This is a genomic window from Metasolibacillus meyeri, from assembly GCF_003049505.1.
In the GTDB taxonomy this organism is placed as follows: Bacteria; Bacillota; Bacilli; order Bacillales_A; family Planococcaceae; genus Metasolibacillus; species Metasolibacillus meyeri.
In genome coordinates, this window is sequence record NZ_PYWN01000025.1 from 1 (window position 1) to 43,572 (window position 43,572).

Sequence of the window (43,572 nt, forward strand, 5' to 3'; positions counted from 1 at the left end):
CGTGGAATAAACTCCGAAAAACGTGGAATAAACTCCGAAAAACGTGGAATAAACCTCGGAATTCGGCGTTTTTTTATTGAATCACTTTCGTTTCATAAATCATCAATGTTTGTCCTTCCTGCAACGAGCTGGATTGCAGCTTATTCCATTGTTTCAATGATGTAACACTGACATTATAGCTTTCCGCAATGCTGTTTAAAGAATCTTCAGCTTGAACGGTGATGGTCGTTTCGTTTTGAATTGGGTGGTCATATTGAGTTAAATCATATTGCTCAATTAATCGATTCAGCTTATCTTTATATTTTGAATCGGTAGCATATGTGCCTGTTAAGAAGTTGGTAGCTTCTTGATAAGAGGCGGTATTGCTTTTAAATACCCCATGATAAATCGTTTTATTCCATGATACGCCGTTGCGTAATAGATTGATATAGTCTTGCAGGGAAGCTTCATAGGATGGGTATTTGCGGAACTCGGCAAGGATTGTTGATAAATTGCCTTTCCCATCGTCCTCTTGTGTTTCCAATGCAACAGATTGATTATTGTATGCCCCTTTAATCCCAAATAAATTATAATTAGGCTCAGAAGCAAGCCCACTTTGTCCTTTGTTACTTTCTAAAATTGCTTGTGCTAGCATTACAGATGCATATAAATCGTTTTCGTTAGCAAGCTTGCGTGCCGTTTCACCGATTGCGCCGATAAATTGCTCAGCGCTTAAATCTTCCTCAAGTGGCATAATAGCAGGCTCCACATATTCATCCAAAGAAAAAGTCTTTATTAGCATATATATTCCAAGCACAAATAGCATCATTAAAATGCCTAATGCAAATAATAATCTCTTTAATAGCTTCATACACAAGGGCGTCCTCTCTTTAAAAATTACTACTAAAAATTGTAGCATGATAAAGTTTATCACGCAAAAAAAGAGTTAGGTGATAAAATGGAGAAAAAGGAGGATTTTGTTATGTGGCAAAAGAGGATGGTTGATACGGCAAGGGGGACATTTGAATTGTTTGAAAAGGGCGAGGGGCAGCCATTAGCTATCACGCATTTATATAGTGAATATAATGAGCGCGGTAATGCCTTTGCTAACCCGTTCACAAATTATTATAAAGTGTATTTAATCAATGTTCGGGGTGTTGGTAATTCTGTTAAAGCAGAACAGCAAGATGATTTTTCAATGGATACAACGATACGAGATTTAGAGGCGATACGTCAAGCGCTGGGGATACAGCAATGGGCGGTAGCGGGGCATTCCACAGGTGGCATGTTAGCGCTTAAATATGCAGTATTGGCACAGGATTCCTTGACAAAAATTATTGCTACAGGGTCAGCTGCTAGTCAAGAATATGCAATGGATGTAAACAGCATTTATTGTCAGTTAAATCCGAATTTTAATCGCATTCGTGAAATTATGAATTTGTTTAATAATCCTGATTTGCCAATAGAGCAGAGACAGCAATTATCCCAGGAATGGACTTTGATGTCTTTTTATAATAAAGATAATTTAAAAAAATGTTATAAAAATCCCAATAGTGGAAAAACGGTTGGTGAGCGCTTAGACTATTTTCGCAAAGTTGAATATCAAATATTTGATGTGAGAGAACAGTTAAAATCTGTGCAAATTCCAGCGTTTATTTCAGCGGGCTTACATGATGCGCAATGCCCCTATCGTTTTTCGAAGGAAATGGTTGAGTTACTGCCATTTGCACAACTTATGACATTTGAATATAGCAATCATTTTCCCTTTTTTGAGGAGGAAGAAAAATTTGAGGAATTTGTTGCCTCTACTTGCTAAAAAATATGCCCGTCTCTACAGAGAGTGAGATGAATGTTGTACTGCCATTTAATTACATAAATATATGTTTGAGGAGATGACCTTTGTATAACAACGCCATGACATGTGCTCAACAACTGAATCATTTTCATCGCGTAGCTCTAAAGCTTCTGGCGGATGCCACAGATTTTGAAAAGAGGCCAAGTGAGTTAACCATTGGCATATGTCATGACGTTTTTAGGGTAAAGCAATTATATCCTGGCATAATTGATCAACATCCTACAAATACTATCATGAAAATATACTGTAGGGTGTGATGTGTTGAAAAAAGTATACGCATTCATAGCAATAGTGCTTTTATTTGCTGTGTTTAGTTTTTTTCAAACGAAGGATGAAGCAGTGGCAAATCGCAGTAGACAATACTATGAGCAGGCAGGGCAAGTTGTTTGGGATATTCATACAGATCAAAAAGTATTAGCACTCACCTTTGATGATGGTCCACATAAAGCCTATACGCCTGAAATTTTAGAATTGCTGGCATTATACGAAGCGAAAGCGACTTTTTTTATTATCGGTGAAAATGCGAAAAAAGATTCTGCACTTGTAAAGAGAATAAATGAAGAAGGACACGAAATTGCTAATCATACCTATACACATCCATTAAAGACAACCGTACCAAAGCTACTAAAGGAAATCGAAGAAACTTCAGAATTACTTGAGCAAATAACAGGAAGTAGACCGAAGTTATTTCGTCCTGTCGGTGGACAGTATACAGATGCCATGATTGATGCGATTACAGAGGCAGGCTATAAAGTTGTGATGTGGTCTTGGCATTTGGATACGGAAGATTGGAAAGAACCTGGTGTAGAAAAAATCATCGCTACGGTAAATAGTGCTAAAGAGGGAGATGTCATTCTTTTTCATGATGGTGGCGGTAATCGTCAACAAACTGTAGAGGCATTAAAGCAAGTTTTACCACAGTTAAAAGAACAGGGATATACATTTGTTACGATTTCAGAATTACTTGCAATACAACAGTCTACAATACAAAAATAGGTAAGATGCCCCCACTGGAAGTAAAATATTTTTAGGAGTGGGGGATTTTTTTGCTTTTCTCAGCAGCAAAATTGCGTAATAATAGAAAAGTAAAAATTAAACAAGGAGTTGGTTTATGGATGGAAGGTAGTACAAAAGGCGATTTTATTCGTCGTGTTATACTGATTATTATTGGGGCAGCGATTGCAGCTTATGCACTAGAAGCGGTCTTAATCCCAAATGCGGTAATTGATGGTGGCGTAACAGGTGTAAGTATTATGGGGAACTATCTTTTTAATATCCCATTAGGTGTTTTGCTGTTCGTCTTAAATTTACCTTTTATATATTTAGGCTATAAGCAAGTAGGGAAAACATTTGCGATATATAGCACGATTGGAATTGTCGCCCTATCCATTTCGACAATGTTAATGCATGGAATGGAGCCGATTTTAGGTGAAAAGGATTCTTTACTCGTTGTATTATCTGGCGGTGTTATGCTTGGTGTAGGGATTGGTATTGTATTGCGTAATGGCGGTGCGCTAGACGGCTCAGAAGTGCTTGCTGTTCTTTTATCGCGCAACATACCTTTTTCAGTAGGGGATGTTATTTTATTTATTAATGCCTTTATTTTCACAGGTGCAGGCTTTATTTATGGCTTAGAAAGTGCACTCTATTCCGCTGCTACATATTATATTGCCAAAGTTGTCATTGATGTGATTCAAGTAGGTTTAGAAAGTTCGAAATCGGTTCGTGTCATTAGTAAAAAATCGCGAGACATCGGGCAAGCAATACAAGACCGACTAGGGCGAGGTGTTACATATACACACGGAACAGGCGGATTTTCTAATGAACAAGTTGAAATAGTAAGCTGTATTATTACACGTATGGAAGAAAATAAGATTTTAACAATTATTAAGGAGCATGACCCAAGTGCCTTCATTGTGATTACAGAGGTAGCAGAGGTACGTGGCGGTAGCTTTAAAAAGAGAGATATTCACTAAAAACTGTCTGGAAAGTTGTGTATTGTCCTACTTTCCAAACAGTTTTTTATTATTTAATTTTTAATGTCAATGCTTGCTTAATATGTGCTAAATGGTGTGCGCCATGCCAAGCATATAAGCCGATGCATTGTTCAAGCGGCATCGTGCCCGTATCAGGATGGTGGAAGCTTCTTTTCAACTGCCTATTCGATAAGCTTTCAAGCAGCACTGTCCATCGTCTATGCAAAGCTTCTAAACAGGTTAACGAAATATCGATAGGCAATGCTGAATCAGGTAGCTCAGCCCATTTATCCTCTGCATAAGGTTTAATCGTTGGTTCGTTTTCTGTTAGGGCTAGCTTAAAGCGGATGTAACTATTCATATGACTGTCTGCAATATGGTGAATAAGCTGACGGACTGTCCAGCCATTTTCTCGGTAGCGATATGTTAGTTCAGCGTCTGTTAGCTGTGCTGTAAGTTTATTTAGTTGCTGCGGCAAAGCTTCAATTTGCTCAATCCAGTCGGTAATTTGTTGTGTTGAAATGGATTGGGGACATTGAAATTCCCCAATGGGATAGCGCTTATCTTGCATTTGTAACACCTCTTTTATTCTTAATCATAATTGAAGGCAAGCTGAAAATTCAATCATTATTGCTGCGTATATTTTTTAATAGCAGGAATAATTTCGTTCCCAATCAGTTCGATGTTTTTCATGACTTGGTTAAAAGGTACGCCACCGAAATCAATTTGAGCCATAAAGCGTTGTTGACCGAATAATTCATATTGGTATAGCATTTTTTCGATAATTTGCTGAGGGCTGCCGACCATTAACGCATCCTTTGTATCGCTGGCAAATTCGATTTGCTGTCTCGGGTAGCCGCTACCACGAATGGCTAAGAAACCACTATTTAAATGTGGATACATTTCGTCGATTGCTTGCTGTGTTGTTTCTGCAACATAAAATAAGCTTGTTGTGGCAATCGGAAGGGTAGCAGGGTTAAAACCGCTTTCTGTTGCTGCTTCACGATAAGCATCAACTGACACTTTGAAGTTTGCGGCTGGTCCACCTAATGTTGTCAGCATCATTGGAATGCCCATCTGCCCAGCTTTAATTGCGCTGGCTGGAGGGCCACCAACCGCACGCCAAATCGGTAAAGAGCCTTCCTTTGGTTGTGGATAAATCATGGCATTAATTAAAGGTGGTCTGAATTGTCCTTCCCACGTAATTTTTTCTTTTTCATTTAATTTCATTAACAGCTCTAACTTCTCTTCAAATAAATCTTCATAATAAGCTAAATCATAGCCAAATAACTCATAAGCACCAACGCGAGAACCACGTCCTGCGACAATTTCAGCACGACCATTGGAGATTAAGTCAATTGTTGCAAAGTCTTCATAGACGCGTACAGGATCAGCAACACTAAGCACTGTTGCGGAGCTTGCAATTTTAATACGCTCTGTTGCCTGTGCAATTGCACCTAAAATAACGGTATGTGCCTGTGATGTAAAATGTGTTTGGTGGCTTTCGCCGACGGCAAATACATCAATACTAGCCTGTTCCGCTAATTGGCTCGCTTCAATTAACTCTTGAATACGCTGCTGTGCTGAAATACGCTCCCCAGTTAATGGGTTGGCCATATGGTCACCTAATGAATAAAGCCCAAATTCCATCCCTTTTGCTTTGTCGATGCGATAGTTTTGCATAATGATTACTCCTCTTCGATAGGCTGTAGATGTGCTTCTATTTCAGCACGACGTTCTTCTAAAAATGGTGGTAAATCCAATTTCTCTCCTAATGTTGCGATATCTCCATCAATTGTGAAGCCTGGTCCATCCGTAGCAATTTCAAAAAGAATGCCATTGGATTCACGGAAATAAAGGCTTTTAAAGTAATAGCGGTCAACAATGCCAGATGTCTGAAAGCCACGCTCTTTCACACGAGCATCCCAATAGGTAAGCTCCTCATCATTACGCACACGGATAGCTAAATGATGGATGCTACCGCAGCCAGGTTTTTCGCTTGGCCCATCAAGCTCTTTAATCACAATCTCTCCAAACACTTGCCCTTCTATAGATTGGAAAATAGCTTCATTTTCTGTACGGTTAATTTCCTTGTAATTAAATAATTTTAATATATTAGCTAACTTATCAAGGCGCTTCACTGTCATTTCTACAGAGCCCATGCCTAATATTTGATGCTCTAGAGGGACAGGAGACTGTTCCCATCTTTGCCAATGCTCAAGGACTTCCCCATTTGCTGCAAGCAGTATCATGCGCAAGCCTTCTTCATCTTCAAAGTGTAGGGCAGGGCGGTTGGCATATGTTGTAATTTCCTCATGTTTGACATCGAAGCTTTTAAAGCGTTGTTGCCAATAAATTAAGCTTTCTTCTGATGGTACAAGTAAACCAATTTGTGTAATGGCATTTGTGCCGCGGTGTGTACGCCCGATGAATGGCATTTCAAAAAATGATAGCTCTGTGCCTGGGCTACCTGTTGTATCTCCATAAAATAAATGGTACATCGATGGATCATCTTGATTGACCGTTAGCTTTACACGGCGCAAACCTAAAATATGTCGATAAAAATGGTTATTTTGTTTCGCATTTTTGGATAACATTGAAATATGATGATGTCCTGTGATTGTATACATAGCAATCGCTCCTTGTATATTGTTGTTTCTCACTTTACTCCTCAAAAATATAATATGCAAGGAAAATATCTCGAATTCAAGATATTTTTTCGCTAGCTGTTGACACTATCAAATATCTATGGTAAATTTATCTCGAATTCAAGATAATTTCGAAAAGCCCATATTCAATGAAATATAATTTACAAAATCAAACGGAGGTATAACAAATGAACCATTTAAAAGGAATCCACCATGTAACGGCCATTACAAGTAGCGCAGAAAAAAATTATGCGTTTTTTACAAATGTACTGGGGATGCGCTTAGTGAAGAAAACAGTAAACCAAGATGATATTCAAACATATCACTTATTTTTTGCGGACGATAAAGGTTCAGCGGGTACAGACATGACATTTTTTGATTTCCCAGGCATCCAAAAAGGTATGCATGGTACAAATGAAATTTCAAAAACCTCGTTTCGTGTGCCAACAGATGGAGCATTAGATTATTGGGTGAAACGCTTCGACCGTTTACAAGTAGTGCATACGGGTGTACAAGAGCAGTTTGGTAAAAAAACATTGTCATTTGTTGACTTTGATGATCAACATTATCAGTTAATTTCCGATGAACATAATAAAGGCGTTGCTTCAGGAACACCTTGGGAGAAGGGGCCGATTCCATTAGAATACGCAATTACAGGACTTGGGCCGATATTTATTCGTATTAGCGATTTTCGCTTCTTTAAGCAAGTACTGGAAAAAGTGATGCTATTTACTGAAATAGCGCAAGAGGACTTATTTTACTTATTTGAAGTAGGTGAAGGTGGGAACGGTGCACAAATTATCGTTGAGCATAATACGGTACTACCGAATGCACGCCAAGGCTTCGGCACAGTGCATCATGCAGCATTCCGCGTGGAGGATCGCGCCATGTTAAATGAATGGCAGACACATTTCGAAAGCTTCGGTTTACGTACATCAGGCTATGTCAATCGTCATTTCTTTGAATCGCTTTATACACGTGTTGCACCACAAATTTTATTCGAGCTTGCAACAGATGGACCAGGCTTTATGGGCGATGAGCCATATGAAACATTAGGTGAAAAGCTATCTTTACCACCATTTTTAGAGCCGAAGCGTGAGCAAATTGAAAGCTTAGTAAGACCGATTGATACAGTACGTAGCACGATAACATTCGAAAAAGAATACGAATAAAAGGAGCTAGAATCATGGATTTTCAACAATTAATCGAGCAGCGCCGCTCAGCAAGTAATTTTATACAAGATGTTTCAATTACAGAAGCTGATTTAAAACCAATTTTCGATGATGTGAAATATGCACCATCAGCTTTCAATTTACAGCATACAAATTATATTGCGGTTCTTGATGAAACAAAAAAAGAGCAAGTGCGTGAAGCGGCATACGGTCAATATAAAGTGCATAGCGCCTCAGCTGTTATTATCGTTACAGGGAACCGCTATGCATACAAAACGACTGCTGCTTTAAATGAGGGTATGCGTGATTTAGGTGTTATCAATGATTGTGAGTTAGAAAATATCGTCAAAGAAAACGCAGAGTTTTATGAAAGTCGCGGCGAGCAGTTCATGAAGGAAGAAGCGATTCGCAACGCTTCCTTATCTGCGATGTTGTTCATGCTTGCAGCAAAAAATCGTGGCTGGGATACATGTCCAATGATCGGCTTTGATCAAGAAAAAGTGCGTGAACTACTGCAAATTCCTGCAAATGAAGAGATTGTGTTAATGATGACGATTGGAAAAGAGAAGGTAGAAAGCCGTGGATTGCGCGGCTACCGTAAGCCTGTGAATGAGTTTGTGGAGTTCATTTAGGTTCAGTAATGTTTTCTGTGTTGCGAAAGTGAAGTGACAAATATAGACGATGAGATGAAGCGAGTGTTTTCAAAAATTCTAGTTCGAAAGTAATGATTCGCTTGTAAGATAGCTGAATTCGCTCGCAAAACGCCCATTTTCGCCCGTTAAAAAATAAAATTCGCCCGCAAGGCAACCACATTCGCGCAATTAAGCTCAAAATAGGAGCTTGTCTAAAAAGGTGACACCTTTTCGGACAGGCCCTATGGATGCTAGACACTCACATAATTAAGAAAAAGCGATTTCGCCGTATTTTGCGAAATCGCTTTTTGTTATCCCATAATATTATAGCCTGAATCGATATAAATCGTTTCACCTGTAACACCGCGCGATAAGTGGCTAAGCATCACGATTGTCATATCAGCTACTTCTTCTTGGTTTGTGTTGCGCTTTAATGGCGCTTTTTCTTCGATTTGACGCAAAATTTGATTGAAGCTTGGCACGCCTTTTGCGGCAAGTGTACGGATAGCTCCAGCAGAAATGGCATTCACACGAATATTTTCAGCGCCTAAGTCAGCTGCTAAATAGCGCATTGCTGCTTCTAACGCTGCTTTTGCTACACCCATAACATTATAGCCATCTAGCACACGCTCTGCGCCTAAATAGCTCATTGTCACAATCGATGCACCATCTGCTAAATAAGGTTTTGCCGCTTTGCTGACAGCTACTAATGAATAAGCACTTGTATCTTGGGCAAAGGCATAGCCTTCACGTGATGTTTCATGGAAGCGGTTTTTTAAATCATCAGCATGTGCAAAGGCAACGGAATGCACGATACCATGAATTGCGCCGAATTGCGTACCGATTTGCTCGAAAGCTTGTGCAATGCTGTCATCGCTATTCACATCACATTCAACGACAGCCGATTTATAATCTGTATAATCAGCCAACATCTTTTCAATTTTTCCTTTTGAACGTTCTTTACGATATGTGAAAATAACATTTGCGCCTACTTCAAATAATTTCTTCGCAATACCCCATGCGATACTGCGTTCATTCGCTACACCCATTACCACTACATTTTTATCTTTTAATTGTAAAATATCCATCATTCGCACTCCTTTAGTACAATAATATCTGTTATTAGTACCAACTACTAAAAATAACTATAACATGATAGAAAAAAGCACGCAATAGATTTTTCTTAATGGAGAAAGCCTTCAACCATTTTAACCAGCAGGAAATCCTTCTTTTAGAAGGTATATAACATGCATGAATATTTTGTTTAGTGAGATTTTAAGCTGTATGAATGGTTGTTTAATAAAATGTGGTATTATTAGGTAATTATTAAAATTAAAATGATATATGCTTCAAGGACTATTGTAATAACCATTTCTGCGATGACAATATTATTTCTCCATTCTCAAAGAATACTAATAGAATTTGATGATGCGCTGTAAGGAGCATTGCTAGATTTGTTTTGAAGTATGAATGATTAAGTGAATAGAAGGGAGTTTGAAATGGAAATACTAGAAATAGCTAAATACACATTCATGGGGATATTTCTAATTTTTTTTGCTATGGATATTTTATCGAAAAAATCCTATAAAACTCATTTTTATGTGTCTTTAACATTAGCCATTATTTTTTTAGTTTTAGGGCAAGACTGGTCTACAGGAATAAAAATGGTTTGTATTGTTTTAGTTACTTTGTTAACAATAAAAACAATCGTTGATGAAAAGAAAAAGCAGGCGGAAAAAATAGCGACAAAGGGAAGAGTGAAACAACAGGTACACATAGTTTTTAGCAAATATTCAACATATAGACTAAGGCTGCACGAAAATCATAATTTTCGTGCAGCCTTTTTATCATTTGTCGAAGCTAGTTTTTCATCTCAGCCTCGAAGTTTTATTCGTATTTCAATGCGTCGCCATCGAATGATTCGTCAGCTACTTTAATTGAATCTGTTGGGCAGCCTTCAAATGCATCTTGCATATCCTCTAATAAATCTTCTGGAATTGCACATGTGCCCATGTTCTCATCTAAAATAACGAAGGCAATCCCTTCATCATCGTAATCATAAATATCTGGTGCAGCAGCGCCACAAGCGCCACAAGCGATACATGTATCTTTATCAACAATTGTATATTTTGGCATTGTATTCTCTCCTTTTTTCCATTCGCTTTCTCGTAAGCTTCTTTCTTATTCTATAGCGGTTCACTATACTTTTCAACAGTCAATGCTTGATTTCATACAAATGTCTAATCTGTAGCACGTTTTAGAAATTGCTATGTACATAACAATAATATAGAAAATAAAATAGTAAGCAATCAATTTTAGTATTGAGTTAAAGTTACTTTTGTCTAATAATTATATAAGGATAAAAGACTTATGAAATGAATAAAAGGGGAGCTTTTATGGAACATATGCACGGTTCGCACGATACTTTGTTAGTTATTTTCTCATATATTGTAGCTGTAGCCGCTTCGTACACTGTACTTGATTTAGTAGGTAGAATTAGTAATTTAAAGGGGAAATCAAGACTTCTCTGGTTATTATTTGGTGCAAGTGCAATGGGGATGGGTATTTGGTCGATGCATTTTGTGGCGATGCTCGCATTTTCATTGCCTGTACCAGTTCCGTACAATATTGTGATTGTCATTGTTTCAGTTATCGCCGCAGTAATAGGTTCGTTTTTTGCGCTACATTTAGTAGGGCGTAATGACCGTTTAACATTGCCACGTCTATTAAGCGCTGGCATTTTATTAGCAACAGGTATTGTAGCGATGCATTATATCGGTATGGAAGCGATGCAAATTGGGATTTCCTATAACTATGCATATGTACTGCTTTCAGTCATTATTGCCATTCTCGCTTCAATTGTTGCACTCTGGCTGGCATTTTTCTTTAAAAGTGGAGCAGGAGCTATGAAAATATATGCTAAGCTAGGCAGCGGCTTAGTAATGGGAGCAGCGATTGCAGGTATGCACTATGTGGGCATGTATGCGGCAGAGTTTTATGTAGATGAGAGCATGAAGTATAGTACAGGTGTCGTTTTTAATCAGCAGTTTTTAGGCTATTTTATTTCAGCAGGGACACTGTTTTCCTTAACTATTTCTTTGCTTGGTATTTATTTGGTAAATAAAATTTCATTTAAAGATTGGGAAATTGAAGAGAAAACGAAAGAAATATACAAGATGAATGAAGAGTTAAAGGAGCTGAACAGCAATTTAGAGTCGCTAGTGAAGGAACGCACAGCTCAGCTGGAGCAGGCACATGATGAAGCGATTAAAGCAAATATGGTGAAAAGCAAGTTTTTAGCTAATATGAGTCATGAATTGCGTACCCCTTTGAATGCGATTATTGGCTATAGTGAGATGCTGGCTGAGGAAGCAGAGGAGATAGGGGAGCCATTATTTGTTGACGATTTAAATAAAATACGCAATGCAGGAAGACATTTGCTAGCGTTAATCAATGATATACTAGATATATCTAAAATTGAGGCAGGAAAAATGGAAGTACATTTTGAAAAGGTGTCGATTCAGCAACTTATACAAGATGTAATTGCAACGATAAAGCCTCTCGTTGATCAAAATAATAATGCTCTAATCACATCGATTAGTGACGGAGAAATGACGACAGATGTAACGAAGTTAAGACAAATTTTAATTAATTTAATTAGCAATGGGAGCAAATTTACGAAAGACGGCACAGTTACGCTGACGGTTGCTGAAGAAGTGCGTGAAAGCCAAGCAGGCTTTAGCTTCCGTATTCAGGATACAGGCATTGGTATGACGCCTGAGCAAGTAGAAAAACTATTCCAGCCATTTACACAGGCAGATGCTTCAACAACGAGAAAATATGGCGGAACAGGGCTTGGCTTGGCAATTAGTCAAAGCTTTAGCGAAATGCTCGGTGGTGAAATTAGTGTCGAAAGTAAAATCGATGTTGGCAGTACGTTTACATGCTGGTTACCAATATCAAAAGAAGAACTTCCAGTAAGCAATAAGGAAGAAGTGCAAAAGTATGAACAAAAGAGCAAAGTGAATATTCTACATATTGATGATGACCCATTAAATCACAAGCTAATGAAGCATTATTTAGCAAACGAATATTGGACATTAGCCTATGCTTCCAGCGGTCAGGAAGGATTAGAAATGGCTAAACAGTTGCAGCCAGAAGTGATTTGCTTAGATATTTTAATGCCAAGCATGGATGGGTGGAGCGTCTTGAATGCTTTGAAAAATGATGAAGAGCTACAGCATATACCTGTTATTATTTGGTCTATGGTCAAGGACGAGCCTTTAGGTTATTCGCTAGGTGCCTCAGAATATTTAACAAAGCCAATTAATAAGGAGTCATTAGTGAGTACGTTTGAGCGCTATATGACAGATCAGCAGCAATTAAAAGTGCTTGTTGTAGAGGATGATGCAACGACAAGCGAATTAATGACTAAATTATTAAATAAAGAAGGCTATGCTGTAACGCAAGCTCACAATGGTCAACATGCCATTGACTGTGTGAAAAGCGAAAGACCCCAATTAATTTTACTTGATTTAATGATGCCTGAAATGGATGGTTTTCAATTTATTAATGAATTAAGAGCAACCGCAGAATGGTGTGATATTCCTGTTGTCGTTGTCACTGCTAAAACTTTAACAGGAGAAGAGCACTTGAAGTTGAGTAGCTATGTGGAGAGCATTGTGCAAAAAGGGATGTTCAAACATAAAACGCTATTAGAAAAAATTGGTCAAATATTAACAAAAGAATAGAAGAGGTTTTGAGAGAATGCAGACTATTTTGCTTGTAGAAGATAATGAAATGAATCGTGATATGCTTGCAAGAAGATTGACTCGCAAAGGCTTTTCAGTAGTGACAGCAGAAGATGGACAGCAAGGAATTGACTACGCAAATGAGCAGCAACCAGCCTTGATTTTAATGGATTTAAGTTTACCAGTAGTAGATGGCTGGGAAGCAACAAGGCAGTTGAAGGCGAATGAAAAGACGAAGCATATACCAATTATTGTGTTAACAGCCCATGCCATGAAGGATGATGAGGCAAAGGCTTTTCAAGCCGGCTGCGATGATTATGATACAAAACCTGTTATACTAGAGCGCTTGCTTGAAAAAATAGCCAAGGCATTAGCAAGTGAATGAATGGAGCGTAAAAAATGGAAGAAATAAAGCAAGCCAAAATTTTAATTGTTGATGATCAAGAATACAATGTTAGCTTGTTGGAACGCATTTTACGACGAGCAGGATTTGAGTATTTATATAGCACGATGGACCCTTTTCAAGCGCAGCCTCTTTTTGAGGAAATAAAGCCTGATATTGTGTTAACTGATTTACATATGCCTGGTATGGATGGCATGCAAATTTTGCAATATATTCGTAGTAAAGATGCGATTTTACCAGTCTTAATGTTAACAGCGGACTTAACGCCAGAGGCAAAAAAGCAAGCATTTCAAGAGGGCATTAGCGATTTTTTAACGAAGCCTATTGACCGTATTGAACTTGTTTTACGTATAACGAACTTGCTGCAAATACGTCTATTATACGGGCAGTTACGTGAACAAAATCAATTGCTAGAAGAAAAAGTCCAGCAAAGAACACAGGAGCTTCAGCAAGCGAAGCATGAAATTTTAAACTTATTAGCAAAAGCTTCAGAGTATCGTGATGATGAAACGGGTGAGCATACACAGCGAGTAGGGTATTTATCTGGTTTAATTGCAGAACGCTTAAATTTACCACCAGCCGAGGTAGAGCTCATTCGTTTAGCAGCCCCTTTGCATGATATTGGAAAAATAGGTATTCCAGATCATATATTATTAAAGCCAGGTCGCTTTGAAGCAGATGAGTTTGAGCGTATGAAGACACATACGACGATTGGTGCTGATATTTTAGCAGATAGCGTATTTTCAACGCTGAAAATGGCGCGTAAAATCGCGATAGCACACCATGAAAGATGGGATGGGACAGGCTATCCAGCTGGAATTTCAGGTGAGGACATCCCGATTGAGGCGCGCATTGTCGCATTGGCTGATTTTTATGATGCGTTGACACATGAGCGCCCTTACAAAAAAGCATGGACACCTGAAGAGACAATAGCAGAAATTAAAGCGCAAAGAGGAAAGCATTTTGATCCATCTGTTGTCGACGTGTTTATTGAGCTTTTTAATGAACAATTGACTGTCCAACAAGTATAGTAAAATTTACATTGACGTGCTTCTAAATGTTTGATAGGCTGTTGTATGTAAAACTTTCATATCAGAGGTTCATAGCTAATACCCTCTATAAAAAACTATGATAGGATGATGATTCATCTTACACGTGATATAGAAAATAGCTGAGCCTCTTTTAAAAGTTTTTGTCGTACATAACTTTAAAGGAGGCTTTTTTATGTCTAGTCGTACAGAAAAAGAAGGTTTAGAAGATTTAACATTGTTAGGGAATCAGCAGACGAAATATCCGATGCAATATGCACCTGAAGTGTTGGAGGCGGTAGATAGCTTACATACAGAGCGAGATTATTTTGTGAAATTTAATTGTCCAGAGTTTACAAGCTTATGTCCAATTACACAGCAGCCCGACTTTGCAACAATGTATATATCGTATATTCCAGATAAAAAATTGGTGGAAAGCAAGTCGCTAAAGCTTTATTTATTTAGCTTCCGCAATCATGGTGATTTTCATGAGGATTGCGTCAATATTATTATGAACGATTTAATCAAATTATTGGACCCTCGCTATATTGAGGTGTGGGGCAAATTTACACCGCGCGGGGGCATCTCAATTGACCCGTGGTGCAACTACGGTCGCTCTGGGACAAAGTATGAAAAAATCGCAGATTATCGCTTAATGAACCATGATTTATACCCAGAGAAAATTGATAATCGTTAAGACAAAGAGGTTTTTAGCAACCCTCTGAAAAAAACTAAGAAAAGAGGCTTATCAATGAAAAAGGAAAAAGCCATCGTCGTATTTAGCGGTGGACAGGATAGTACAACTTGTTTGTTTTGGGCATTGCAGCAATTTGCTGAAGTGGAGGCTGTGACATTTGATTATGGGCAAAAGCATCGTTTAGAAATTGAATGTGCAGAAAAAATTACACAACAATTAGGTGTGAAGCATCATATTTTAGATATGTCATTATTGAATCAGCTGGCAGCCAGTGCATTGACGCGTGATGATATTGAAATTGAGGAAGGGCAAGACGGAGGGCTACCATCGACTTTTGTACCGGGGCGCAATTTGCTGTTTTTATCATTCGCAGGTGTTTTGGCAAGTCAAATTGGGGCAAAGCATATTGTAACAGGTGTTTGTGAAACCGATTTTAGCGGTTATCCTGACTGCCGAGATATTTTTATTAAATCATTAAATGTAACGCTTAATTTAGCGATGGATGACACATTTGTTTTACATACGCCACTTATGTGGTTAGATAAAGCGCAGGCTTGGGCACTCGCAGATGAGCTGGATGCATTGGACTTTATCCGAGAACAAACGCTTACTTGCTATAATGGAATTATAGCGGATGGGTGTGGGGAGTGCCCTGCATGTAAACTACGTCAAAACGGGCTTCAAACGTACTTAGCGACGAAAGCGGGGCAAGAGGCATGAGAATTTTTTGTTATTTAGCTTCGATTGTTATTGCGAATGTCGTGACAGCGCGTTTTGCACCGTTTGAAATCGGGATGTTTATCGTGCCGATGGGAACGTTTTTTGTTGGGGCAACATTTATTTTCCGCGATCTCGTACAAAATAAATATGGGCGTAAAAAAACGTATTTATTTATTTTAACCGCTTTGCTTTTATCTGGGGCTGTATCGTTTTCACTAGGTGATACATTGATGATTGTGGCAGCATCTGCCTTGTCGTTTATTATTTCAGAAACAGCGGATACAGAAATTTATACGCGTTTGAAGCTGCCAATGGCTTGGCGCGTACTTTATAGTGGCATTGTAGGTGGACTGCTTGATTCAACCGTTTTCGTGATTATTGGACTAAGTCCGCTTGGTGCAGGTTTTATTCCATGGGCAGCAGTGCCAGCAGCGATTATAGGGCAAATTATTGTGAAAACAATGATGCAAATGATTGGGGTATTTGCCATTATTCAAGGGCAAACTTTACGCGAGAAACGCTTAGCCTAACGAAGCGAGTATTTTGAAATGAGTTAGTTCGAAAGTATTGATTCGCCCGCAAGATAGATGAATTCGCCCGTTGAACAACGAATTTCGCCCGCAAGAAGTGCGGATTCGCCCGTTAAACAACGAGATTCGCCCGCAAGATATGCAGATTCGTCCATATAAACTAACAAGGGCTTGCTTGAAAAGGTGTAGTATCTTTTCAGGCAGCCCTTTATTTTACGCTTGTGAATTGACTAGAATTTTAATATGGTTTTTCTCTTTCATCAATGCTTCAAAGCCTTCTGTTACAACATCATCTAATCCGATGCGTTTTGTAACAAGCTGCTCTGCTGAGAAATAACCTTGTGTCATTAATTCCATCACAGCAGGGAAAATATCGCGGTATGCGATAATACCTTTTACTGTACGCTCTGCTAGAACAAGGTTGTTTGGTTGAACAGAGGCTGGTGTTTCCCAAATTGAAACGATAATTGTCTCACCTTCAAATGTTGTTGAATCAATGGATTGCTGTAGTACGACAGGAACGCCTGTTACTTCAAAGGCAACATCCACACCACCGTTTGTTAACTCATGTAGGCGGCTGACAACATCTTCTTCAGCAGGGTTAATGACTGCTTTTGCCCCTAGCTCTAATGCTTTTGCTGCACGCTCAGGAGATAGTTCCACTGCGTAAATTTCCGATGCACCAGCTGCACGCAATGCTTCAATTACAAGTAATCCGATTGGACCTGTGCCAAATACTGCGGCTTTATCCCCAGCTTTTAGCTTGCTTAGACGAACTGCATGTAATGCTACAGCAGCAGGCTCTACCAGTGCACCTTGCTCATAGGATAAACCTTCTGGCATTTTGTGAACCATATGCTCATCCACCATTGTATATTCAGAGAAGCCACCACCGCCGCCAGCAAGACCGTGGAAACCTAAATGTTTACATAAATTGTACTTTCCTTTTTTACATGCTGCACACTCGCCACATGAAAGAATTGGTTCTACAACAACAGGGTCGCCAACTTGAACGCGCGTTACGCCTTCACCAATTTCAACGACTTCCCCAGAAAACTCATGCCCCATAACAATCGGTGCAATGTCTTTACTAACATAGTGAGGTTGTTCTACTGGAATGAAGATTGGCCCAGCTGCATATTCATGCAAATCACTGCCACAAATACCTGTCCAATGCACTTTGATTTTCACTTTTCCTGAAGCAATGACAGGCTCGTCAATATTTTCTACTCGAATGTCTCGTGCGTTATGCCAACGTGCTGCTTTCATTTATAAAACCTCCTAATAAATGTAGTACAACCATATTGTAGCATGAATAAAAATAAGAAGTAACCATTTGATTCCTTGAAAATGTTAAGCTTTTATGAAATCTCTAAGCTTTATTTGTATTCTTCTAAATAGTTATTTTTGAAGGGCATATTGTTTCGATAATCACTATTTTACAAAAATTTCAATATGACTTTTAGAGAATAAATTAATGAAGCAAAGAGCGCAATAGGCTTTTTTACGGAGCTGCGTTATACTGGAAGTAAATTGTCGAAAGAAGGCGAGGGACCACAGTGATTTTTCAGCAAATTTTATTAGATATTTTCCTGAAATTGAATAATGAAAGAACGGTCGCCTCTGCTTATCATTTGTTGCGTGGCAAAAGATCAGGACAAACGATACAGGATGTAGGCATTTTTTCTTTGCATTGTTATTTTAGTGTGCTGCCCAAGCTTTCAAGGAAAACATTCGATGAATTTGTTGAGAAATTAATAGCAGCAGGCTACTTACACATGGAGGAAACGGGCTATTATACATTGACAGCAAGCGGTATGACGCAAGCGCAGCAAGGTGCGCCTTGTACGTTTGCAGGCTGGCATTACCGAGGCAATGAACATATTTTTTATGCACGCCTTTCGTTGATTGTGCAAGCATTATCGCATCAATCCGCTCATATAAAAGCATTTATCCCAATTCAACGTGACGAGGCAATCCAATCTTTTGTTCGTCAATTTTTAGTGCGTCATCAATATCAGTCAGGTGCCTTACAAGTCTTGCTATTGCAGGAAATAACGAATAGCTTACAGACCTTAACTGTGACAGAGGAGCAGCGAGAGTTATTAATCAACCGTTTAACGGGTGTTGATTTACCAGGTTTTACGTGGCAGCAACTTGCCAACCAAGCGGGGCGTACGGAGATGGATATGCAGCTTCTCTATATTTCGGCCTTACATCAGTGGCTTGAGCAGGTTGCACAGTATCCATATTTAGCTGATATTGCACAGCAGCTCCGCATCGAGATGCCACTAACAGAATCAGCCTATCAAACGGCAAAGCTTTTTGAACAAGGTTTTTCTCTTGAACAAATTGCGTATAGAAGAAATTTAAAGCAAAGCACGATTGAGGATCATTTTGTTGAGCTAGCGATGAATGATGTGACATTTCCAATCGAGTATTTTGTTAAACAGGAGGAGCTTGTGCAAGTACAGCATACTGTTTCGACATATGCTACGAAAAAATTAAAAGTGTTGCGAGAGGCTTTACCGCATCTTTCTTATTTCCAATTACGTCTAGCATTAGCGAGAGGGGGCAATTAAATGTTGGAGGAAGCATTGCAAAAGCATTTTGGCTATACGAGCTTTCGAACGGGGCAAAAGGAAGTGATTGAGCAGCTTTTAGCAGGGCGGGATGTAGTGGCATTGCTCCCAACAGGTATGGGCAAATCCATGTGCTATCAGCTGCCAGCTTATTTATTGGATGCCCCCGTACTGATTGTGTCACCGCTGCTATCTTTGATGCAAGATCAGGTGGATCAATTGAAGCAATTTGGCGAAAAACGTGTTATTGCGCTAAATTCATTTTTAAGTGCGCAGCAAAAGCGCTATGCTCTTCATTATCTACATGAATATCGCTTTATTTTTGCATCGCCAGAAATGCTGATGCAGCCACAAGTAAAGGAGCGACTTCGCACGATGAAATTAGGGCTAATCGTAGCAGATGAGGCACATTGTATTTCACAGTGGGGCTTTGATTTCCGACCAGATTATTTGCGTTTAGGCGAAATTATACCGACGCAGCACAAGCCGCCGGTTTTAGCTTTATCTGCAACGGCGACGAAAACGGTGTTGCAAGATATTGAAACGTATTTACATATGCAGTCACCCTTTTATTTTTTACATTCTGTCAATCGCCCAAATATTCATTTGGCGAAGCATTTTTTTCAGCATAAAAATGACAAAATCAATTGGATACTGGAACATGTGCAAGCGACAGAAGGTCCAGGTATTATTTATACACAATCGCGCGGTAAAACGGAGGCAATTAGCATGGCATTGCTAGAGCAAGGCCTTGCCGCTGCTGCATACCATGCAGGGAAGGAGGCCGAGGATCGCCAATTTATTCAGCAGCAATTTTTAGTTGGCAAGCTGGATTGGATTGTTGCCACAAATGCTTTTGGCATGGGGATACATAAAGGGAATATTCGACAAGTAATTCATGAATTTATGCCTGCTAATATTGCCAATTACATGCAGGAGATTGGTCGTGCAGGCAGGGATGGACAGCCGGCAGTCGCCAGCATTTTGTATGCAGAGGGAGATGAGCAATTTGCTCAATTTATCGTGACGGAGGATTTACCGAAAGCGCAACATATTGAACGCTATGCTGCAAATCGGGACAATCCGTTGCGCATAGTTGAGGCTGGTGAAATTTCTGAAACAGCCTTCCGTGTTTTACATTATTGGATGCAGCAGGAAAGCAGCGAGGCGGTGCAACAGCGATTGCAGCAAATGGAAGTGGCTAAATATAAAGCGGTACATGAAATGCTACAAATTATCCAATCGGCTACTTGTATGCGTGAGCAACTTGTCCATTATTTTGGTCAGCAGTTAACAGAAAGTATGTCAAACTGCTGTCAGAATTGCGGGCTGGTTGTTGATGAAATATTGTTAGCAAAGCAAAGTGCTGAAGCGTCAGAGCTGCGATTGACATGGCAGGAACGTTTGCAGCACATATTGTTAGCTGAAGCGCAATAGATTCCAAGGACAATTAACATTTATAACAACGAACGGAATTAAGCTATGGTCAATTGATTTTTTTGTAGAATTTAGTCATAATATGTTTATAGAATAATAGCTAGTGTAAGGAGGAGTGTGTAGTGACACAAGAAAATTACAGAGAAAAAATTGAAGAACACCGTCAAGAAATTGAGTTTGACGGGCCATTAGAACGAAAGTCACGCACAAGTAAAAAGCCTAGACAGCGAAAAAGCCGACTTATTCGAAATATGACAATATTTTTTATCTTTATACCTTTACTCTTCTTAGGCTATGTTCATTTCTTTTATGAGCCGAAAAGCTTAGCAGTGGACAAAGAAGATTCGGTTACGGTGGAGCCAAACAAGCCATCGATTGAAAATAACGAGGAACAAATAGCGGCAGCAGAAAAAGAGAAAGAAGAACAGGAAGCGGCAAAGGAAAAGGCTGAAAAAGAAGCGGCAGCGAAAGCACAAGCTGAAAAGGAAGCTGAGGAGAAAGCGAAAGCTGACAAAGAAGCGATAGCAAAGGCACAGGCAGAGAAGGAAGCAGCAGCAAAGGCAAAAGCTGAAAAAGAGGCGGCAGCGAAAGCGCAGGCCGAGAAACAGGCGAAGGAAGATGCCGAGAGGTTAGCAGCTGCCAAAACACATGTCGTGCAGCCAAATGAAAATTTATATCGTATTTCTTTAAAATATTATAGCGATGGAAATGGCGTACAAAAAATTATGCAGGCGAATAATTTAAGTTCTGAAAATATTGTTGTTGGACAAACGCTGATTATTCCACAATAAAGTAGTACAGTGACAGCACAAATGTTTATGGAAGAAATGATTTTTGTCATATACTAAGAGGGCTATCTAGAAGGATTTGATCTTTCTAGATAGCCCTGTTTCCTTAAGAAATGCCATCGAATAGGGGTTTTGAAGTGTGAAGTTGATATTGATAGGATTAGGGATTATTTGCATGTGTATTTTGCATATGTGGCGTCAGGCATTTGAAAATAATGTGCGCTACCATACTTTACAATTGCAAGGCCAAACCCCACAAAGCGTGCGTATTTTTTTTATTTCAGACGTTCATTTACGACGTATTGATGAACGAATGTTACAAACAATAGGAAAAGTGGATGCAGTCATTATCGGCGGAGATTTATGTGATCGGCGCACGCCATTTGAGCGAGTGTGCAGCAACATTCAGCAGCTTCAGCAGCTTGGTCAAATTTATTTTGTATGGGGAAATAATGATCATGAAGTAGGAGAACAGCGTTTGCGTCATCTATTGACAGAAATGAATGTTACAATACTTGAAAATGACGCACAATTACTCGCTGGAAAAAATCGTATATGGCTGAGCGCCATTCATGATACATCCACGAAAAAATATAGTTTTGAGCAGGCGTTTGCGAAATGCCAAAAGGATGATATTACACTTTTTATTTCACATAATCCGCAAATCTTTTATCGCGTAAAAAATTACTTTACCCCACAGTTAATGATGGGGGGGCATTTGCATGGCGGGCAAATTCGCCTTTGGAAACTTGGTTTACACCCAAAAGGCTCTTATTCTGTACGTAGCGGTATTCCAACCTTGATTAGCAATGGTTATGGTACAACATTGCTACCGCTGCGTTTAGGTGCAAAACCCGAATGTCACGTAATCGATGTGACAATTGAGTAAAGTGAATATGGCAGTTTTTATATGTTCTCATAATAATAAAGAAAAACTTGTTAATAAGGGATAAAATGAACTAGTTGAAAGAGGAGATTGTAGTATGCAAAAAGTCGATGCTTTAATTGTAGGTGGCGGCCCTTGTGGCTTAGCTGCGGCAATGGAGTTACAGGCAATTGGTTTACAGCCAGTCGTTATTGAAAAGGGTAATATTGTTAATTCTTTATATAATTACCCCACGCATCAAACATTTTTCAGTACGAGTGAAAAGTTAGCAATTGGCGATGTGCCGTTTATTGTAGAGGAGCGAAAACCTCGACGCAATCAAGCGCTTGTCTATTATCGTGAAGTAGTGCGAGCGAAAAAGATCAATATTCAGCGTTTTGAAAAGGTTGAAAAGATCCAGAAGAACGGTAGCATCTTTATTGTTACAACGAGCAAGGCAGTATATGAAACACCCCATGTAATCATCGCGACAGGCTATTATGATAATCCGAATTATCTGGGCATTCAAGGTGAGGATTTACCAAAGGTTTATCATTATTTTAAAGAAGCACATCCGTTTTTCGATACAAAGGTATTGGTTATTGGTGGAAAAAACTCAGCAGTGGATGCAGCATTAGAGCTACAAAAAGCAGGAGCTCATGTTACGGTTGTTTATCGTGGTAGCGAATACTCACCAAGCATTAAGCCTTGGGTGCTACCAGAATTTGACGCTTTAGTTCGATCAGGTGAAATTACCATGTATTTTGAAAGCGAAGTGGAGTCTATTCATGAGGGTGAAGTTGTCATTCGTCAAAAAGGCGAGCAGCAGCATATAGTGAATGATTTCGTCTTTGCGATGACAGGCTATCATCCTGACCATGATTTTATTCGTGCAATGGGTGTGGCTATCGATGAAGCAACAGGTCGCCCGCATTTTAATGAGGAGACGATGGAAACGAACGTCCCCAATTTATTTATTGCAGGCGTTATTGCGGCAGGCAATAATGCCAATGAGATTTTTATTGAAAATGGACGTTTTCATGGCGGTATGATTGCGAAGGCAATACAGGGGAAAATTAAAGTACCACGACGCCCTTAAATTTAATATGCTCCCAATTGGATTGGATGAATTTTTCATCTATCTTATTGGGAGCTTGTTTTTATTAAAATTGGCTTTCCGCCTACATTTAAAAGCTTTTAATGTGAATATTTTCTTCTTATGTTACGATAAGAAAGAGATTTGTATTTCATTACAAGCGCCTTGTGATAAGTTAAACCAATTCACAGAAAAGAGGGCTATAGATGAAAAAGAATTATGTAGTAATTAGTTTACTTGTAGCTATAATTGTGATTGTTGTATTCATTACTTTTCAAAAGGAAAAGGTGCTTGCCGATACAACAACGCCAGAAAAATTGCCAACTGTCGAGCAAACAGTGGATACTTATTTAGTAGAGTGGCTCTTCGATACAATGGACCGGGGCAACCATGATTTTGAAAGCCATGAGCATGGCAAGCTTGTTATATCTGAGAATATTCCTACACTGCAACGAGGTATGGTTGTCTATTATGAAATAGCGTCACAATTTACACAAGAAAATGCTAATTTAGCAAACCCAACTCTTGGACGTGTTGTCGGCTTACCTGGAGAAACACTAGAAATAAAAAAAGGCAAAGTATATATTGACGGGCAACGACTGGATGCATTTTATGGAGAAGCGACACAATTTGGTATGAATAAAGAGCAATATTTTCAAGAAGTAGCGCCAGAAAAACGCATGAATCATGCAGAAAAATATTTTAATGAATCAATGCCAGCCATAACAGTAGAGGACAATACGGTATTTGTATTGGTAGATTGCTGGTGGCGTGGACATGATAGCCGTTATTTTGGCTTGATTCCAATGGAGGCTATGCAAGGGATTGTGCTAGGGTATGAAGAATAGAGAGGGGAGCTATTGATTTAAGCAACCCGCGGGTATATTTGAAAAGTCGCCGATATAAGTTGAAGTTGCTGATAGAGCTGCGAAACTTACTGATAGAAGTGCCAAAGTTACTGATAGAAGTGCCAAAGTTACTGATAGAATGTTAAAACTTGCTGATAGAACCGCAAAACTTACCGATAGAATAACAAAATAGCTACCTACAATGATTTTGCAGGTAGCTATTTTATTTTTTAGAAAAACTCCTTCAACTCAACAGAGCCATGCACTTGGTTTAAGCCAATTAATAGTTTGAGGCGTGCTTTTTGTCCGTTAATGCCTGTGGCGAAAATGACACCTACATCCTCTAGTTGTTTGCCGCCACCTTCATAGCCGTAAACACCTTCTGCGATGCCATTAAAACAACGTGATACAAGAATTACAGGCATACCGTCTGCGACAAGTTTTTTCAAACGCTCTGCCACAGCAGGTGTGACATTGCCTTGCCCAAAGCCTTCTAATACAAGTCCATCATATTGGAGCGTTGCCACCGCATCAATTAAATCTGCTTCCATACCAGCATAAGCTTTCAATAAAGCGACGCGCTTTTCGATTTTTTCCACTTCGACAAATTGGCGTTTGACAGGCATATGATGGATATGCACCGTCTTTTTTGTAATTAAGCCGATTGGTCCGTATTGTGGGCTTTGGAATGTGTTGACACTTGAAGTCGATGTTTTCGTAATATTAAATGCGTGATGAATTTCATCATTCATCACAACAAGTACCCCTTTTTCACGCGCTTCCTGTGAGCAAGCAACACGTACCGCCTCTACTAAATTATAAACCCCATCTGCACCAAGTTCATTGGATGAACGCATTGCCCCTGTTAAAACAATTGGGAAATTATAGCGTGTTGTCAAATCTAAAAAGTACGCTGTTTCCTCTAACGTATCTGTACCATGTGTAATGACAACACCATCAATTGCATATTTATCGACATGCTCGGCAATGCAATTGCGCAAGCACAGCATTTCATTTGGTGTAATATGTGGTGAGGGTAAGTTAAAAGCCTCCACCTCGATAATATTTGCATATGTCGATAGCATATGCTTCTCTGCTGTCAGCGGATTTTGCTCATTTTGTACAACTGCGCCTGTTTCAGCGCTCATTTGCATAGAAATCGTGCCGCCTGTATGAATTAATAAAATTGTTTTTTTTGACATAAAAATCCCCTTTTGAAATCAGAATGGATGCATTTAATGTTATAATAACAAATATCTAATATAAATTGTTAAGAACGTTTTCATATAGAGAGAAAAGGAGCTTATACTATGTTCATATTATTATCAGCAGCGATAGCTCCAGCGTTAGCTCTTTTAGGCTATTTTTATATGCGTAATCAAATGGCAACAGAGCCACGTCGAACATTGATTCAGGCATTTGTATATGGGGCGATTATTACATTCCCTATTTTATTTATTCAATATGTCGTGCAGGAAGAAGGCACGATAACGAGCCCATTTATGACAAATGTTGTGTTTACCAGCACAATTGAAGAGTTTTTTAAATGGTTGATTATTTTTGTGCTTATTTTTCGTCATGTTGAATTTGATGATCCGTATGATGGCATCTTATATGGTGCAGCTGTTTCCTTAGGCTTTGCGACTGTTGAAAATGTTTTATATTTGTTGTCATTTGGTTTAGATACCGCCTTTGTTAGAGCGTTACTTCCTGTTTCAAGTCATGCATTATTTGGTGTGGTGATGGGCTATTATTTTGGAAAAAGTAAGTTTTCAAATAATAATAAGTGGAAGGAATATTTATGTTTATCAATTTTCACTCCGATTGCGCTGCATTTTATTTATAATTTAATTTGGACACTGGGTGGCAATTTTATTTATTTAATGGTACCGTTTATGCTGTTTTTATGGTGGTTTGGCTTGCGCAAAGTGAAGCTTGCTCACCAGCATTTAATTGAGCATCTAATTGAAAATAATAGATATTGACGAGCTGTGACCTTTTGTTTGATTGAAGAAACTACAATGAATAAGGAAAACTCGATTGTGGAGTTGTTGAGAAGTGATTTTACGCTTTCTTGACAGCTCCTTTTCTGTTGAAATGAAAAAAACATGTATAAATCAATGCACACTCCGCATGCTATGAAAAAAGGAGAGGTGTGCATGAGAAAAAAATTATTCATTGTCTTGCTACTTAGTCTATTTCTTATACAGCCACAGCAATCCGATGCCTTTTCTGCGCAAGTGATTCAGCGAGGGGCATTTGGAGATGATGTCATTGAGCTACAGGCTCGTTTGCAATATTTAGGCTATTATCATGGCAAGATTGATGGCAAATTTGGTTATGGTACGTATTGGGCATTGCGTGAATTCCAGCAAAGCTACGGCTTAGAGGTTGATGGTATCGCTGGAAATACAACAAAGAAAAAGTTAGTTGCACAGTCAAACTATAACGAAAGCTTTGTAAAGGATAACATTTCCAAAGGGAGCCAGTTTACACATTATGGTGGGATGCCACTTGAACATCAAGTAAAAGGTGGAGGAAGTAGTACGAGCGGCAGTAAAAATAATTCAAGTAGTGGCTCTATGCAGCTTCCAGCGAACTATACCGAGCGCGATTTGCAGTTAATAGCAAATGCCGTTTATGGCGAGGCGCGTGGTGAGCCGTATGAGGGGCAAGTAGCTGTAGCGGCAGTTATTTTAAACCGACTTGAATCTCCTGACTTTCCAAACTCTATCTCCGATATTATTTTCCAGCCACTTGCTTTTACTGCTGTGGCGGATGGACAAATTTGGTTAACGCCAAATGAGCGAGCGAAGCAAGCTGTTCTTGATGCGATGAATGGTTGGGACCCAACGGAAAACGCACTCTATTATTTCAACCCAAAAACAGCAACGAGCAAATGGATTTGGACACGTCCACAAATTAAGCAAATAGGTCAGCATATCTTTTGCTATTAGAGGTGAAATATGAAAAACGCAGTTTATTTATTAGGTATTGTTGTATTGATTTTAGCTGTTTATGCGTATGATGTGACGACAAAACAGCGTTCATTGGAAAGGGCTGTACATGCCCATTATACAAACGAGTTGACAAATGCCTCAGAGAAGCTTTCTTTATTACACTCATCTATTGCGAAATCGATGCTTTTCCAAGATGAAAAAGCATTGCATAAAGAGTTAGATACAATTTGGCGTGTTAGCAGTGATATGCGCAATGCAGTTTCACGCCTGCCTTTACATCAAGATGTAGCAAATGATTGGATGCGTTATTTAGGGCGTATTGGCGATGAAGCAAAGCGTACGGCAGCTTCCAAAGATGCGACAGAATGGCGAGAAAAGATGACGGCTGTTAATGGTAATTTGCATGCATTAACAGAAGAGTGGACTGTTGCTACATCTAATTATTTCCAGCAGGATGGTGATTATCGAAAATGGTCAAAAATAACGGCTGATGAAGTGGGAGATTCATCATTTTCCAAGGTGTCAGCTGATTTAAAAAGCTTTAATGAAACGGATTTTCCTTTAACTGCTAGTGAAAGTGACTATCAGAAAAAGCGTGAACTCCAGAATTTAATGGATGAGCCGTTAACGAAGGCACAAGCACTGGAAAGATTAAAAGCGGTATTCCCATTAATTAGTGATGCAACAATGACTGTGACAAAAAGTAGAGAGGATGCTCCGTATCCGTTTTATCATATTCAATTTGTTAGAGGTTCGCGTATAGGCTATGCGGATATTACGGAAAAAGGTGGACATATTTTGTCTTTCTTATTGGAGCGACCAATGAAAAATACAGCACTATCACATGAGGAAGTTTTACAAGCAGCGGAAAAAATAATGGCAGATGCGGGTTATGAAGATACGGTTATGACCGAAATGCGAGAAAATCATATTGCTTGGCATTTTGTTTTCACACGTAAAGTAGATGACGCACTCGTCTATCCTGACAGCATCCAAGTAAAAGTCGCAAAGGATAGTGGGGAAGTGCTCGGCATTAATGCGATGGAATATATTCAAAAAGAAACAATTAAAGAGCAGGAGCTAAAACCGATTGATTGGTCAACGTTTTTCGGTGAAGGTGTAGTGATAGAGGATGAGAAGCAAATTTATACTGAAAATGATGCATATGACCTACGTTTATGTTATGAAATTATTGCAAGGCTACCGGACAAGCAGTACGATACATTTCGTGTAGTTATAGATGCTACGACGCATGAAGTCGTTCAAATTGATACATTAGCTTAACCAATATTTTCGTCTAATTTATCATGCTTCGACAATTATTAGTACGTGAAAGTGAAATGACAGCAGCGATGTGATATGTACCAAAAATTCCTCGATAGATAGCGAGATGAATGCTTATATAACACCCAGTGAAAAGAGGAACTCAGTCTAAGAGCGCCGCGAGTGTCATTAGATGAAATTCTTCTTGCCTAGCGTATCCTGCTGAATCAAAGTATAAAGCATTCATCTCACCAGCCATAATCCTGCTGAATCGTGATAAATAATAGTATAGATAAATTAGAACCTCCGTGCGATAATAGACATAGAAAATCTCAACGCACGAGGAGAAAAACATGGAATTGAAAATTGGAACGATGTTAATGTTAGAGCCAATGTATACAGAAAGCATGGAAAAGTTTAGATGTAAAGTAGTGGAAAAAGAAAACGATATTATTTACGTGGACTATCCGATTAATGATTTCACAAAAAAGACAGCGTTCTTACTTGATGGAACGCAGCTTCACGCAGTATTTTATACAGAAGGTAATAGCTATAGCTTTACGACGAAAGTGATGGGACGAAAAAATGATCGCATACCGATGGTGATGTTATCATCGCCTCCAGCAAATGAATTTACAAAAATTCAGCGCAGAGAATTTGTACGTATTGAAACGGCTATTGATGTAGCGATCGAATATCAGGGTAGTTGCTATCAATTTATTGCGCAAGATATAAGTGCAGGAGGATTGTCGGTCCGCTTAACTGAGCTGGTAAAGTTTAAAGAAGGTGACACAGTTCAATTAACGATTGTCCTACCTTTTGTCAATGGCGAGATAAAATATGTTCAAACAGATGCACGCATTGTTCGGATATTTAAAGAAAATGAACGAACAATCGCGTCTATTCAACTTACGGATACAGATGACGTTGATAAGCAACAGATTGTACGTTTGTGTTTCGAACGTCAATTGTTGCAACGTAAAAAAGAATTGAATGAATTATAAAGTGAAACTTCAATCAGTGGGGGTTTTCCTCATCCCCCACTACATAAAACATTACTGTCCGTTAATGCGGGATAAAGTGAAGGCTGTAAGAAAAGCAGGGGAATACTTGCCTTTCTTTGCAGCCTATTTTCAAGTGATTTAGCTAACGATTCAGCTTTGTTTCATATATAATGTAATGGTAAGGAAAGTAGGGATAGATAATGGCAAAGCAAATTCAAATTGCAATTGATGGTCCTGCTGGTGCAGGGAAAAGTACAATTGCAAAAATTGTCGCAGAAAAATTAAATTTTACATACATCGATACAGGAGCGATGTATCGTGCTGTTACGCATAAAGCGATGCAACAAAACATACAATTAGATGATAGCGATGCACTTGAGAATATGTTAAGTGCAACAAAAATTGAATTACAACCGTCTACTAATGGACAGCTTGTTTATGTAGATGGTGTGAATGTGTCAGATGTTATTCGCTCAAATGAAGTAACCGCGAATGTTTCGCAAGTAGCTGCACATGCTAATATACGTGAGGTGTTAGTTGCGATGCAGCAGCAATTAGCAGCGGGTGGCGCTGTTGTAATGGATGGACGAGATATTGCCACACATGTTTTAACAGATGCGGAATTAAAAGTGTTTATGTCCGCTTCTGTAGAGGAGCGCGCTCGTCGTCGCCATCTCGATAATGAACGTCGTGGCATTGAATCATCGATTGAGCGTTTACAAGAGGAAATTGCGCTTCGGGACAAACTGGATAGTGAAAGAGAGGCTTCACCATTAATTCAAGCTGTAGATGCGGTGTACCTAGATACGACAAATTTAACGATTGATGAAGCGGCTGATGCGATTTTGAAGCTAGCACACGATGTGATGTAAGTCGTTTGAAAAAGATTTTTTGATGACAAAAGGGGAAATTTTTGTTTTTATTCACTATTTCGAATAAAATAAAAGTGGAACATGCGAAGGAGGGTTACATATGTCTGAAGAAATGAACTTAGAGTTAGAAAAGGAATTTCATGAAGGAGATATTGTGAGAGGTACTGCGGAGCAGGTGGACGATAAATCTGTTACTGTTTCTATTGAAGGAGCTCCATTTGAAGGAATTATTCCGATTAGTGAGCTTTCAAGTCTACACATTGAAAAAGCATCTGATGCTGTTTCAGTAGGCGATGTACTGGAGTTGGTAATCACTAAAGTGGAAGACGAAGCGTATGTGTTATCTAAGCGTAAAGTGGACGCATTGAAAGCATGGGATGATTTAATCGTAAAATTTGAATCAGGCGAAGCGTTCGAAGCGGAAGTGAAAGATGTTGTAAAAGGTGGTTTAGTCGTTGATTTAGGTGTTCGCGGCTTTGTGCCTGCATCATTAGTAGAAGACCATTTCGTAGAGGATTTTGAAGATTATCGTGGCAAAACGATGCTCTTTAAAATTACGGAACTAGATAAGGAAAAAGGCCGTTTAATTTTATCTCACAGAGCGGTTGTTGAACAGGAAAAAGCCGAGCAGAAAAAGCAAGTAATTGGAAATATACAACAAGGCGATGTGTTAGAAGGAAAAGTTCAGCGCTTAGCCACATTTGGTGCATTCATTGATCTTGGCGGTGTAGACGGACTTGTACACATCTCGCAAGTATCACATGATCATGTAGAGGATGTATCAACTGTTTTAACAGAAGGGCAAGCTGTCAAAGTAAAAGTTCTTTCTGTTGATGCGGACAATGAACGCATTTCATTATCCATTAAAGATACATTACCTGGACCGTGGGAAAGTATTGAGGAGCGTGTAGCGAAAGGCTCTGTTTTAACAGGTGCTGTTCGCCGTCTGGTGTCATTCGGTGCTTTCATCGAAGTATTCCCAGGTGTAGAAGGACTTGTGCATATTTCGCAAATTTCGCATAAGCATATTAATACACCACATGAAGCATTAAAAGAAGGGCAAGAGGTGCAAGTAAAGGTGCTGGATGTCAACGCTACAGAAAAGCGTTTATCATTAAGCATTAAAGACCTTCTTGAAAACCCTGATAAAGAGGAAGAGTTCGATTACGAATTGCCAGAAGAAAACACAGGTTTCTCGTTTAGCGATGTAATCGGGGACAAATTAAAAGGCTTTACAAAGGAATAAATTACATGCATGTAACGGATAATTCCCACATTTTATTGGGATTATCCGTTTTTCACTTTTACATTACATGCTATAATGAAAAAATTCGTGTATAATTACGTAGAGATTCGAAAGTTGGAAGGATGAAGTACAAGATGACAAAACCAGTAATCGCCATTGTAGGACGTCCGAACGTAGGGAAATCAACAATTTTTAACCGTATTGTTGGAGAGCGTGTTTCCATTGTGGAAGATATTCCAGGTGTCACGCGTGACCGTATTTATAGTTCGGCTGAATGGTTAACACATGATTTTAATATTATTGATACAGGTGGAATTGACATTGGGGATGAGCCTTTTTTAGAGCAAATCCGTCAACAAGCAGAAATCGCCATTGATGAGGCAGATGTTATTATTTTTATGACGAATGGTCGCGAAGGCGTAACAGCGGCTGATGAGCAAGTGGCAAAAATTTTATACAAAACGAAAAAACCGATTGTATTAGCTGTCAATAAAATCGACAATCCAGATATGCGTGAAATGATTTATGACTTTTATGCATTAGGTTTTGGTGAGCCTTGGCCAATTTCAGGCTCACATGGTTTAGGCTTAGGCGATTTACTTGATGAATGTGCGAAGCATTTCCCACAAGAGGATGAGGTACAGTATGGCGACGATGTTATTAAGTTTTCGTTAATCGGTCGACCAAATGTCGGGAAATCATCTTTAGTGAACGCCTTTTTAGGAAATGATCGTGTCATTGTAAGTGATATCGCAGGTACAACACGCGACGCGATTGATACGCCATATGCATATGATGGTCAAGAATATGTCATTATTGATACGGCAGGGATGCGTAAAAAAGGTAAGGTGTACGAGTCGACAGAAAAATACTCCGTACTTCGTGCACTTCGAGCAATTGAACGCTCTGACGTTGTTTTAGTCGTCCTCAATGCAGATGAAGGTATTCAGGAGCAAGATAAGAAAATTGCTGGTTATGCGCATGAGGCTGGAAAAGCAGTTATTATCGTTGTGAATAAATGGGATGCTATTGAAAAAGATGACAAAACGATGAATTTCTACACACAGCAAATTCGTGAGCATTTCTTATTTTTAGATTATGCACCCCTTATTTTTGTTTCCGCGAAAACGAAGCAGCGTGTGCACCAAATTTTACCTGTTGTACAACGCGTAAGTGAAAATCATGCGATGCGCATTCAATCGTCGATTTTAAATGAAGTGATTGAGGATTCGGTAGCTCGTAATCCAGCACCTGCTGACAAAGGACGTCGTTTACGTATTTACTATGCAACACAAGTAGCTATTCAACCACCGACATTTGTTGTATTTGTCAATGAGCCCGAATTAATGCACTTTTCATATGAGCGATTCCTTGAAAACCGCATTCGCGAAACATTTGATTTTGAAGGGACGCCGATTCGCTTAATTACTCGCGCACGCGATTAGTAATGGGGGGAAAAAGATGGAGAGAATAACGGTTTTAGGCGCTGGTTCTTGGGGAACTGCATTAGCGATTGTGCTTGCGGAAAATGGGCATGATACGCTTCTTTGGACGCACCGACAAGATCAAGCAGATGAAATTAACCAAAAGCATACGAATAAAAAATACTTACCACATACGACGCTTCCAACAAATCTAGTTGCAACTGCTAATCTTGCGGAAGCGGCACAACATGCACCAACAATCGTTGTAGCTGTGCCAACAAAGGCAATTCGAGAAGTATGTGGCAATCTATCGAAATTACTGCAAGAAAAAACGTTGTTTGTCCATGTATCGAAAGGTATTGAACCAGATACGTTACTGCGCATCTCTGAGCTAATGCAAGAAAGCCTCGGCACAGATTTAATCAAGGATATCGTTGTGTTATCAGGGCCAAGTCATGCGGAGGAAGTTGTGTTACAACATCCAACGACCGTAACGGCAGCATGTGAAAATCCTGCTTCAGCAGAAAAAGTACAAGATTTGTTTATGAACGGTTATTTACGTGTTTATACAAGTGAGGATGTCACTGGCGTTGAAATTGGTGGCGCATTGAAAAACGTCATCGCATTAGCAGCGGGAATTACAGATGGCTTAGCTTATGGGGATAATGCCAAAGCAGCCTTGATTACACGTGGCTTAGCAGAAATTACTCGTCTAGGTGTAAAGATGGGGGGCAATCCATTTACATTCGCTGGTTTAACAGGTATGGGTGATTTAATCGTCACATGTACGAGTGTGCATTCACGCAATTGGCGTGCAGGTAATATGCTTGGCAAAGGGATGCCGCTTGAAGAAGTGTTAGAGCAAATGGGCATGGTTGTTGAAGGCATACGTACAACAAAGGCTGCACATCAACTTGCTTTGAAATACGATGTGGCAATGCCAATTACTGCGGCGCTTTATGATGTGCTATTTAGCGATAAAACATCTAAAGAGGCAGTGGATGAGTTAATGATTCGCATGAAAAAACCAGAAATCGATGAGTTTTAGTAAAGTGTCATAAATTATCCACAAATTGCGCAAGCTTCTAAATAAGAAGGGTTGTTCAGAAAAGTTTGGTTACCAACTTTGAGGACAACCCTATTATTTTGTCTAGGTTGGTTATATAATTTACAATGGTATACATGAGACTACATAGTTATATAGAAAGGCGGTTTTAATTCGTGAATAATCCAATGTTGGACACATCTTACCTACTACTGAATACAGCGCGTGGTCCATTAGCGCATATACCTGCGCTTGATGTGATGTGGATATCCTTTTATTCGATTGGCTTGTTGCTCCTATCAGTTGTTATTATTTCAGCAACGCGCAAATGGGTGAACAATATCTTTTTATCTTTTATATTGAAGCTAATCGCCTATATAATGTTAGCAATTGGTGCGTTTTTAATGGTGTTAATCGTTGCGACATGGCCAAATTAAAATATAATTGAGGGAGAAATTTTAGCATGAAAACAAGATGGACGCTGCTTGTGACAGTATTTTTATCTACGCTCATTTTGACAGCTTGTATGTATCCAGAGGAGCGCAAGATTGAAAATCAAGTACCTGATGTAGATCAATTGGCAGCCGTACAACGTGCCATAACAGAGTTTCAGGCAGATACAGGCGTTTTACCGATAAAAACACGTGATATGGATACGGATATTTTTATTAAATATTTAATTGATTTTGAAAAGCTTGTGCCCAAGTATTTAGCATCACCGCCGGTAAACTCATTTGAAAAAGGTGGAATTTTTCAATATATTATTTGGACACCAGAAGAAAATCCAACAGTAAAACTTGTTGATTTACGTGTACCAGAAAGAATTAGAGAAGTGAAAATACGCTTTATTGGTACGAAATACCCACAATATAAAGAGAGTTTGACACCGTATATTTATACGATTAACTTCGAAAAAATTGGTTATAAGGAAAATATTACTGTGTCAAGTCCGTATTCAAATAATCAATTACCAATTATTGTTTCTACACAAGGGGAACTGTATGTCGATTATTCAATCGATTTGTACCAATTTATAAAAGAACAAGGGTTGAAGCCAGAGCCAGGTGAAGATATTCGTATGCTACTAGCAGAGCATTATCCTGTTGTTCCCGCATACTCATTACCATATACAGTTGATGAAAATAATGAGCCTATTTTTATGTATGAGCCAAAGAAGTAAAGTTTATCTCATAGCAACAATTTTTTTGTACCAAAAGCAAAGAAGTTGCATTGGGGATTTAAAAGCTTGTAAAAATTCTACTTTCGGTCAACCTGATGTGAAATTTTTAGCTTCCATTCCTCAATCGCTAGCCAATGAAGAAAGTCTTGGCTAGTTGATGGTTCACTTTAGTTTTCAAAGAAAGTATAATTTTTCACAATAAAGGCTGTTTGAAAAGTGCTACAGTACACTTTTTGAACAGCCTTTTCGCATATTTGTTATCAGCTAGGCATAAGTTTAAACAAGTAAAGGAGGAGCGTCTATTAGCGAACAAATTTTTCAGCAACTTGCGGAACGAACAAATGGTGATGTCTATATTGGGGTAGTTGGTCCCGTCCGTGTAGGAAAATCAACATTCGTCAAAAAAGTAATGGAATCTCTCGTTTTACCGAATATTATGAATGAAGATGATCGTAAGCGCGCCTTGGACGAGCTACCACAAAGCTCACCAGGACCTGTGATTATGACAGCAGAGCCTAAGTTTGTGCCTGCCAATGCAGCACCTATTTCTATAGGTGACGATGGTTTAAGCTTCCGTATACGCCTTGCCGATTGCGTCGGTTATATTATTGATGGGGCAAAGGGTTATGAGGATGAAAATGGACCGAAATATGTGCATACACCTTGGCATACAGAAGCTATTCCATTTCAAGATGCTGCAAAAATTGGCACAGATAAAGTAATACGTGACCATGCGAATATTGGGGTAGTTGTGACAACGGACGGCACTGTTAACGGAATTGAACGCCAAGCAGCAGCAGTAGCAGAAGTGGCGATTATTGAGCAGTTAAAGGAAATTGGTAAGCCATTTGTTATTGTCATTAACAGTACGATGCCAGCGCGAGAGGAAACGCGCAATTTACGCAATGAATTGTTTGAGACATATGAAGTACCTGTTATTGCAACGTCCATCGATCAGCTCACAACATCTGATATTGCGTATATTTTGCAGGAGGCTTTATACGAGTTTCCAATTGAATATATCGAAGTTGAAAAGCCTGATTGGGTAGATGTGCTTGATAGTACGCATCATATCAATGAATCATTGACAGTAGCTGCAAATGAGATGGTTGGACATGTAGAAAAAATTCGCGATGTCGAAAAGGCAACAAACTTTTTGAAGGCCTTGGATTTCGTAGAAAATTGTGAAGTTGGACGTGTGGATGCAGGTCTTGGCGTTGTCACAGTGCGTTTAACGATACAAAATGATATTTATAAAGCGATTTGCAACGAATGGCTAGAGCAGCCAATAGATAGCAAAAAAGATTGGTTATTATTTATTAAAGAGGCATCTGAGGCAAAAAGGGCGCAGGCGCGCTTCCGTGATGCCATTGAGCAAGCACGCGTGGAGGGCTATGGCCTAACATTGCCAACAATGGATGAATTTGAACCGAACGAGCCAGAATTAATTAAGCAAAATAATTTTTATGGTGTTCGTATGAAAGCGACAGCGCCATCATATCATATTATTCGTGTTGATATGGAATCGGAATTTGCACCATTAATCGGCTCAGAATTCCATAGTCAGCAATTGTTAAAGGATTTACAATATGCATTCGAAAACGATCGCGAATCTTTATGGCAAACGCAATTATTTGGTACGCCGCTTCATGAAGTATTGAAGGAGAGCATTCGTTATAAAATGAATACTGTACCAAAAACTGCTAAAAAAAGAATGCGTCAAACAATTGAGCGCATGGTCAATGAGGGAGATAGAGGGTTAATTACATTTATTATTTAGTAGTAAAAAATTCCTTTTGGATGACAGGACAACGCTATTTTTAGGCGTTTTGTCCTGTTATTTGCGTTTTATTAAAAAAAAACGCTATTATTCGGACAAACATAGCTAAATTAAGTTGCGTAGCGGTTTTCTATGTGTTACTCTTTTTACATGATTTAGGTTCATGACCCTTTGAGAGGAGGTGAATGGTGTGAATAAAACAGAATTAGTAAACTCTGTTGCTGAAGCTGCAGGTCTTTCTAAAAAAGACGCTTCTAAAGCGGTTGAAGCTGTATTTGATACAATTCAAGGTGCTCTTGCAAAGGGTGACAAAGTACAATTAATCGGTTTTGGTAACTTTGAGGTTCGTGAGCGTGCGGCTCGTAAAGGTCGTAACCCACAAACTGGTAAAGAAATCGAAATCGCTGCAAGCAAAGTTCCTGCGTTTAAACCAGGTAAAGCACTTAAAGACGCAGTTAAATAATTTCAGCGTCTTGCAGTTACATAGAGCAGTCTTCAGTTTAAGCTGAAAACTGCTCTTTTTTTATTTTGTATTAAATTTTTCAAGTTTACATTAGTATTCATATATTTCGATAAGTGCCCTTTGAACTTATTGTAAGGATATGCTACGATTCATTTAGCTCGATTTACTAGGTGTTTGTACACCAAGTAAATTAAAATAAAGCCTTTGGCGAATGTCACGGATTTTGAAGAGGGACCTACAAATCACAGGTCAATTGATCGTTATCACACGTTGTGACGATTTTAGGTCTCAGCTCGAAAAAATCTGGACGAGAGTTAGCCGAGGGTAACTGATTAGAAACGTCAATGGACTTGATGATGGAGGCTATATATGTCGAAGGTTGATTTAAACAAAATTGAAGAAGCAGTAAAAATGATTTTAGAAGCAGTAGGAGAAGATGTCGAACGTGAAGGGCTTCTTGACACACCTAAGCGCGTAGCCAAAATGTATGCAGAAATGTTTAGCGGCTTAGAGCAAGACCCGCGCGACTATTTTAGTACGGTATTTCATGAGGAGCATGAGGAACTAGTGCTCGTAAAAGATATTCCATTTTATTCGATGTGTGAGCACCATCTTGTACCGTTCTATGGCAAGGCACATATCGCTTACATACCGAAGGATGGCAAAGTAGCAGGACTGAGCAAATTAGGGCGCTGTGTTGAAACGGTTGCTCGCAGACCACAACTACAAGAGCGCATTACTTCGACAGTGGCAGATACGATGATGGAAATGTTACAACCTAAGGGTGTCTATGTTGTCATTGAGGCAGAGCATATGTGTATGACGATGCGCGGCTTAAAAAAGCCAGGTTCAAAAACGGTAACATCTGTGGCGCGCGGAATTTATGAGGAAGACGAAGTAAAGCGTAGAGAGGTTATTTCGTTTATTCAAATGTCTTAATTTTTGTCATTTTATGATATGATAGATAAAGAAAATCTCGGGTGGGGGAAAATAAATGACACAACCAGAATATATTGTAATCGAGGCGCAAGAAGACGGTGTGCATGTAATTGGCTTAACGCGTGGCTCTGATACAAAATTTCATCATTCAGAAAAATTGGATGCAGGGGAAGTAATGATTGCTCAATTTACAGAGCACACATCTGCAATGAAAATTCGTGGAAAAGCCAAAATCCACTCTGCACATGGAACGATTGAGAGTGGCTCAAAAAAATAGTAGGCACCGCCTAATCAGAAGTGGGGCTTAGTTACTTTAACGAAATGGAGTAAGAGATCTATGCATGCAACAAATATTCAACAAGCAATCCAACAATTAAAAGAGTCTATTTTCGTGCGTGTTCGTCATAGAGCTTTACTGCAATATACGGGAGCCCCAAGCGTTGATGAAAATCAACTGTTTTTCTTGCTTTTACCATTTTTAAACGGAGAAACGTGGCATGAAAGTATACAGGAAAGTGCAACAACTGTAGGAATCGTTCAGGCCTCTTTGTTTGAGCATGATAAAATTAAAGAAAAAGATGCGACATCAAAGACACAGCAATTAACGGTATTAGCGGGTGATTATTATAGCGGACGCTATTATGAACTATTAGCGCATGCGGGAAATATCGTACTTATTCAAAAATTAGCGCAAGGGATTGTTGAGCGTTGTGAACAGGAGATTGCCGCATACGAGCATACATATCGAACGATTGAGCAGTGGGTGAATAATTTATGTGTGATTGAAACAGCAATTATCCATAAATTTTATGAAACGTATAGCTTTAGCAAGTACAGTGCGGTCATGAAGCATGCTTTAACAATTCAGCGTTTGCAAAATGAACTTGATGCTTGTCACGATGCACCAACAGCGGTAGGACGAGCGATGGAAGCATGCTTCGGTCGACAACAACTAAAACAATTGTTGTCAACGGCAATCGAAGTGCAGCGCAATTTACTAACAACGGAGCTTACTACTATACGATTAGCAGATGAGTTACAGCAATTCATTTGGTGGATGATCAAAGTTGAAACGAGATAGAAAGGTTTTGAAAAAAATGGCGAAATCGAAAGAGGAACGTGTACACGAAGTTTTTGAAAGCATTTCTGAAGGCTATGATAAAATGAATTCCGTGATTAGTTTTCAACTGCATGTGAAATGGCGTAAAGACACGATGAAGCGAATGAACGTGAAGCCTGGGGCAAAATGTTTAGATGTTTGCTGTGGGACGGCAGATTGGACGATTGCACTTGCAGAGGCTGTCGGAGAAACCGGTGTCGTAAAAGGCTTAGACTTTAGTGAAAATATGCTAAAAGTCGGTATGGAGAAGGTCAAGCCTTATCCACAGGTTGAGCTTTTACAGGGCAATGCGATGGAGCTTCCATTTGAAGATAATACGTTCGACTATGTAACGATTGGCTTTGGGTTGCGCAATGTGCCTGATTATATGCAAGTATTACGAGAAATAAATCGCGTATTAAAGCCGGGTGGTATGGCCGTTTGTTTAGAAACTTCACAATCTGAAATTCCAGGTTATCGTCAACTTTTTCGTTTCTATTTCAAATATATTATGCCGATGTTCGGGAAACTCTTCGCAAAGAGCTATAAAGAATATTCATGGCTACAGGAATCTGCAAATGATTTTCCAGGGATGAGACAGCTAGCTTTCATGTTTAAGAGCGCAGGGTTTGACCAGATTGCGTACAAAAGCTATAGTGGTGGCGCAGCAGCGATGCATAAAGGCGTGAAAAAAGAAATTTAGTGGGAGAAGGTTTGTTCAAGTGGAAAAGATGAAGTTAAAATTACTCTATGCTGACTTAAAATCAGATATAGAAATCATCGAAACAGAATTAGAAAAAGCGTTGAACTCGTCTTCACACTTGTTAAACGAGGCTTCACTACATTTGCTACAGGCGGGAGGCAAGCGCATCCGTCCAGTATTTGTATTGCTTAGTGCAAAATTTGGCGATTATCAAATTGAGCGGATGAAGCATATCGCTGTGCCTTTGGAGTTAATACATATGGCTTCACTTGTTCACGATGATGTCATCGATGATTCGAATATGAGAAGAGGAAGACGTACTGTAAAAGCGCAGTGGAACAATCGTGTAGCGATGTTTACAGGCGACTTTATTTTTGCGCGCGCTTTAGAGTATGTAACAATCATTGACAATCCACGTGCACATCAAATATTGGCACGGACGATGGTGGAAATTTGTAATGGTGAAATCATTCAAATCGAAGACAAATTTCGCATGGATCAACATATAAAAGATTATTTTAGACGCATTAAACGAAAAACAGCGTTGTTGATTGAATCAAGCTGTGAACTCGGGGCGGTTGTAGGAGGTGTCGATGAGCAAAATATTCGACGTCTGAAACGTTACGGCTATTTTGTTGGCATGAGCTTCCAAATCATCGACGATATATTGGACTTCACCGCAACGGATAAAGAGCTTGGTAAGCCCGCTGGCAGCGATTTATTGCAAGGGAATATTACATTACCGATGTTGCTATTAAAAGACGATACAACAATGCAGCCGTACCTTGAAAAGGTAATGGCAGGCACATTAACGGAAGAAGAGCGCCTGAAAATGCTACAATATGTTCGCCGCTCTGATGCAATCAAACAAGCAACAGCGGTCAGCGATAAATATTTGCAAAAGGCTTTGAAGGAAGTAGCGGCACTGCCGAACCATCCAATGAAAAAAAAGCTGCGTGATGTCGCTTTGTTTATTGGCAAGCGTAAATTCTAGAAATAGTTGCGTTTACAAGCTGATTTTGGTACTATTTTTACGGTAGGTGCAAACCTGTTTTACTCAAATTTAAGGAGTGTTTTATAATGGCAATCGAAAAAACTTTTTTAATGGTTAAACCTGATGGCGTTGAGCGTCAAGTAATCGGCGATATTATGGACCGTTTTGAGCGTCGCGGCTTTGAATTAAAAGGCGCTAAATTAATGAACGTATCTCGTGAATTAGCTGAGAAACACTATGCAGAGCATTCAGAGCGCCCATTCTTTGGCGAATTAGTAGACTTCATCACTTCTGGTCCAGTATTCGCAATGGTATGGGAAGGCGAGTCTGTAATTTCTTTAGCTCGTATTATGATTGGTGCTACAAAACCATCTGAATCTCAACCAGGTACAATCCGTGGTGACTATGCAGTAACAGTATCACACAACGTAATCCACGGTTCAGATTCACTTGCTTCAGCAGAACGTGAAATCGAACTTTGGTTTGACGGCGAGTTAGTATAATCTTAATAAAAAACTGACATAAAAGGCAGGGAAATCCCTACTTTCTATGTCAGTTTTTTTCGTTATGTACAAGTGATTCCGACCCCCCAGCTCCTTGTGTTGTGATATCTCCCTAAGACTGAAGATTCGCTTTATAAGATGGAGCTAAATCAAAGTCAGATTCATTTAATTGCCCACAAATCTAACAAATTTCTGTAAAAATGAAACGTTATTGCGAAAATAACGTATAATCAAATAAGAATACGTTCTTAAGGATAGAATTTGGTAAAAGGAGAGGACGAGTATGTGGCTTGGAATTGTCATTATCGTTATTGCAGGAATACTGACAGATACATTTTTAAAAAATAAAAAAATGGATTTAAAAAGAATCGATAAGGAAATTGAACTTGAAAAGCTGCGCCTTGAAACGTTCGAAAAAGAAACGGAAAAGCTCAAGCTAGAATTGCAGCATGAAAAACAGGCGCTGTTAGAAATGCAATATGAAAAAAATAAGGAGGTATAATTTTGGTTGAAGAACTGAGATTGCTTATTGGTTTTTTTGCGGTTGGTGGCGGTCTTGCCATCCCAATAACCGCTATTTTAACAACGCATAAACGGGCCGCTATGAAACTGAAAATCCAAATGATTGAAAAAGAGACAGAGCTTGAACGGTTAAAGATGGAAAGCTATGAGGTTGAAACGGAAAAGCTACGTTTAGAGCTTCAGCAGGAAAAGCAAGTGTTATTAGAAATGGAAAATAAGGAAAGGTAAGTGAATGCTTTATGATAGCAATAATTATTACGTTAGGAACGATCGGGATACTTTCGTCAATCCCATTGGTAGCGATTTTTACAGCACATAAACGTTCTTCGATGAAATTACAACTTCAAATGATGGAACAAGAAACAGAGCTAGAAAGAATCAAAATGGAAAGCTATGCGATTGAAACAGAAAAACTACGTCTAGAGCTGGCACAAGAAAAGCAAGCTTTACTTGAAATGGAACAAAATCATCGCCTGTCACATAATGATTCTAAATAGTTTCACAATTACTATTTCAGTTGCATAAAAATTCAGCTATAATATAGTGCACAAAGGTTTTTGGAGGGCGATGTAGCGATGACGGATTATGAGCAATTTATAGAAGGGATTAAACGAAAAACAGGTATTGATTTAGCGCTTTATAAAGAAGCGCAAATGAAGCGTCGTTTAACATCTTTATATGAGAAAAAAGGGTATCGCAATTTTGTCGATTTTTTTAGTGCGCTAGAAAAAGATCGTGATTTAATGAATGAATTTCTAGACCGTATGACAATTAATGTTTCTGAATTTTACCGCAATGGTAAACGTTGGGAAGTATTGCAAAATAAAATTTTCCCAATGTTATTACAAAGTAGTAAGCGACCAAAAATTTGGAGTGCGGCGTGTTCAACGGGTGAAGAGCCTTATAGCTTAGCGATGGTGTTATCACACCATATCCCATTATCCCAAATCGGTATTTTAGCAACAGATTTAGATGAAAACGTCATTCAAAAGGCGAAGCTAGGCTTATACCCAGAGCGTTCACTAGCGGAAGTTCCGAAAGATGTACAAGCAAAGTACTTTGAAAAAGAGGGATTATTCTATAAAGTAAAGGATGAGATTAAACGCACTGTAACGTTTAAGAAGCATAATTTACTTAAAGATGCCTACGAATCGAATTTTGATTTAATCGTTTGTCGCAATGTAATGATTTATTTTACTGAGGAAGCAAAAGATGAGATTTATGCAAACTTTAGTAAAGCATTGCGCCCTGGTGGAATTTTATTTGTTGGCTCAACAGAGCAAATTTTTAATCCAGCACGTTATGATTTTGAGGTAGAAGATACATTTTTCTACCGTAAAAAATAAAAATCAAGCGAAGGTACATATTTCGACTGTAGCTTGACAATGTACTAGCGTAAACAATTGAGTGAAAGACAACGCTTTTCGTGCATTAAGCGAAAAGCGTATTTTTGTATCATGAATCAATTACGCCTCGGCGTAATTGCGTCGGGATTTTGAATTGTGCACGCACAATTCAAAATCCCTGACATCCGCCGGAGGCTTGGGCCAACATGATGTTGGTCACTC

The 43,572-nt window shown here is 39.1% G+C and carries 48 protein-coding genes; 40 read left to right on the plus strand and 8 right to left on the minus strand.

The features are described 5' to 3' along the window. Positions 1-73 precede the first annotated feature (73 nt). Positions 74-850: a glucosaminidase domain-containing protein gene (locus C9J34_RS03740; protein WP_238600558.1), complete on the minus strand. Its 777-nt coding sequence runs from the start codon at positions 848-850 to the stop codon at positions 74-76. A gap of 111 nt (positions 851-961) precedes the next feature. Here C9J34_RS03740 and C9J34_RS03745 point away from each other — a divergent pair, with 111 nt between their 5' ends. The 3 genes from C9J34_RS03745 to C9J34_RS03760 all read left to right on the plus strand — a co-directional run bounded on the left by C9J34_RS03745 (position 962) and on the right by C9J34_RS03760 (position 3,810). Beyond that, entirely contained in the window at positions 962-1,795 is an 834-nt protein-coding gene (locus C9J34_RS03745; RefSeq protein WP_107838522.1) for an alpha/beta fold hydrolase, read from the plus strand. 297 nt (positions 1,796-2,092) lie between these two features. Continuing rightward, on the plus strand, positions 2,093-2,830 hold the full coding sequence (locus C9J34_RS03755) for a polysaccharide deacetylase family protein (protein WP_420799115.1): 738 nt from the start codon (positions 2,093-2,095) through the stop codon (positions 2,828-2,830). Positions 2,831-2,949: 119 nt separating this feature from the next. Then, positions 2,950-3,810 carry a YitT family protein gene (locus C9J34_RS03760; RefSeq protein ID WP_107838567.1) on the plus strand — a complete coding sequence of 287 codons (861 nt, stop codon included), beginning with the start codon at positions 2,950-2,952 and terminating at the stop codon, positions 3,808-3,810. A gap of 49 nt (positions 3,811-3,859) precedes the next feature. Here C9J34_RS03760 and C9J34_RS03765 read toward each other — a convergent pair whose 3' ends face one another. From C9J34_RS03765 to C9J34_RS03775, 3 genes are read right to left on the minus strand one after another with little or no spacing between them, the layout of a single operon-like run. After that, positions 3,860-4,381, minus strand: coding sequence for a YfiT family bacillithiol transferase (locus C9J34_RS03765; protein ID WP_107838524.1), 522 nt, complete (start codon positions 4,379-4,381; stop codon positions 3,860-3,862). A gap of 56 nt (positions 4,382-4,437) precedes the next feature. After that, positions 4,438-5,493, minus strand: a complete 1,056-nt coding sequence (locus C9J34_RS03770) for an LLM class flavin-dependent oxidoreductase (protein WP_107838525.1) — start codon at positions 5,491-5,493, stop codon at positions 4,438-4,440. 5 nt (positions 5,494-5,498) lie between these two features. Next, complete coding sequence (locus C9J34_RS03775; protein ID WP_107838526.1) at positions 5,499-6,440, minus strand: ring-cleaving dioxygenase; 942 nt, start codon at positions 6,438-6,440, stop codon at positions 5,499-5,501. Positions 6,441-6,646: 206 nt separating this feature from the next. On the opposite strand from C9J34_RS03775, the gene C9J34_RS03780 reads away from it, so the two are divergent. Further along, a complete protein-coding gene (locus tag C9J34_RS03780; RefSeq protein ID WP_107838527.1) occupies positions 6,647-7,630 on the plus strand; it encodes a ring-cleaving dioxygenase in 984 nt (327 codons plus the stop codon). A 14-nt stretch (positions 7,631-7,644) separates the two neighbouring features. Then, positions 7,645-8,262: a nitroreductase family protein gene (locus C9J34_RS03785; RefSeq protein ID WP_107838528.1), complete on the plus strand. Its 618-nt coding sequence runs from the start codon at positions 7,645-7,647 to the stop codon at positions 8,260-8,262. Between the two features lie 311 nt (positions 8,263-8,573). Here C9J34_RS03785 and C9J34_RS03790 read toward each other — a convergent pair whose 3' ends face one another. Further along, positions 8,574-9,353: an enoyl-ACP reductase FabI gene (locus C9J34_RS03790; protein WP_274523353.1), complete on the minus strand. Its 780-nt coding sequence runs from the start codon at positions 9,351-9,353 to the stop codon at positions 8,574-8,576. 408 nt (positions 9,354-9,761) lie between these two features. Between C9J34_RS03790 and C9J34_RS03795 the strand changes: the two genes are divergently transcribed. After that, on the plus strand, positions 9,762-10,199 hold the full coding sequence (locus tag C9J34_RS03795; RefSeq protein WP_107838530.1) for a hypothetical protein: 438 nt from the start codon (positions 9,762-9,764) through the stop codon (positions 10,197-10,199). On the opposite strand, the gene C9J34_RS03800 is transcribed toward C9J34_RS03795, so the two are convergent. Next, entirely contained in the window at positions 10,150-10,398 is a 249-nt protein-coding gene (locus tag C9J34_RS03800) for a ferredoxin (RefSeq protein ID WP_107838531.1), read from the minus strand. The genes C9J34_RS03795 and C9J34_RS03800 overlap by 50 nt on opposite strands. A gap of 260 nt (positions 10,399-10,658) precedes the next feature. On the opposite strand from C9J34_RS03800, the gene C9J34_RS03805 reads away from it, so the two are divergent. The 6 genes from C9J34_RS03805 to C9J34_RS03830 all read left to right on the plus strand — a co-directional run bounded on the left by C9J34_RS03805 (position 10,659) and on the right by C9J34_RS03830 (position 16,391). Continuing rightward, entirely contained in the window at positions 10,659-13,013 is a 2,355-nt protein-coding gene (locus C9J34_RS03805; RefSeq protein ID WP_193768880.1) for a response regulator, read from the plus strand. A gap of 16 nt (positions 13,014-13,029) precedes the next feature. Beyond that, positions 13,030-13,398, plus strand: a complete 369-nt coding sequence (locus C9J34_RS03810) for a response regulator (RefSeq protein ID WP_107838533.1) — start codon at positions 13,030-13,032, stop codon at positions 13,396-13,398. A gap of 14 nt (positions 13,399-13,412) precedes the next feature. Beyond that, complete coding sequence (locus C9J34_RS03815; protein ID WP_107838534.1) at positions 13,413-14,447, plus strand: HD domain-containing phosphohydrolase; 1,035 nt, start codon at positions 13,413-13,415, stop codon at positions 14,445-14,447. A 193-nt stretch (positions 14,448-14,640) separates the two neighbouring features. Next, positions 14,641-15,141: a preQ(1) synthase gene (gene queF / locus C9J34_RS03820; protein WP_107838535.1), complete on the plus strand. Its 501-nt coding sequence runs from the start codon at positions 14,641-14,643 to the stop codon at positions 15,139-15,141. A gap of 54 nt (positions 15,142-15,195) precedes the next feature. After that, on the plus strand, positions 15,196-15,861 hold the full coding sequence (queC, locus tag C9J34_RS03825) for a 7-cyano-7-deazaguanine synthase QueC (protein WP_107838536.1): 666 nt from the start codon (positions 15,196-15,198) through the stop codon (positions 15,859-15,861). After that, positions 15,858-16,391, plus strand: coding sequence for a VUT family protein (locus C9J34_RS03830; protein ID WP_107838537.1), 534 nt, complete (start codon positions 15,858-15,860; stop codon positions 16,389-16,391). The genes queC and C9J34_RS03830 overlap by 4 nt, the downstream gene beginning before the upstream one ends. 213 nt (positions 16,392-16,604) lie before the next feature. On the opposite strand, the gene C9J34_RS03835 is transcribed toward C9J34_RS03830, so the two are convergent. Further along, complete coding sequence (locus C9J34_RS03835) at positions 16,605-17,660, minus strand: 2,3-butanediol dehydrogenase (RefSeq protein ID WP_107838538.1); 1,056 nt, start codon at positions 17,658-17,660, stop codon at positions 16,605-16,607. A gap of 290 nt (positions 17,661-17,950) precedes the next feature. On the opposite strand from C9J34_RS03835, the gene C9J34_RS03840 reads away from it, so the two are divergent. From C9J34_RS03840 to lepB, 6 genes are all read left to right on the plus strand, one after another. Then, positions 17,951-18,973 (plus strand): YpbB family protein, encoded by a 1,023-nt coding sequence (locus C9J34_RS03840; RefSeq protein ID WP_107838539.1) that lies wholly within the window; start codon positions 17,951-17,953, stop codon positions 18,971-18,973. Continuing rightward, positions 18,974-20,410 (plus strand): RecQ family ATP-dependent DNA helicase, encoded by a 1,437-nt coding sequence (locus C9J34_RS03845; protein WP_107838540.1) that lies wholly within the window; start codon positions 18,974-18,976, stop codon positions 20,408-20,410. A 122-nt stretch (positions 20,411-20,532) separates the two neighbouring features. Further along, positions 20,533-21,201 (plus strand): LysM peptidoglycan-binding domain-containing protein, encoded by a 669-nt coding sequence (locus C9J34_RS03850; protein WP_107838541.1) that lies wholly within the window; start codon positions 20,533-20,535, stop codon positions 21,199-21,201. Between the two features lie 136 nt (positions 21,202-21,337). After that, positions 21,338-22,087 carry a metallophosphoesterase gene (locus tag C9J34_RS03855; protein WP_238600560.1) on the plus strand — a complete coding sequence of 250 codons (750 nt, stop codon included), beginning with the start codon at positions 21,338-21,340 and terminating at the stop codon, positions 22,085-22,087. A gap of 94 nt (positions 22,088-22,181) precedes the next feature. Continuing rightward, the gene (locus C9J34_RS03860; RefSeq protein ID WP_107838542.1) at positions 22,182-23,162 is read left to right on the plus strand and encodes a YpdA family putative bacillithiol disulfide reductase; all 981 of its coding nucleotides are present in this window, start codon (positions 22,182-22,184) and stop codon (positions 23,160-23,162) included. Positions 23,163-23,365: 203 nt separating this feature from the next. Beyond that, positions 23,366-24,007 carry a signal peptidase I gene (gene lepB, locus C9J34_RS03870; protein ID WP_107838544.1) on the plus strand — a complete coding sequence of 214 codons (642 nt, stop codon included), beginning with the start codon at positions 23,366-23,368 and terminating at the stop codon, positions 24,005-24,007. Positions 24,008-24,237: 230 nt separating this feature from the next. Here the strand turns inward: lepB and C9J34_RS03875 are convergent, their stop codons facing one another. Then, positions 24,238-25,209 carry an asparaginase gene (locus C9J34_RS03875; protein WP_107838545.1) on the minus strand — a complete coding sequence of 324 codons (972 nt, stop codon included), beginning with the start codon at positions 25,207-25,209 and terminating at the stop codon, positions 24,238-24,240. A gap of 108 nt (positions 25,210-25,317) precedes the next feature. Between C9J34_RS03875 and prsW the strand changes: the two genes are divergently transcribed. The 22 genes from prsW to C9J34_RS03985 all read left to right on the plus strand — a co-directional run bounded on the left by prsW (position 25,318) and on the right by C9J34_RS03985 (position 43,350). After that, positions 25,318-25,992: a glutamic-type intramembrane protease PrsW gene (gene prsW, locus C9J34_RS03880; protein ID WP_107838546.1), complete on the plus strand. Its 675-nt coding sequence runs from the start codon at positions 25,318-25,320 to the stop codon at positions 25,990-25,992. Positions 25,993-26,166: 174 nt separating this feature from the next. Then, complete coding sequence (gene sleB, locus C9J34_RS03885; RefSeq protein WP_107838547.1) at positions 26,167-26,964, plus strand: spore cortex-lytic enzyme; 798 nt, start codon at positions 26,167-26,169, stop codon at positions 26,962-26,964. Positions 26,965-26,973: 9 nt separating this feature from the next. Continuing rightward, the gene (locus tag C9J34_RS03890; protein ID WP_107838548.1) at positions 26,974-28,251 is read left to right on the plus strand and encodes a PepSY1/2 domain-containing protein; all 1,278 of its coding nucleotides are present in this window, start codon (positions 26,974-26,976) and stop codon (positions 28,249-28,251) included. Between the two features lie 332 nt (positions 28,252-28,583). Beyond that, positions 28,584-29,234, plus strand: coding sequence for a flagellar brake protein (locus C9J34_RS03895; protein ID WP_107838549.1), 651 nt, complete (start codon positions 28,584-28,586; stop codon positions 29,232-29,234). A 200-nt stretch (positions 29,235-29,434) separates the two neighbouring features. After that, on the plus strand, positions 29,435-30,106 hold the full coding sequence (cmk, locus tag C9J34_RS03900) for a (d)CMP kinase (protein WP_107838550.1): 672 nt from the start codon (positions 29,435-29,437) through the stop codon (positions 30,104-30,106). Positions 30,107-30,206: 100 nt separating this feature from the next. Then, entirely contained in the window at positions 30,207-31,352 is a 1,146-nt protein-coding gene (gene rpsA / locus C9J34_RS03905; protein WP_107838551.1) for a 30S ribosomal protein S1, read from the plus strand. A 134-nt stretch (positions 31,353-31,486) separates the two neighbouring features. Further along, a complete protein-coding gene (gene der, locus C9J34_RS03910) occupies positions 31,487-32,797 on the plus strand; it encodes a ribosome biogenesis GTPase Der (protein ID WP_107838552.1) in 1,311 nt (436 codons plus the stop codon). Positions 32,798-32,813: 16 nt separating this feature from the next. After that, positions 32,814-33,824, plus strand: a complete 1,011-nt coding sequence (locus C9J34_RS03915; RefSeq protein WP_107838553.1) for an NAD(P)H-dependent glycerol-3-phosphate dehydrogenase — start codon at positions 32,814-32,816, stop codon at positions 33,822-33,824. A 173-nt stretch (positions 33,825-33,997) separates the two neighbouring features. After that, on the plus strand, positions 33,998-34,258 hold the full coding sequence (locus C9J34_RS03920; protein ID WP_238600561.1) for a DUF2768 domain-containing protein: 261 nt from the start codon (positions 33,998-34,000) through the stop codon (positions 34,256-34,258). Between the two features lie 26 nt (positions 34,259-34,284). Further along, the gene (locus tag C9J34_RS03925) at positions 34,285-35,001 is read left to right on the plus strand and encodes a hypothetical protein (RefSeq protein ID WP_107838554.1); all 717 of its coding nucleotides are present in this window, start codon (positions 34,285-34,287) and stop codon (positions 34,999-35,001) included. Positions 35,002-35,302: 301 nt separating this feature from the next. Beyond that, on the plus strand, positions 35,303-36,781 hold the full coding sequence (spoIVA, locus tag C9J34_RS03930) for a stage IV sporulation protein A (protein ID WP_107838555.1): 1,479 nt from the start codon (positions 35,303-35,305) through the stop codon (positions 36,779-36,781). 190 nt (positions 36,782-36,971) lie between these two features. Then, a complete protein-coding gene (locus tag C9J34_RS03935; protein WP_042477970.1) occupies positions 36,972-37,244 on the plus strand; it encodes an HU family DNA-binding protein in 273 nt (90 codons plus the stop codon). Between the two features lie 369 nt (positions 37,245-37,613). Then, entirely contained in the window at positions 37,614-38,183 is a 570-nt protein-coding gene (gene folE, locus C9J34_RS03940; RefSeq protein ID WP_107838556.1) for a GTP cyclohydrolase I FolE, read from the plus strand. Between the two features lie 55 nt (positions 38,184-38,238). Beyond that, positions 38,239-38,460, plus strand: a complete 222-nt coding sequence (gene mtrB / locus C9J34_RS03945) for a trp RNA-binding attenuation protein MtrB (protein ID WP_107838557.1) — start codon at positions 38,239-38,241, stop codon at positions 38,458-38,460. A gap of 60 nt (positions 38,461-38,520) precedes the next feature. Then, the gene (locus tag C9J34_RS03950) at positions 38,521-39,264 is read left to right on the plus strand and encodes a heptaprenyl diphosphate synthase component 1 (protein WP_107838558.1); all 744 of its coding nucleotides are present in this window, start codon (positions 38,521-38,523) and stop codon (positions 39,262-39,264) included. Positions 39,265-39,280: 16 nt separating this feature from the next. Beyond that, complete coding sequence (locus tag C9J34_RS03955; RefSeq protein ID WP_107838570.1) at positions 39,281-39,985, plus strand: demethylmenaquinone methyltransferase; 705 nt, start codon at positions 39,281-39,283, stop codon at positions 39,983-39,985. A 19-nt stretch (positions 39,986-40,004) separates the two neighbouring features. Next, positions 40,005-40,979 carry a heptaprenyl diphosphate synthase component II gene (gene hepT, locus C9J34_RS03960; protein WP_107838559.1) on the plus strand — a complete coding sequence of 325 codons (975 nt, stop codon included), beginning with the start codon at positions 40,005-40,007 and terminating at the stop codon, positions 40,977-40,979. Positions 40,980-41,065: 86 nt separating this feature from the next. Then, positions 41,066-41,482, plus strand: coding sequence for a nucleoside-diphosphate kinase (gene ndk / locus C9J34_RS03965; protein ID WP_107838560.1), 417 nt, complete (start codon positions 41,066-41,068; stop codon positions 41,480-41,482). Between the two features lie 283 nt (positions 41,483-41,765). Further along, positions 41,766-41,984, plus strand: a complete 219-nt coding sequence (locus C9J34_RS03970; protein WP_107838561.1) for a hypothetical protein — start codon at positions 41,766-41,768, stop codon at positions 41,982-41,984. Between the two features lie 2 nt (positions 41,985-41,986). Continuing rightward, positions 41,987-42,232, plus strand: coding sequence for a hypothetical protein (locus C9J34_RS03975; protein ID WP_238600562.1), 246 nt, complete (start codon positions 41,987-41,989; stop codon positions 42,230-42,232). A gap of 11 nt (positions 42,233-42,243) precedes the next feature. Next, the gene (locus tag C9J34_RS03980) at positions 42,244-42,501 is read left to right on the plus strand and encodes a hypothetical protein (protein ID WP_107838563.1); all 258 of its coding nucleotides are present in this window, start codon (positions 42,244-42,246) and stop codon (positions 42,499-42,501) included. A 78-nt stretch (positions 42,502-42,579) separates the two neighbouring features. Further along, entirely contained in the window at positions 42,580-43,350 is a 771-nt protein-coding gene (locus C9J34_RS03985; protein ID WP_107838564.1) for a CheR family methyltransferase, read from the plus strand. The last annotated feature ends 222 nt before the right edge of the window (positions 43,351-43,572 follow it).

Coding starts and splice junctions, on each gene's coding strand:
- C9J34_RS03805 (WP_193768880.1), top strand. CDS start 10,659: ATGGAACATATGCACGGTTCGCACGATACTTTGTTAGTTATTTTCTCA.
- C9J34_RS03985 (WP_107838564.1), top strand. CDS start 42,580: ATGACGGATTATGAGCAATTTATAGAAGGGATTAAACGAAAAACAGGT.
- C9J34_RS03745 (WP_107838522.1), top strand. CDS start 962: ATGTGGCAAAAGAGGATGGTTGATACGGCAAGGGGGACATTTGAATTG.
- C9J34_RS03860 (WP_107838542.1), top strand. CDS start 22,182: ATGCAAAAAGTCGATGCTTTAATTGTAGGTGGCGGCCCTTGTGGCTTA.
- C9J34_RS03765 (WP_107838524.1), bottom strand. CDS start 4,381: ATGCAAGATAAGCGCTATCCCATTGGGGAATTTCAATGTCCCCAATCC.
- C9J34_RS03780 (WP_107838527.1), top strand. CDS start 6,647: ATGAACCATTTAAAAGGAATCCACCATGTAACGGCCATTACAAGTAGC.
- C9J34_RS03815 (WP_107838534.1), top strand. CDS start 13,413: ATGGAAGAAATAAAGCAAGCCAAAATTTTAATTGTTGATGATCAAGAA.
- lepB (WP_107838544.1), top strand. CDS start 23,366: ATGAAAAAGAATTATGTAGTAATTAGTTTACTTGTAGCTATAATTGTG.
- C9J34_RS03800 (WP_107838531.1), bottom strand. CDS start 10,398: ATGCCAAAATATACAATTGTTGATAAAGATACATGTATCGCTTGTGGC.
- C9J34_RS03970 (WP_107838561.1), top strand. CDS start 41,766: ATGTGGCTTGGAATTGTCATTATCGTTATTGCAGGAATACTGACAGAT.
- C9J34_RS03875 (WP_107838545.1), bottom strand. CDS start 25,209: ATGTCAAAAAAAACAATTTTATTAATTCATACAGGCGGCACGATTTCT.
- C9J34_RS03915 (WP_107838553.1), top strand. CDS start 32,814: ATGGAGAGAATAACGGTTTTAGGCGCTGGTTCTTGGGGAACTGCATTA.
- C9J34_RS03775 (WP_107838526.1), bottom strand. CDS start 6,440: ATGTATACAATCACAGGACATCATCATATTTCAATGTTATCCAAAAAT.
- C9J34_RS03785 (WP_107838528.1), top strand. CDS start 7,645: ATGGATTTTCAACAATTAATCGAGCAGCGCCGCTCAGCAAGTAATTTT.
- C9J34_RS03830 (WP_107838537.1), top strand. CDS start 15,858: ATGAGAATTTTTTGTTATTTAGCTTCGATTGTTATTGCGAATGTCGTG.
- C9J34_RS03790 (WP_274523353.1), bottom strand. CDS start 9,353: ATGATGGATATTTTACAATTAAAAGATAAAAATGTAGTGGTAATGGGT.
- C9J34_RS03955 (WP_107838570.1), top strand. CDS start 39,281: ATGGCGAAATCGAAAGAGGAACGTGTACACGAAGTTTTTGAAAGCATT.
- ndk (WP_107838560.1), top strand. CDS start 41,066: ATGGCAATCGAAAAAACTTTTTTAATGGTTAAACCTGATGGCGTTGAG.
- mtrB (WP_107838557.1), top strand. CDS start 38,239: ATGACACAACCAGAATATATTGTAATCGAGGCGCAAGAAGACGGTGTG.
- folE (WP_107838556.1), top strand. CDS start 37,614: ATGTCGAAGGTTGATTTAAACAAAATTGAAGAAGCAGTAAAAATGATT.
- cmk (WP_107838550.1), top strand. CDS start 29,435: ATGGCAAAGCAAATTCAAATTGCAATTGATGGTCCTGCTGGTGCAGGG.
- prsW (WP_107838546.1), top strand. CDS start 25,318: ATGTTCATATTATTATCAGCAGCGATAGCTCCAGCGTTAGCTCTTTTA.
- C9J34_RS03835 (WP_107838538.1), bottom strand. CDS start 17,660: ATGAAAGCAGCACGTTGGCATAACGCACGAGACATTCGAGTAGAAAAT.
- C9J34_RS03760 (WP_107838567.1), top strand. CDS start 2,950: ATGGAAGGTAGTACAAAAGGCGATTTTATTCGTCGTGTTATACTGATT.
- C9J34_RS03895 (WP_107838549.1), top strand. CDS start 28,584: ATGGAATTGAAAATTGGAACGATGTTAATGTTAGAGCCAATGTATACA.
- C9J34_RS03925 (WP_107838554.1), top strand. CDS start 34,285: ATGAAAACAAGATGGACGCTGCTTGTGACAGTATTTTTATCTACGCTC.
- C9J34_RS03980 (WP_107838563.1), top strand. CDS start 42,244: ATGATAGCAATAATTATTACGTTAGGAACGATCGGGATACTTTCGTCA.
- C9J34_RS03795 (WP_107838530.1), top strand. CDS start 9,762: ATGGAAATACTAGAAATAGCTAAATACACATTCATGGGGATATTTCTA.
- C9J34_RS03845 (WP_107838540.1), top strand. CDS start 18,974: ATGTTGGAGGAAGCATTGCAAAAGCATTTTGGCTATACGAGCTTTCGA.
- der (WP_107838552.1), top strand. CDS start 31,487: ATGACAAAACCAGTAATCGCCATTGTAGGACGTCCGAACGTAGGGAAA.
- C9J34_RS03810 (WP_107838533.1), top strand. CDS start 13,030: ATGCAGACTATTTTGCTTGTAGAAGATAATGAAATGAATCGTGATATG.
- sleB (WP_107838547.1), top strand. CDS start 26,167: ATGAGAAAAAAATTATTCATTGTCTTGCTACTTAGTCTATTTCTTATA.
- queC (WP_107838536.1), top strand. CDS start 15,196: ATGAAAAAGGAAAAAGCCATCGTCGTATTTAGCGGTGGACAGGATAGT.
- C9J34_RS03740 (WP_238600558.1), bottom strand. CDS start 850: ATGAAGCTATTAAAGAGATTATTATTTGCATTAGGCATTTTAATGATG.
- C9J34_RS03770 (WP_107838525.1), bottom strand. CDS start 5,493: ATGCAAAACTATCGCATCGACAAAGCAAAAGGGATGGAATTTGGGCTT.
- queF (WP_107838535.1), top strand. CDS start 14,641: ATGTCTAGTCGTACAGAAAAAGAAGGTTTAGAAGATTTAACATTGTTA.
- rpsA (WP_107838551.1), top strand. CDS start 30,207: ATGTCTGAAGAAATGAACTTAGAGTTAGAAAAGGAATTTCATGAAGGA.
- C9J34_RS03950 (WP_107838558.1), top strand. CDS start 38,521: ATGCATGCAACAAATATTCAACAAGCAATCCAACAATTAAAAGAGTCT.
- C9J34_RS03890 (WP_107838548.1), top strand. CDS start 26,974: ATGAAAAACGCAGTTTATTTATTAGGTATTGTTGTATTGATTTTAGCT.